Raw genomic sequence first — 57,671 nt, 5'->3', positions numbered from 1 at the left:
TTAGCCAGTGTTTATCCTGCGGCAAAATCTAGCAGTAGCGATGATAAAGTCAAATATATGTGCTGGGCTTGGCGCACCACCCAGGCTAATCATATTGTTACGGAAATTGCTCAATTTCTCATTACAGTCGCATCCTTGTTACTAGCCGAGGGACGGCGAGGCGCGTATTTTCTCATTAATTCTTTGACTTGGGTGGCTACTAATGGATGTGTATCTTGTTGTAATTTTGGCAGGAGTTCTAAAAGCACCCGATGAGAAACTGCATTTAAATAGGCGATCGCAGCTTCTCGCACAAAGCCTGTAGGATGACGTAAAGCTAGTAAAATTTCGTGACTAGTTAGGCGGATACGGCTAATTTGCGCCAGATGAAAACAGCAGGCTAAACACCAATCAGACAGGAAATTATCTAAACTCAGCATTCTCTTTAATCTTTCACTGACTGGCTTTGGTTGATATTCGACTAATTCAGCTTCGACTAAATAATGCAGTTTTTCTTGGTGCGATCGCTTGTCTAAAATATTCAACAACAGAGATTTTACAGGCAGAGTGACTGTATGCTCTAAAATTTCTAAACCCCTGGCGATGTTTGTTCCAGAGGGCGATCGCAAGTTAAAGGCGGCTGCTTGCATTTTTTCGGGTGAATACAGCAGCTTCAATAGCAAAAGTAACCGTTCTCGTCCATCTATTTCTAGTTCTAGCAGAGATCGTTGCAACAATTCGCAGACAACCACTGCTCTTTGGGATGAAGAATGATTGTCTAGAGTTGGTGGTTTTTGCAAGTCAATATAAGCTGCGTAAATTTCGCCTAAAAACTTTAATTCTTGCTCAATTAAACTTTCTACCCTAGTTTGATGAAAGCGATCTACTCGATTGCTGGTTTCTGGTTGTTTCTGCACTTTGAGTAAACTACGCAGAATTTGATATCTAGTCGCACCCCAAGATTTTTCTAAGTGTAGCCAGAGAGCTTCAATCGCTTCCAGGGTAGGAATTTGGGCAATAGTCCGCCACGCATACATCCGTACTATTTCTGGCTTATAAGTATTGGTAGCCAACTGCAACAGCATATCAAGAGCTTCATTCTCCAGTTTGGCTAAGGCACGCATCGCCGTGCTGCGGGTTGATTTATAGTAAAGTGCAGCAATCAAGGCTGAATAATAATCTTCTAAACGAGTTGCTGCAATCATTTCCAAGACAGCGCAACGTACACGCAAAGATTCATCTTGCAACAAATTTGGGATATGAATTCGCAGTGCTTGGAGGTATACGGTTTCTCTTAAAGCTTTAACTCCATTAATGCGTTCTCGTTCTTGTTGATGAGTCAACATCCTTTGCAGAGTTTTGGTAGCTGCTACTTTTTGTATTGGCGTTCCCTGACGCAAAATCAAAGCGGCGGCGGTGGCGCGAATTAAAGAATGGTGTCGTGCTTGCAAATATTCTTCTAATTGACTCAAATTAGGATTTTCTTCAGCCAGCCAAACGTAGCGTAATGCTAAAGCTAATACTTCTGGATCAATTTTTTCTGGGGGTTGTTCAATTAATCGGCGCACATCTGAGATATAAGCAGGATTTGCGCCGCCCATAAACATGACTTCCAAACTTTGGCGCTGTAATTCTGGTGGTAACTTCAGCAACAACGGGGCTAAAACTTCGGCGGCTCCATGCGAATCAATTTGGGCTAAAAGTTCAATACAAGAGTGTTTATCGGCGGTACTGCCTTTTTCCCCTAAAGCTTTGACTACCCCCTGTTTAAAGACACGCAAGCCGACGGTAGAAGCACTTAATTCTCCCCGTTCCGCACTCAAAACTAACAAGTCAACATAACGCGATCGCAGTACCCAAACAACTCTTAAACAGGTAGCAGCCGCCAATACGGTTTCGCCCACAAAGACCCATTCTTGTAATGCTGTGGGAACAATTCGGTTACAAACAAACAAAGTCGCCAAAATCAGTAATCCAGACCCGCCTGTCGCGATCGCTTCGGCTGTTCCGCCAGATAATGCTTGCATGTGGCTGCGGAGCCGTTCGGGAATGGGTTGATAAAGCACTGGCCCACTACTAACAACAAAGGTGTAGCGCAGCAATTCATCACAAAATTTTAACCCGACTAATCCCCAAAAAATGCCATAAGAATGCAAAGCGGGGAATAAATTTAATAAAGCGATCGCCGCTGGGACAACAAAACCAACACTAATGGGTAACAGCGCGGCGGTGAAAAACACCCCAATTCGTTCAATGAGCCGACTGGAAACAAACCATTGAGTTGCTAACTCACACAGCCCGACAATCCCGCCAAATATACCTAAAAAACTAGCAAGGTCGCGATCGCCTAAATTAGATTTTAGTTCGCGGAGATATTGAAAATCGACTAATAATCCAATAACTTGTAAAAGCCCAACAAACGCAAATAACTGCCATGTATAACGACGCAGTGGCGCTTGAATCCGCCGATATCGAGAAGCCTGTTCATGGGGAATTTGTCTTTGTGGTGCATCAGGAAAGGCCGCGCGATATTTATTGCTTAAATAAGCTAAGATTGCTGACCCTAAAACAATCAATACACAAGCAATCAGGATGACTTTCTCAAGTTTGACAAATTGCAAAATCCACGGCAAACTAAAACCGCTGATCACATCCGCTACTAATAATCCACTGCTAACTAATGGGTATGTGCGTTTAATTTCCCGGATGTTAAATATTTGATTGGCAATAATTGAAGTGTTAAGGTCGTTAACTACATAGAGTCCATCTACCCACAGTCGGAGGATAAATACCAAAATCACTGCTATGTAGGAAAGATGTAATCCCTCACGCAATAATACCAAGAATATGAGTGGCACAACCATACAAGGTGCGATCGCCACCACTACCCAACGCAAAGGAAAAATCTTTTGCAGCCAAGAATACACAAAAACCAGCCCTGCACCTGTTACAGCACTAGCAATGTACATCCAAGGCAACGGGCCAGCCCCATATTGATCTAAAAACAGTGCTACTGTACTATCTTCTGCCCATCGCAACCCGATAGATACAGTTGTATAAAAGGCAAACATAATCCAAGTACGTTCACCTTCCTCTGGTCGCAGATTTACCCACTGTAGCAATCGTGAGAGAACACCTTTATTGACAACCAACGAGTAATTTTTCAGTTCCATGCAGTTTAACTTTCTGATATCACCCTGCAACAGTTTGAGCAAAAATAGCACTCAGCACTTAAAAAGCAAGAGTCCTGAGCAACTGAGTATTATGTTTCCCACTCAGCTCTCAGGACTATCAGTTTTTGATAAACTTCTGCGATTTATGGCCGCTGTGCTATTTCTAGCTGTGAACTATGCGTTGTGTTGAGAAAAGTTAAAGCTTACTTTTTGGGCGAAATCAGCATCATCATATTTCTCCCCTCTTTTTTCGGTGCCTGTTGCACTTCTCCAAAGGGTTCAAGATCTGTCGCCATGCGCTTGAGCAAATGTTCTGCTAAGTCACTGTGTTGAATTTCTCGACCCCGAAACATGACAGTAGCTTTGACTTTATCACCGTCTTTCAAGAAGCGCTCTGCTTGTTTCACACGCACGTTATAGTCGTGTTCTTCGATTTTGTAGCGCATCTTGACTTCTTTGACATCAGCCGTATGCTGCTTTTTCCGGGCTTCCCGCGCCTTCTTCTCCTGTTCAAATTTGTATTTCCCGTAGTCCATAATTCGGCAAACTGGCGGGTCAGCCTTATCACTCAGCAGCACCAAATCTAGCTCTTTTTCTTCTGCTAGTTGCAGTGCTTCCTGAGGGGTAATAATCCCTAGTTGGGAGCCATCAGTGTCAATGACTCTAATTTTCGGGAAGCGGATGCGTTCGTTAATTTGGGGCAGATCGCGAGTTCTCTTTTTTTCAATCACAGGCATTATGATTTGTGGCAACTCTCTTTTTAGAATATAGTTTGATTTTGCTTAGGATGCCTCAGAAGCACAATACTTAAATAACTGAGGACTTAATGTTATGAGTATCTGATTCTAGAGTAACTAATCTAGACCTTAGTTACCAATAGCTAGTATTTGTCATTTTACTCATAATGAAGAGAATTTCTTTGCAATAGTTAATTTACATTACACAACCAGGCGCAGCATTACGCATTGTAACAATTCTTTGCTATAGGAATTAGCTGTGATTTCTGACCTGATTTGCCCAGACAGGTAATGGGTAAAGAAAACCTAAAGCTTGAGTTCCACAAAATCATTGTCCAGAAAGTTTAGGTGGAAAAGTTTAGACTTCAGACTTTAGTTGCAGCTTTTATATTGGAATATATTATGCAAATCCTTGGGCATTGGAGGTAAGCTTGACCACAACGTTACACTGGCAGCAACGAGTTGGCAATCAAAGGGACTGGGTTTGGCGCGGCTGGCAGACTCGTTATACCTACATCCGCCCTAGTGCAAATTATCATAACTCAACGCCCTTAATTTTGCTCCACGGGTTTGGTGCTTCTATTGGGCATTGGCGGCATAACTTAGAAGTTTTGGGTGAATATCATACAGTTTATGCCCTAGATATGCTGGGTTTTGGCGCTTCCGAAAAAGCCCCAGCAAATTACAGCATTGAACTATGGGTGGAGCAGGTGTACGAATTCTGGCGAGCATTTATTCGCCAACCCGCTGTATTAATTGGCAATTCTAATGGGTCATTGATTTCCTTAGCGGCGGCGGCGGCTCATCCTGATATGGTGCAAGGTATTGTGATGATGAGTTTGCCTGACCCATCATTAGAACAAGAAGCGATACCTGCTCCCTTGCGACCAATTGTCAAAACTATCAAAAATATTGTGGCTTCCCCGTTGGTATTGCAGCCAGTGTTTAAGTTTGTGCGTCAACCCAGCGTCTTAAGGCGCTGGGCGAGTTTGGCTTATGCAAATCCTGAAGCTATTACCGATGAACTGATAGAAATTTTGGCTGGCCCTCCCCAAGACCGAGGCTCGGCGCGGGCTTTTAGTGCCTTATTTAAAGCGGCGATCGGTGTGAATTTTAGTCCTAGTGTCAAAGCTGTATTGCCCAAATTAACAATTCCCATACTGTTAATTTGGGGACAAAAAGACCGATTTGTGCCGCCTATATTGGCTACTCGATTTGCCCAATACAACGAAAAATTAGAACTACTCAACCTAGAGAATGTCGGGCATTGTCCTCATGATGAGTGTCCAGATCAAGTTAACCAAGCCATTTTAGATTGGATGGTGCGCTGTTTTGGCGATCGCCCCCAATAAAATCAGAATTGTATATCTACCCTATTTGTACTTGGGCGGTATCCACTGCTGTAGCACCATTCACAGAGCGGGCTACAGAAACCATCTTGTTGAGAATTTCCTGACTGGGAACTTTGCCTTTAAGTACTACAGTACCACCGGTCTGAGCCACCCACAGTGTATCTACATCATCAAGCTGCTGATCTTGATCAAAGGCCAAAGCTACTCGCTTGGCTAAACCACTTTGATCATATTCCCCATTCAATCCGATCCTTTCTGGGGGGATAGATTGAGTTGCTGTAGACGCAGGCGCAGTATTAGCTGCTTGCGGTACTGCTTGTGGAGCGGGATTTACTTGGGCATTTTGTGGTTTTTCTAAACCGAATAATCTTTTTAACCAACTCATAAACGCTGATCTCCCATGAAAATTCCATAACAGTTTGAAGATAAAGGTTTTTGGTGATCCTTTTCATCTGTCAAGGAAAAGATCTGCACTGATGAAGTTTACTGCTTTCGGTATGATTTTTCTAGAACTTTTGGTAGAGAGTGTAATGAGTGCAGCTATAAGTTTAAAATAGAAAATCACACTTATCAAAACATTTAATTTACAGTACGTGTAAGGTAGCCCTTAACTAGTGTTTGCGTTAGTAATATGCTACCTGAGCCTGTGTTGGCAAAGATGAAACATACCCTTTCTGTTCTGGTAGAAGACGAAGCGGGTGTTCTTTCCCGCATTTCTAGTTTGTTTGCCCGTCGTGGCTATAACATAGAAAGCCTTGCTGTTGGCCAAGCTGAACAGGGAGGAGTTTCCCGCATTACGATGGTTGTAGCTGGTGACGATCGCATAATCGAGCAAATCACCAAACAACTATATAAGCTGGTTAACGTCCTCAAAGTTCAGGATATTACCGAAACTCCCTGTGTTGAGCGAGAGTTAATGCTTTTGAAGGTGAATGCTACTAGCAGTAACCGCTCAGAAGTAATTGAACTAGCTCAGATTTTCCGGGCGCGAGTGGTAGATGTAGCAGAAGATTCCCTCACTCTAGAAGTGGTGGGAGACCCTGGAAAGATGGTAGCGATTGTGCAGGTGCTACAGAAGTTTGGTCTCAGGGAAATAGCCCGGACTGGCAAAATCGCCTTGATTCGTGAATCGGGTGTGAATACTGAGTTGCTCAAATCTTTGGAAGCAAAGGTCTAGCCAACGCGATCGCCTTGCTGTGTTCTGAGAATCTCAAGCAGTGAAATTACTACAAAATTGTCGCAACTATTACCCCGCCAATTCGTCGGGGTTTTTTTATGCAAATCTATATATAGGAATCATATTTGATTTGGAGAAAAAACTCAGTACACCTCTGTTACGTCTTTTCCTGTTCCCTGTCTACGCGAGTAATTTCAATAATTAAGTGGATTTCATAGCTGCTTACGGAATTTTTCCCACAGCCTACTAGTGCTTATTTTAACACTTTTAAATATTTTTCAGTTAAAAAAGTATAGTTAATTTTATATTTTCCAGTATTAATACTTAAAATATTCAATTCTAAAAGCATAAACTTCACATAATCAATATAAATTTACGGTATTTCTAGATGAAGATTTCACCAAGCTAGTTCTGTAAAGACTATGATGACGAATGAATTTAAAGCAGTTAAACTGTTTCCCAAGAGATTAGAGATTAGGTAAAGAGCTGAAGTTGTAAGATATCAGCTTTTCATATAGGGTTAGAGTTCAGTAATCTACATAAAAAACCGTAGAAGTTCCCCTACGGTTTTTTTTTGTGCCAAAAATTACGTAGAAAGACTTAACTTTACTCAACTTCAGATGTAATAAAAAAGCAGATTTAATTGTGAAAATCAGCGCAATTCTTCATAAAACTAGATCTGTATTATTAAATTTTCCAGTGATTTTACCGCACCAAAAATTAAGGAAATATGAATACAAAAGAATATATAGTCCGATAGATACATTTAAAGCATATGTTTTTAAAGAGCTTTAGTAGCGTTGTAGTCGCATTGACATTGTTAGTAGGTAATACAGCCTTAGCTCAAACTACTAATGAACATTTAGCATTTCATGTACAAGTAGGCTCTGATAATGATGGTAATCCGATTATTTTAGATGCAGGATCTGTGCAAGGAAGTGAGTATACTATCTTGCAAAAACAAGGTAATGGCATCACAAAAACTACTTTTCGTGCTTCATGTGCTGAAGGTCGTTTATTTTCGCAAACATCTTCTCTCTATAGTGCAGATGGTAAATTAGTTAGTAAAAAGCAAACCAATCAAGAAATTACTCCTCAACCTGGAACCCCAGAAGCTAACTCAATGGAAATTGTTTGTCACACAGCTAACAACGAAGGTAATCAGTAAGCATTTGTGAAATATGGATTAGGGAAAAGTTTCTGCCTAGTTAGTTAATCAGTACATCAGTAAACTACTTAGACATTGTTGGCGAAACTTTTGCGAGATTTCATCAGTCTGAATTTTTAAATTATGTAAAAAAAGTATCCATGCCTTCTTCTAATCAAGGTATTCCTGGATTACCTGATCTGACCCATCCAATAGAACTAATCCAGTTTGGGAACCAATTACTCAAAGCTTCAATTTTATTAGTATTTTTGGTTATAGCTTTGGGTGTAGCGATCGCACTGATGAGTTTCGCATTGCGTCGCTATCAGGAAGAAAATGAGATTTTTCTTGGTGAATGGGTTTTGCGTTACTCCCAAATTTTACGGGGATTACAGCATCTCACCCTGGTATTAGCTCTGTTGGTGGTCGGATTTTTTCTCTCTTCCACTTTAGGTAATCGCTATCACCACTGGGAACAAGCAAAGGTTGTGCAAGTTGCTCAAACCGTCGCTGGGGATAAATTAGAACAGACAGCACCCCAAGTTCGCTATGTGATTCAAGAGCCATTCACTTATAACAACCAAGTCAACGGCAAAATAGTCAAAGTCAATGATACGCGCGAACTTACTCGTTATCTCGCCTTAGCAGGATCGCAGATTCAGGTAAAACTGGAGCAAACCACCGATATTCAAGGTCGCAGTGCCATTTATCGCATAGATTACAGTGCAGATTACAAAGTCGTCAATCGGCTCAAGGATGTGCAGCGTTTTTTCTTTGAAGCATCACCACCCGATGGCTACTCACTGCTGGCTAACTACAAAGTCGAACGTTCAGGAACTCGACTCGAACTTCTCAATCCCGGAGACTATGGGTTTCCCTTTAGTTTACAACCCGGAGAAACAGCCACCTTTCGTGTCACCTATCAAGCGCAAGCAGGGTCGCGCTGGGTTTATAATGCTGCGGGACAAATCCTGAGTAATTTCCGTCTGACAGCCACAGCTAACTTTGCACCTGTTGATTTTGCTAGTGGTATTATTCCTAACGAAATTAAAGCTGATGGCCGCAGCACTCAATATACTTGGATATTTAATGACAATGTTTCTGTCAAAAATCCCTTTGGAGTTTTTACCAACACTGCACCTATCCGTAACATGGGGATCATACCTCGGTTGTTATTACTAGCACCAGCATTATTTCTCTGGTGGATATTGCTACTGTATTTGTCAGTCCCAATGAGTTTGAAAAATGTAGCGATCGCATCTGGTATGTTCTTTGCGTGTATTTTGACTTTGACTTACCTGGCTCGCTTCTTGAATGCTGAATTAGCCTGGACAATGATTTCCCTCATTTTTCTGACATTAAGTTGGGGGTTAGGTGCAAATCGTAGTTCTTCTTTTGCTGTGATTATCTGTTCTATTGCTGGGGCTGTGCTACCAGTGTTTGGATTATTGGTTCCATTTAGTGGCCTGACTTTGAGTGGAGCTAGTTTACTTTCAGCTATTTGGTTAGCTGTGCGTCACTGGTATAGCTGGTACAGTTTTCCTCCAGCAGACCGTGTTAAATAACTACTAAAAATGCCTAAAACCATCCCTAGCCATAAATTCTATGTGATATGGAGTTAATATAGCAAAGTGCTAAATATCAACACTATATCTACACAGCTTTCGACAATTAACACTTTTCTCACTTAAGTGACTACTGCTATGGCATCTTCATGTCTTTCCAAAATTTACTATCAAAGTACTTGACACTAACCTACCAAGGACTGCTATATTAACAGAGGTGAAGCGATGGGGCGTAGCCAAGTGGTAAGGCAGCGGGTTTTGGTCCCGCCATCCCTAGGTTCGAATCCTAGCGCCCCAGTATTGAAAAAGGTAGATAACTAATCTACCTTTTTTTTTGAGAATTTATAACTTAGCTTTTTTCCCCAGAATATATAACTACCCAAATTCAGAGTTGAATTCTGTGTCAGTGGCGAATGAGGAAGTGAGTGTAAGACCCCCACTAAATTAAAAATTTAGCAGTATCCCATTATGTATGTGGTCAGAATTCCCTAATAATGGTTGCTGAATTTGTACTGAGCATAGTCTGAGTATTGATTCTTACTACTGACTTCTGGATTTTTTTAATTGATTTAATCTAATACATAACTTCCACCGATAGGAAGTTAAAAATTTCTTGCTGTTTAAGTAAAAATTTCGTATAGCAAACAAGGATTATTCAATAGAGTTAACAAATTTGTGCTACGCAATGTTACTGTATTGGTATTACGTTACCCTTTACTAAGCTGTATTTGTAAAACTGTAACCATAATGATAAGTGTATGACTAAGTTTTCCACAATACCTGCGTACTGAAAATTGTCTAACGTATTGGTTAGCTAGTCAATTGCCGAATTTGCCAGGGCATAGCAACAGACAAGGTAACTTACAAGCATTCTAAGCATCTACACCAAAATTTAGATCGCAGTCTTTTCTGCATCATAACCCAGTCGTTTAATTTACAATCACTATGCTGAAGTCAGAAAAACACCCTTACCTGTCACAAGCTAAATCTGCTCAGTTCAACAACAATGATGACGATGAATTGCACATAGGGCAGATTTTCGCTATTCTGCGTCGTCGATTATTGTTAATTTCTGGGATCACTGCTTTAGTAGCTACAGTAGCGGTGTTAAAGGCAGAAACTGATCCTCCAGTATATTTAGGCTCCTTTGATATTTTAACCAAGCAAGTAACTGGAGAGACAAAAGTTATAGCTAGTGTCCCCCAGACCATTTCTGATGAAGATGCGACCCCTAGAGTCGTAGCTTCGTCAACCAGAGGGGATGGCGGTGGTAATACAACTATTCAAGTCTTACGTAGTCCGCGCATACTTGATCCGATTGTGGAGAAGCTGAAGCCAAAATATCCATACATTACTTATAATTTGTTAGCTGCTGGCTTAAGTATCGGCTCACAATCGCCAGATATTTTAACTGTCCAATATACACACCCAGACCCAAAATTAGTCAGTGATGTTTCTAAGCTACTAGCTGATGCTTATTTAGGGTATAGTTTACAAGAACGTCAGTTAGATGTTGATCAAGCAATTGAGTTTGTTGATAAACAAAGAAAACCCATAGAAGCACGGGTGAAATATTGGCAAAATCAACTCCGAAATTTACAAGTAGAAAATAATTTAATTGATCCAGCCCAGAGAGCGCAAGAATTAGCTGGTCAACTAGCTGGGTTGCGACAACAGCGGATAGAGAATCGGTTACAACTAGAACAATTAGTCGCAAGATATCAGGATTTGCAAAGGGAATTATCTCGAAGTTCTGGCGAACGTGCGGGTAATTCTTTACTCAGTGAAAATGGGCGTTATCAAAGGATATTGGATCAGATTCAAGCAGTTGATATTGAAATTGCCCAAAAGTCAGCCATATATAGTGAAGAAAATCCAGCAATGCTGACGCTAAGAGACAGAAAAGCTTATTTACTTCCTTTGCTGGCTGGAGAGGAAATGCGTCTGCAAAAAGAATTGCAAAGCCAAATTCGTTCTGTTTCAGCACGCGATCAGTTTTTATATGACAAAATAAAAAATCTGAATAATGACGTAAGATATTTAGCCACCCTGAGTCGTGATTACAGCAACATTCAACAAGAATTAGGAATTGCCAACAGCAGTCTGACTCAATTTACGACTAAACAACAAGCCTTAGAAATTGAAAAAGCCCAAAAACAACAGCCTTGGCGCTTACTTGATCCAAAATTAGCTACAGTTAATAAACCAAGTGCGATTTCTAACAATGCCAAACTGAACTTAGCAATTGGTGGTGTTTTAGGATTAGTGTTGGGTATAGGGGCAGCTTTAATTGTCGATAAGTTGAGTAATATTTTCTACACTGTTCAAGAGTTGAAGAACAGTACGAAGCTGCCATTACTAGGGATTGTGCCGCTAAGAAAAGAATTAGAAGCAGCACCGCAATCCAATTTATCCAGAGGGTTACAACAAAATAATCGCGCTTCTTTCTTTGAGATTTTCCGCTCTCTTTATACCAATATTCTGCTGTTGGGTTCAGACGATCAGATTCGCTCTTTGGTAATTAGTTCTGCCGGACAGGGAGATGGGAAATCTACTGTGGCTGTACATTTAGCACAAGCCGCCGCCGCAATGGGGCAACGAGTCTTGCTGGTAGATTCTAACCTCCGTTGTCCTAGCGTACATCAGCGCCTGGGGATATTGAATGTTCAAGGTTTGACTGATGTGATTGCCCAAGATCTAGATTGGGAAAATGTGATTGAGCGATCGCCTATTGAAGAGAACCTATTTGTGATGACTGCGGGGCCAACACCTCCAGACTCCATACGGTTACTGGCTTCTAAGAAAATGCAGGATTTAATGAACGAGCTGCAAAGCAGTTTCGATTTAGTTATTTATGACACCCCACCACTACTAGGATTTGCTGATGCTTACCTCTTAGCATCTAACACTAATGGTATTGTGATGGTAGCTGGCTTAGGCCATTTACAGCGTACCGCCCTACAGCAAGTATTGGAAGAAATTCAAATATCCGGTACACCCCTATTAGGGATGATCGCTAACAAATCAAAAGATGCGACACCTGTTTCTCATAACTACTATCAGCAATATTACAAAAAGAGTATCAGTGCTGAAATAGTCGAAGTAGAAACAGAAAATAACGACGACCAAGCTAACTCTGTTTTTAGAGGGATCAGAAGACGTTAGATTCTAATTTAGTAGTCATGATTTTCAATCATGACTACTAAATTATTACGTTTCGGGCGATTTTAAAGCTTGATCTAAAACTTTCCGAGCTTGTTCTGCTTTTGTTCGCGCTTCTTGGTAACGCAGATTTGCTTGGGCAAAATTTTTCAGAACCTTAAAACCTTCCTTCAGGCGAATAATTTCCTCTTCGGTGACAGAGTTATCAGAAAACAGCACATCAACAGCTTGGCGAATTTCTAATGCTTCAGTGCGTGATTCTTGCACTTTCAACTTCAGCGTAGCCAAGTTACTTAACAATTGAACTGCTTGAGTAATGGCATCCTCACCGTTATTAGCAGTATCAATAGTTGATTCCTTGACTTCAATTAATTGTTGAGGGCCAAATCCTTCTTCTAATTCCGTAGGGAGTTTACCTGCATCCATCAGTTCCATCAACTGATCCATTGCTTTATCACGGGCTTTAGCTGAATCTTTGCCAGGAACATTAAGGATAATTTCTGGGCTTTGGGCGAGAGTATACTGAACCATATTTGAGGAGAAAAAATTTGCTGGTTAACCAAACCAAGGCAAACGATTTTAACATATATACAGTATTAATTTTACTTATTTTGTTAATCCACAGGGAATTCATCAGCAGCCTCTCAAGCTACTGAAAATAAAACTTTATACTAGATACAGATAGAGTCAATTTAAACAGGAGGGGAGAGCAATGGCTCCCAATCCCACTATCATGAACGCTGTGGAACAACTTGGTTATCGAGTTACCATAGGTGATGTGGCGACCCAAGCAGGATTAAATGTTGCAGAGGCTGGGCAAGGGTTATTAGCTTTAGCTGCCGATGCTGGTGGGCATTTACAAGTTGCAGAAACAGGTGACATTGTTTACCTGTTTCCGCAGAACTTTAGAGCAATTTTACGTAATAAATATTTGCAGTTACGTTTGCGAGAATGGTGGCAAAAGGTTTGGCGAGTTCTTTTCTACTTAATTCGCATTTCTTTCGGCATCTTTTTAGTTCTTTCAATCGCCTTAATTACTATTAGCATCGTTATTATTATTACTGCGGCTAATTCCGATCGCGATAATGACAATAGAGGTAGTAGTTATCGTGGTGGCGGTTTCTGGTTTTTCCCAGATTTATTTTGGTATTTTAGCCCTAATTACGAGACTCGCTACCAGCAAAGGCGACAGGAAAGCCGTCAAGGCCACGAGTTGAATTTCTTTGAGGCGGTGTTTTCATTTTTGTTTGGCGATGGTAATCCTAATGCCAAATTAGAAGAACGCCGTTGGCAAGAAATAGCGACGGTAATTCGCAATCAACGTGGTGCCGTGGTAGCAGAACAAATTGCGCCTTATTTAGATGACCTTGGCCCAGGCTATACACAAGAATACGAAGATTATATGCTGCCTGTATTGATCCGGTTCAACGGGCAACCCAAAGTTAGTTCTGAGGGACAAATAGTTTATTCTTTTCCCGAATTACAAGTTAAAGCCAGCAATAAAGGTCGTCAATCAGTACCAGTTTACTTAGAAGAATTACCTTGGCGTTTTAGCCAGGCTGATTCTGGACAAATTATGTTGAGTGCTGGCTTAGGAGTTCTCAATTTTGTTGGGGCTTTAGTATTAGGAAATTTGTTAAGAGATGGCATCGTTGCGGCACAATTAGGCGGATTAGTCGCTTTTGTCCAAGGAATTTATTGGCTTCTGTTGGCTTACGGTACAGGGTTCTTGGGTGTACCACTAGTACGTTATTTCTGGATTCAGTGGCGTAATCAAAAAATTGTGGCACGTAATCGCGATCGCTTGTCTCGCGCCAGAGTATTAACTAATCCAAATGCTAATTTACAACAAAAAATTGCCTACGCTCAACAATTTGCCGCAGAAAATGTGATTGACAACAAAGATTTGGTTTACTCCACCGAAACCGACTTATTAGACCAAGAAATCGAGCATTCTGCCCAAATTGAAGCTGAATGGCAAAAGCGCCTACAAAGTGGAGAATAAGAAAAATCAAATATGAAGTCTAAAGGATATATTTTCGTAAGTATTCAGGAGTCAAAATTCAGGAGTCAGAAGGTTTAAAGAATCAAGAGAAATATTTGATGAATTAATTTGCTAATCCTCTAGATATTTCTAAATTCTGGCTTCTGACTCCTGGGTGCTGAATTCTTACATATTTTATTCCTTTAGACTTCACACTTCAAACTTTTTTATCACTTAGCTTTAATCGGTGTTAAAGCTACACCTTGATAATAATGACCCAAAATTTGTAAGTGATTGATACCGCGTCGAGCTAAGTTGTATGCACCCCATTGGCTCATTCCTAATCCATGACCAAAGCCCAAACCTTGCAGGACAAAACTACCATCTGCACTTTTACTAACATTAAAGCGGGTACTTTTCAATTTGAGCGCGGTACGTACTGCCTCACCTTGGAGAACTTTTGTACCTCTGTCTCCAACAATTTTTAAGGTTTTAACACTCCGAAAAGGCGAGTACTGTTCGGGAATTATTTCCTTGACATTGCCGACACCAGAAATTCTGGCACTAATTTCCGCCGGAGAGAAGGTTTTCACCCAATTACACTCGCTGACATTTTGATCGTAGTCTTGAACAGCCCGCAGGTAAGGCAAAGTATTTCCCCAGACATCTTCCACATTTTCGGTATGTCCACCGGAACAAGCATGGAAAACAGAGAGAATAATTTTGTTGTTATAAGTTAGTACCTGTCCAGCCGTACCATCAACCGCGGCATAAGTAGAAGGAGATTCACTAACGACTCCTTTATAAATTTGCCAGCGATCGGGACTATCACCTAAATCGTAAATGGGATTATTGCGTTGTTTTTCCCGTTCGTAGAGGGCGTAGGTACGCGCTGCGATCGCTTGGGCTTTGAGGGCTTCTTGGGGCCAACTAGTATCCATTTCGCCACCTAGGACGCTGTAGAGGTATTCTTCAGCATCAACCCAGTTAACCGCCGTTAAGCCTTTTTCTGTGGGGACAACCAAAGTTCTACCACGATACCAGCGATCGCCAATGTAAACAAATCCTTTACCTGTGGGTTCAATCCAAAATAACCCAGATTGCCACTTATCTAACGCAACTCCGCCAGAAATTGCTTGGGCATAATATGCACTCATCGCAGGTAATTGCCCCAAAGTACGCCCAGTACTATCTTTGACTAAAGCAGATGTAGAACTACCGACCTTTACTTGATTAACTCCCCTCTCAATAGCCACACGTAAAATTACCGATGCTTGAGCTGGAGCAACCAAAGCAATCCACAAGAGGATACCCATCCACCAATGCCGGAATTTAAACTGAGAAAATAAAGAGCCTAAAAACAGTTGGAATTTCATGCTGATCATCTAATCACACTAGTATCTGCTTGATGCCTTGGACTATGGTATCTGCCACTCAAGATGAGACAGTTCTCCAATACAGGAGGTTGCCGTCTCCTATCAATTATGCATCGGATTTTTAGTAGAGATTAGAAAAAGAGGCAAAGAAAAAAGTAGAAATGGGCGACAAGAAGGCAAAGAAATTGACGGAGGATTGACCAAATTAAACCTGTTGGTGACTTCTTACGCCATTAGCGATAATCCCAATTAAATTTAAATGGCTCAAAATTTCTTGAGCTTGAATTAAATCATTTTGAGTTAGCTGACCCATACGCCCTACCATAGCAATTTCATGGCAATATCCAGCTAAAATTCTGGCATCGGCTGTACCTAAAATCGGCGGCGCATCAACTAATACTAAATCGTAAGTTTGCTCAAATCGTTTGATCAGTTCTTTCATTCGCTGAGAACTGAGTAACCTGATTGTATCTTCAGGTTTAGGCCCAGCAGTTAAAACATCAATTAGCGGGTGAACAGGCTGGATATAATTATGAATGTGGGTATTTGTTTCATCCAGTAATAGTAAGGATAAACCCCAATCATTTGATAATTGCAGAATTTTATGTAAGCTAGGATAGCGAAAGTTCGCATCAATTAAAAGAATGCGGCGATGCATTCGCGCTGCACTAGCCGCCAGTCCTAATAACAAAGTAGTCTTACCTTCTCCAGATAAAGCTGAAGTAAACATCAAAGATTTGCAAGGTAAAGGATGCTTAGATATTTGAAGATTTTGGTAGAGGATATCTAACGTCTCATGGCATGGCAACCAATTATCAGTTTCTGCAAAAGCAGAATTTAGATGGCGTTGTTTATTTCCAGAAATGTTCGGTAGCCATTTTTGCAATCCTCTTGGTGCTAGTTTTGGCACAGAACCTAGTAATCGTAAATTTGTCGATTGCTGTAATTCTTTTGTTGAGTAAATAGTGCGGGTAAACATTCCCCAACTTAAAGCTATGGCAATTCCTAAAATTGGACTAACTACCATACCTCCTAACAACAGTGATAATCTGTTAATTCCTGTTAGCTTGCCTAAACTTGGTTCTTCTAATACCTGCCATTCTAAACCCCCTTGGGCAATTTTTAATCCTAAAGACTGTTGCGCTTGAAGCATTTGTTCAAGTTGTTGGCGTTTAGCTTTGGCTTCTGGTAATAAACGGTTATATTGAGCAATTAAACTTGGATACCTACTGAATTCAAAGCGGAGCTTTTGTTCTGTGTCTGCCAAACTTTTTTCATTAGCAGATAGTCCTAAAGCTGTAGTTTGAACTTGAACTAATTCTTGTAATAATCTTGGATCAACTCCTTCGGTTTGTGCTGGATCAGCAGTAGGTTGTTTGATATTGCCTAATAATTGATTAACTTCTCTTTTTAAGAGCCATAACTGATTCTGGCGTTGCTCTTTGAGTTGTCCTATGATAGGTGACTCATCGGTATAGCGCTTTTGTTCTTTGGCTAAAGTTAATTCTGTATTTTTAAAGTCATTCAATAATGTTTGGTAGCTACTTGATTGATTTAACCGAGACGTAATTATGGCTTTATGAGATGAACTAGCTATTTCTTGCTGTAAGTTATTATAGCGAGCTTGGACATCTTGCATCTGGGCGCGAGTTATTTGTAGTTGCTGTTGCACCTCAGCCAAAGATTCAATCAAAATTTTGCTTTGTACTTCTGGATCAAGCAGATTATATTTACGACGAAAATGCTCTAAGTTTTTTTCTGCTTGATTCAACTCCTTTTTTAGATGAGGTATGCGAACATTAATAAAAGCTAGACCTTTATTTAAACGTTCTTGTTGTTGTTGAATATTATAATTTTGATAAACTTGTTGTAGTGCTTGCAGTACTTTCTTAGTTTTAACTGGATTGTCATCCCTAAAAGAAATTTTCAATATTTGGGACGGAACATGATTAGCGATAATTCTTTCATCTAACTTTGCTACTGTCAGTTTAGCTTGTTTTCCGTTGATGTCTTCTATTGTAATATTTGGGTAATCAGATCGCAGTAAAGATACAGCTTGTTCTATGAGTTTGGGGTTTAAAACCATGTTCATCTGCGCTGTGGAATCTACAACTGGTAAATTAAATTTCCCAAGTTCGCTATCAGTTCCATTCAGAATATTAGTGGTTGTGGTTCCTGGATGGGAATCAGCACTCACAAGCAATTGCATAGAACTTTGGTAATTAGATTTTGTATTTAGCGCAATTAAGCCAACAACTGACATCACTGCACAAGAAACACCTAGTACTAAAAAGCGCCGCCGCCGCAAAATAGCAGATACTTGTTTAATACTAACTTTGTTTAATATTATTTGCTGTTGCTTAAAAATCATCTTAGCCTCTATGAAATTTTTAATTAGTTAAACAATTCACTAGAATTAAATCCAGGAATATTTTTAGCAATCACAAAACTTATTTTAGAAATTTCATAACTCGACCAAATCTAATCCGGTATATTCTTTAGATCTTTTGAATCACAAGTATCATTAAATTGATACTTGGAAATACAGCAGATCAATACAAATATTTTTTGAGCGTAAATAATTCAAGGTAAATAGTCAATACTCTCGAAAAATCTTCATTAGATTCTAATCACTGGCTTTTATACACAAGTTATTTAATATCAACTACAATATACTGAGAGTTATAAATAATGCTGGTATTTTACGAATAAAATATCTTGCTTGATGTTGTAAGCAAAGCAAGTAAATAAAAATACTTGAATATATCATTAAAATAAATTAGTAATCAGAGATACCTTTTAAATAAAACAATAGTAAAAACAGCTAAAATTTGCTATGATTCTCTAAAGAACAGCTTATTTTTCTACGTAGTTTAACGAAAATGGTGGCTATTAAATGGTTGCAAAATTTATTGCCAGCAATAGTTATAAAAACATAGGCTGCTGTATCCAAAAAATCTAATTATTCTCTCGAAAAATATAACTAGTTAATAACCGTATATTTTATTTTTTACTAGCAGGAAGTAAAGGCATCTACTTTTGAGCTATTATGGCGATTGAGTTACATAAAAAGTTTATAAACTTAGGATATTCTTCCTGGTAAATGCTGACGGAGAATGTATGAACAAAATTTGCCTCAATATGACTAAATATATGTTGAGGTTTTCTTTAGTTGTTGGTTAATTGGCTTGTACTGTGTTGTTTACAGTTCGATATCCTGAAAAGGTTTAACCCAACCAACTTGAATCGCTCGATCAAGAGTGATCGCCGTTACAATAAACCACAGCACACTCTCACTAGCCAACACCGCACAAGGTAAACTCCAGTCAAATTCTACCTGCGCTAACCCCCGCACCAAACCAAAAGCCAGCACCCCACCAGCCTTTAGTTGAGGATTTTGATCTTGGCGGATGATATAGCGGTAAGTGACACCAAAGAGTAAACCAGAGAAACTAGCGATCGCCCAACTTACCAACCAGTGCCAATATACCGTAACTTGCAGACTGATCAGTATCTCAAAGTACTTTGCCAACAGAAGCGTATTGAGCAAATTCGTGAGCAAGCAGGTAAAACCTAGCGCAAAACCCCCAATTATCCCAGCTTTGAGTGACTCGATGCGTTCTGTCATCAATTGCATATCCGAAATTCTCTTCATTGTCAAAATAGGAAATAGATAATAGACAGTACGAAAAATCTGGTTCAGACTTCAGACTTTCTAGTGTCCAGTTCCAGGTATGATAAATATTAGAGACCTTTTGTAATTATTTGCAAAATTTAGAACTATGGGAATTTTGACATTGGGTTGGGTATCACTACTGGTTGTGTTCACTTGGTCGATCGCAATGGTAGTTTGGGGACGCAACGGACTGTAGAGGTATTGTGGAAAGCCCATTTCTGAGTATTCTGGCATTACTTGCTTTTGTGCTGTTAATCACTGTTACTGGTGGCGTTGGCTACTTAACATTGGCAGAATGGCGCGATCGCCGTCTTCGAGAAGCCGAAAAACGCGAACAGCGACGCACATCTGCCAAAAAGCGATAATGCGATCGCCGTTGAATGATTTTTTTGCAGGAATGCGATATTAGCGATCGCATTCCTGTATTGTTTGCAATTACCTAAAATTAAACAAATACCCCAAACAAAACTTTTTTGCGCTATTTTTTGATGCCAAAATTTTTGTACTAGCCCCAACAGAAACTAATACAAGTGTTAATCTTTATGATTGTGCAGATAACATTATTCATGAATAAATGGTTAAAATTGACATAAAAACTAGTAATTCATAGATTTTGGGGATGAAGACGTAGGTATAAATAAACGATAGATGTGAGTTAGAGGCAAAAAAGCATAATTTCCTTTATGAATCCAGATTTAACAATAAAAGTGAAGACAAAAAATCTTAATCTCACTGAGTAATTTTTAATTTACGTGAAGCGAAATAAATCAATATAGCTAGATATCAAATCATCTACTGTTATCTTTCCAATGAATTAGGGAATCCTATAATAGAAGACTTTCAATATTTAAAGTCCTATCAGGAATGGAAAACTCTTCTACCATAAAATCGAATTCACAACAACCAGAATACCAGTCAGATAATCCATTCTCCTTGTATCAGAGTGAGAAACAAAAAGCCTTGTCTGGAGTAATTTCTCGGATTCGAGAAACTTTAGATATAGATACCATCTTTAAAATCACCGTTACAGAAGTCCGACAGTTACTCAAAACTGATCGTGTTGGTGTGTTTCGTTTTTATCCTGAGTTGGGATGGGAAGGAGAATTTATCTATGAAGATGTAGGCTCCGAATGGGTTTCGGCACTAACTGTCAAACTGCGGGATCACTGCTTTGCCAAAGAATTTGCTGAACTGTACCAGGAAGGACGGATTCATGCAATGGCAGATATATATCAAGCTGGTGTCAGCGATTGCCACGTCCAGATTTTAGAACGATTTCAAGTCCGAGCTAACATAGCAGTCTCCTTAATGAAAGGCAAAAATTTATGGGGATTGTTATGTATTCATCAATGTAGTGACTCTCGGCAATGGGAAGAATCAGAAATTGAGTTTGTGCAACTCATCGCCGCACATTTAGGCGTAGCCCTCCAACAAGCAGATTACCTCGAACAAGTAAAAATCCAATCGACACAACTAGCACAAGCACAAGCAAGAGCAAAAGCCGCTGAATGGCAGAGAATAATTGCCATCACCGTTGAGAAAATTCGGCAGTCTCTAGATATAGAAAGTATTTTCCGCACTAGTACAGCAGAAATCCGGCAGTTGCTGAATGCCGATCGCGTCGCTATTTATCGCTTCAATCCTGATTGGAGTGGTGAGTTTATTTTTGAATCAGTCGCAGATGGTTGGATTTCACTCATTGATGAACAGTCAACGCAACCACAGTTAAAAGAAAATGTCAGCGAGTGTAGCGTTAAAGACTTAGCTGAAACTCCCATCATGGATACTTATTTACAAGATACAGAGGGTGGTGACTTTACCAGAAGTGAAGTATACCGGATTTGTAATGATATCTATGATTATGGTTTTACAGACTGCTACATCAAACTATTAGAAAGCTATCAGGCCAGAGCTTACGTCATTATTGCCATTTATCACGGTCAAAAACTCTGGGGCTTACTAGCAGTTTATCAAAACTCTGGCAGCCGCGATTGGCAAGAAGATGAAGTCTACTTGCTCACCCAAGTTAGTACCCAACTAGGTGTAGCTTTGCAGCAAGCAGAATTTTTACAGCAAATGCAGCACCAAGCCGCAGAAATTAGCAAAGCTGCTGAACGCCAAAGGGCGCTGGCAAATACTGTAGAAAAAATCCGCCAATCCCTAGATATTGACGCTATTTTTAACACCACTACCCAAGAAGTTAGAAGACTTTTGGATGTCGAACGAGTGGCAATTTATCGCTTTTATCCTGACTGGAGTGGTGAATTTGTCGCTGATTCCATTGTCGATGGTTGGAATCCAATTGTAAAACCCCAGCCTGTGACAGAACGCGTATTCCTGAAAGAAACACAAGCTGGTAAATATCCCCGTCATGAAGTGTTTGTGCCAATTTCCCAAGGTGAAAAGTTGTGGGGATTGTTAGTAGCTTATAAAAACTCCCAGCCCCGTTACTGGCAAGATGAAGAAATCAACTTACTCGCGCAAGTAGGCATTCAGCTAGGAGTAGCATTACAGCAAGCAGAAGCATTGAAACAAGTGCAGTTGCAAGCTGAACAACTAGCAAAAGCCGCTGAACGAGAACGCAAAGCCGCCGAAAGAGAAAAGGCGTTAGCCGTTACTGTCGAAAAAATTCGTCAATCCCTAGACTTGAACACAATTTTTGTCACTAGTACCCAAGAAGTTCAGCGGTTGTTGGAAGTAGATCAGGTGACAATCTATCGTTTTCGTCCCGATTGGAGTGGCGAATTTGTTGCTGAGTCAGCAGCCCCTGGTTGGGTATCAGTACGCAAACTTTTGAATGTTATTGCTAATGACTACTTGCAACAAACCCAAGGAGGCGACTTTGCTAAAGGGTATACCCTTGTAGTTAGAGATATTTATAGCAATCAAGATGCTCACAAATATATATCTTTGAGCCAGTTGATGGAAGCGCGATCATATATGATTGTGCCAATTTTTCAGGGAGATAAACTTTGGGGATTACTCGCTGCGTATCACAACACAGCCGCCCGTAATTGGCAAGAAGATGAAGTAGATTTATTGGTGCAGATTGGTAATCAATTAGGGGTAGGGCTTCAACAAGCAGAATTACTCGAACAAACTCAAAGACAAAAAGAAGAACTTACACAAACTCTCAAAGAATTGCAGCAAACTCAAAGTCAGTTAATTCAAAGTGAGAAAATGGCTGGTTTAGGACAGTTAGTTGCAGGTATAGCCCACGAAATTAACAACCCAATTAGTTTTATTTTTGGGAATATTACTTATTTAAATGACTACACAGATGATTTGCTGACATTGCTGCGGATGTATCAGAAATCTTATCCCAAAGCTAAAGCAGAAATTCGAGAGTTTTCCGAACAAATAGATGTAGATTTTATTACTAGTGATTTACCGAATATGCTCAATTCTATGACGATAGGAGCAGACCGAATTTCCCAATTAGTTTTGTCTTTACGCACCTTTGCCCGATTGGATGAAGCAGAAAAGAAACCTGTTGATTTACATGAGGGCATTGAAAGTACTTTGTTAATTCTGCAACACCGGCTGCAAGCAAAGAATAATTCTCTAGCTATTGAAGTTATTAAGGAATATGGTGACTTACCTCGTGTAGTCTGCTATGCAGCCCAGATGAATCAGGTGTTTATGAATATTCTCAATAATGCTATTGATGCTCTAGAAGACTGTGTGACTCAGGAGAAAATCACTTACCAGCCAAAAATTTGGATTCAAACAAAAGTTACAGCAGAGAATACGATTCAAATTAAGATTGCTGACAATGGTTGTGGAATTCCTGATAATTTGCGATCGCGTATTTTTGAACCATTTTTTACCACCAAACAGCCAGGACAAGGTACTGGGTTAGGTTTATCGATCAGCTACCAAATTGTTGTTGATAAACACGGCGGTCAAATCAAGTGTATTTCTTCATCTGGAAAAGGTTGCGAGATGTGGATCGAAATTCCTATGTCATCAAAAGATGTAGGTATGTAGGGTGGCTGTAATTATAGGGAAACCCAACATAATCAAAAATTTGTTGGGTTTCATTTTGTCAAATTAACACTGGTTTTTTAGCTTACCAATCAAGGTATTCAGATTGATTTGGGTAGGCCAGCCTAACGGAAGGTTGCTGGAATTGTATCCCCGATCGCGCAAATCTTGGATATATCGATTACGAATATAGGTTGTATCAAAGTTACCCAGACCGTTAAAATAAACATCAGTGAGATGAGCCGGATCTAAAGCCATTTCACCTCTGTAAACTGACCCATCATTCGAGTCATCCCAGCCCCAAGGTGTATTTGCTGAATTGTTACTACAAGTTGGTGTACCAGCACCACAACTACCGCTAGAATCTCCCCTGAATGTTCCCCAGCCAGCATAAGTTATCCCTGTAGAACTAGATGCTTCATCTAATTGACGTTGCCACAAACCACTAGAAGCAAATACATCAATTAACGAATACAATACATTGCGATCGTTCCCCGATGCGGGTACTTCCGCAGTAGTTTTAGAAGGATAGTAGATAATTCCGTCTGCACTGCTGTCTCCATTAAAATTGCCCGCGTAAGGCCAAGCTTTTAAGCCATGACCTTTGGCTTCCTGAGTTGTCAATGGGTGCATGGAACCGCTATAACTACTCATTGTCAGGGTTCCATCAATACTTTCTGCACCATTTGTTAAAGGACTACCACTCGGAGTAAAAGAGTAAAAGTCGGTGTGAAATACCGTCACAACTCCTTCGAGTTTGCCAAAGGTTGTACCATCTTTGCGAACGATCGCCAGCAAACCTTCTAAATCATTTTCATGTTCTTGGTCGAAGGGAATATCTGTCCAATCTTGGGGATGGAAAAAAGAATAAGTGATAAATCTGTGAGTACAAGTCTCAGCCACAGAATAGTAAGCATGGGCGCTGAGTGAATATAGCCCAAGATTATCCCAATTATTTGTACCTTGCCAATCACCATCATAGTTAAACCGCGTAATATAGTCACCGCTGTATTTAGTACTGTCGGTGTCTTGATAGTGAATTGGCGCATGATAAGCCGCTAAATCAATATCTGTAGGAGTTTGAGCAATTCCTGGTAAATTTGTCAAAATGCCAAGGGCGATCGCAACGCTCACTCCAATCGCCATCAGCAAAACTTTTTTCCAAATCATTTGTTTTCACCCTGAATGATCAACACAATTCAGGATAAAAACCGATATTTAAGAATTGATGTGAATTAAGTTAAAAATAGCTAAAAATATGGGTTAGAAGTTATCCCATTTCACCCTTCTCATTTAAATCCTAGCCAACAAAAAACCTCGGCGAAACTAACCGAGGTAAAGGGGAGAATAGAAATGACGATGAGTGATACAAATAGCGAAATTAGAAAATATTAGCTGACTGCAAAAGCAAACAAAACTAGAACAGAAACAAACATAGTTGCAACTGCGCCTTGTAAAACATAACGGCGTTGTTCCCAAATTGCTGGGTATTCAGCGCAGTAAACCTGGGGTTCAGTTGCATAGTTGTTGAGAATGCCATCTTCGTTGATTGTGGTATACATAATGTTTTTCCTTAGCTGTTAACTTATGTAAACAAATATAACAAGTTTGTAACGAAGTGTCAACATGACTTGACAAAAAAAGGCTAAATAATTTAACAAATGCTACTTAGCCGCTGCTGTATAAGGGGTTGACACCAAAAGGCGATCGCATCCCCACAAAATTAAATAGGGGTGCAAGACATTGCACCCCTAACGAGTTATCAAATTAATTCCAGAACTGGTGGCTAATTAAACCAAGCAGCAAACTGAAAGAATTGTCCCCGAAAAACTTCTAACAACTGCAACCAAGTATTTTTATCTGTGACTCTTCCCAATTCTAAATAGGTTGCAGCACCAGTTCCCTGCGCCCACAGCACCAAATCAAAGTTACTTGGTTGAGTGAAGACTTTGTTTAAATTAATACCTCTAACCTCACGTTTTCGCCAGAAGGGAATTAATTTTTTCCCTGTCAGTAAGGTATCCGCTTCATCTAAGAAAGTCAGCCAGCCATCAATCATCGGTTGAGTAACTACAGCATTGGGAATTACTCCCTTTTGTTGAGGGTTGGGTAGCCATTCGCGATCATTATCGGTTTCCGCTAAAATCAATTTCCAAGATTGACGACTTAAAGCTGTAACTGTTTGAAAATTTTGGATTGCAGTTGTTAAACGCTCTGGTTCTGTGAGGGGAAAATTAATCAGATGAACGAACGTAACAATGTCGGCAATAATATCAAAATCAAACCCACCGGATGCACTTCTACCCTCAACCAAAAATGGATAAGCGGTTTTTGGTTGAGCAAAAACTAGATGAGCAGTGGAATCAAACAATTTACTTTCGTCATAAGCCAAAACCACCTGAGCGATCGCCGACAGTAAATTGCAATATCCCTTCAGCCAAATGACATCACCCGCATCAAAAGCGATCGCTAAATTTTCAGCAGCTTTCTCTGTAGCTGGTATCCCTGTCAATAAGCTGAAAGTTTTCCAGAAAGATTCATCTTCTGCCAACTTACCATCAGCATTGAAATCGAGCCGTGTTAAACCGATCCGCAACGGTAGCTTGACTTGATTATCCTTGATAGGTTCGAGAGTATCTTTGACTTGAGTTAGATCATTGAGTAAGTCTTGTAAAATTTTTCGTGTATCTTGATATGTCACTGGCTGCGGTGTTGGATTTGTTGGCACAGGCAGACGTAAAATCGGGAAGAATTGCGTCACAAAATTTTGCTGCAAACCATAACGGTAGAGTGATTGCGTTAACCGTTGAGTTGCACCCATCAATTGCACAACTCCCAACTTAAATCGCGTCTGATCATCATTGGCGTTTTCCTGAAGCTTGGCCACAAAAGCTTCCTCTCCCTGTTGAAATTGAGCATTGATCAGATACTGCTCAATATCAGAAGGGGGTGTTGCCGATTTAACCAGTGGCGTGAACGATAATAATAAACTGATAACCAGTAAAAAAGAACAAACAAAAACCCGCATAAGATTTTATGACTTGAATGCAAACATTGGCGCTACTTTAACCTAAATCATCCTAAATTCTGCCAGATAATAGCTAAAAGTCGAATTTCAAGAGAATTATTTGTATAAAATTTACTACTACACCACCAAACTCAGCTTACGTATCCAGGTTTAGGCTGTATGGCAAATAGTGGGTAATTGCTAAGTTTCAGGATTTTTCTAGCTATCCACCAATTTTTTACGGAAATTCACGTAACAATTTCCACAATTTATGAAATTATTGGTTACGATTGTCTGGGTTTTACTGCTGGTGGGGTATGAATCTCTGTGTGGTGTAAATATAGTTTTATTACTAGTATTAGTCTGAGTCTCGCTTTATTAGTTACTGGTTGTGAAAATAAAACCTCCCAATGTCAGCGGCTAATTCAAGTCGTGAATGAAGGAAATACGCTCATTGATCAAAATAAAGGCAAGCAAGCAATCACTAGCTTGCAATTATCTAAAGATTTAGAAGCTATTGATACATCTTTAGAAGAACTAAAATTGGCAGATCCCAAACTCCAAGAATATCAAAGGCGTTTTCAAAAGGTGTTTGATAACCTCAGTCATGCCATTGCTAAAGCAGCTAACGCTTTGGCTGCTGCGAAAACAGCCGAAGCTTCGCCTACTGGTAGAGAAAAAATCAAAAAAGCCAGAACCGAAATTGATACAGCCTTAACCGCCGCCGCTAAAACCGCTGGCAAAGAATCAGATACTTTAATGAATGATCTGAATAAGTACTGTAGCCAGTCGGAGTAAAAGTGTGCAGGCTGAAGTTTAATTCTCGTACTAATGCCCAAACCCTACATCAGTAGGGTTTATTGTTGCTTAACGCAATCTACCTTACCAATATCCTATACGTTTCCACCTCTGTGTTTTTTCAGTGTCAGAAGGGTAATGCGGAAAATTCGCTTTATCCCTGATTTTTACTTTGTACCACCCGACTGGCGTGGCTAATTTCAGACTACTCTGTGGGAACGTCTGCCGTAGGATGCCTGGCGAACATACTTCAGATTTTTTATAACTTTTTATACAGAAATATCCTGAAGAACACCAAAAAACTTTGTCAAAAGAAATATTGGTGTTAGTCAACAGATATACCATGAGTGACTTAAGTCTACTGATGCTGGGTGTATTGACAGCCGGCCAAACATCTCCACCACATAATTTACCAGATCCGCCTGTAATTCATTCAGGTAGCGGGGTGTATCAGCTAACAGAAGAGAATTTATCACCAAATTCTCCATCGCCTGAAATCACACCGCCTGAATTCGTGCAGCCTGACAACACATCGGAAACTATTGCTGCACCTGTAAATGACAAGTATCAAAATCTACTTAATAAAATTCATAAAAATAATAGTTGGCAAAATTCTGTCAACCAAGACTCCCAACCACTAGCAGAAACTACACCACAACTATCACAATCTGTGCAACTACTAATTGCTCCAGAATCTCCCGCCGTACCAGAGTTTTCTGAGACATCTGAGTCGGATGATCAGATGTCTCAAGTGACATCGGTGTCGCAACTAGATGATGTACAACCCACTGACTGGGCTTTTACTGCTTTACAGTCTTTAGTTGAACGCTACGGTTGTATAGCCGGAAAAAACGAGAATTATATAGGTAACAGTGCTGTAAATCGTTATGAATTTGCCTATAGTTTAAATGTTTGTCTCAATCACATTCAAGAATTAATTAATAAAAATCAAGCTAATAGTGTTAGTCAAGCAGAATTAGACCAAATACAAAGATTACAGACTGAGTTTCAGACTGAATTACAAGAAGTAATACAACGTATTGATGTTTTAGAAAATAAAAATGTGGAATTAAAGTCTCATCAGTTTTCCACAACAACCAGATTATTTGGGCAAGCTATTTTTAGTCTTCAAGGCACAAATACGACTAATGTTGATTTGTTTCCTAGAGATGGTATACCAGAGCGTCAAGGTAAGACAAGCCTCACTTTTACGAATAGCGTACAGTTAACCTTAGCAACTTCCTTCACTGGAAAAGATTTATTAATTACAGGGCTATCAGCCGGAAATTTAGGTTCTAATGCCTCGTTAGTCTCTCACAATATGGGGCGATTGAGTTTTGAGTCGAATACAGATAATCAAGTAGTTCTGAATGACTTATCTTATCGGTTTTTACTAGCAGATAACTTGGGAGTTGTGGTGGGTTCGGCTGGTGTGAATGCAGCTACTACCTTTCGGGGAATTAACCCCTTAGAAGGTTCGGGAGATGGCGCAATTTCCCAGTTTGGTCAGCGTAACCCAATTTTGAATATTGGCAGTGGTACTGGTGGTATAGGTTTTGACTGGGAAATTAGCGATCGCATTAGTCTCCAAGGTGTATATAGTTCAGAAATTCCCAGTTTTCCAGGTAATAGTAATTCTGCGGGATTATTTGGTGGTAGATATAGCGCCGGCGCACAACTCACTCTCGCGCCCACTAATAATCTAGATATCGGTATAGATTACATATATTCCCACTCCCCCAATGATTTACTCGGTACTGGGATTGGTGACGCGCAATTAATTTCACCATTTGCACCTAGTACAGCTTTTAATACCCATGCTGTTGGTGCTACCGTCGCCTGGCGTGTCAATGATAATTTGCAGTTGGGCGGTTGGGGTGGTTTTTCTAGCTCTAAACCAGTTAATCTCTCTGGTAGTGTAGAAACTGCTAACTGGATGTTATTTGCAGCGTTACCTAATTTGGGTAGGGCTGGTAACTTGGGTGGGATTTTGGTCGGACAACCCCCTAAAATCACTTCTAGCAACTTACCCGATGGCTTTAATTTTCCGAACTTTTCCAATGGGGGAACGCCAGGGGGACGCAACGATACATCATTGCACGTCGAACTTTTTTATCGCGCTCAACTCAATGACCGTTTATCTTTAACACCAGGCTTATTAGTTGTATTCAATCCCGATCATAATGCTGCTAACGACACTTTGATAGTAGGCGCATTGCGAGCAGCTTTCCGGTTTTAATTCCGTAATCATGTAAATGTAATCACAGGGGGCGAAACCCCTACTCCGTGTTGTCTTAATACTCCTGACTGTCAGCAATCTTTGAGAATTCACAAGTTATATTTTCGACTTTTTAATCACGCAGGAGATTCCTCAGCGTGTTGTTTTTCATGAACAAATAAGGAGCAAATTTTTCATGCAATTCAAATCATCAGTCACAAAGATCGGCTGTGCAGTTTTGGGTAGTAGTAGTTTAGCCGCAGTTTTTATTGGTTTAGGCGGAAGCAGTGCTTCGGCTCAACTGATCATTGAAAGTACTGGGACAATTTCAGGTACCTTGGAACTGCCGAGTTTTAATCCTAATTTTAATAACTCGGTCACACGCATCGATACTGATTCTCAAGGATTGTACCAACGAAATATAGGTACTGCGAGTAGGCCGAATTATGTGCCTGTTTATAAGTCAGACTACGTGAAGGTACTAACACGTGCTGATGGTAGTTTGCGTTATGTCGTTGATTTTAAAGGCATCCCCGTGATTTCTTTCAACGGGGTTTTGACTTCGCCAGCGCTGTCTGGTGGTAAATTAACACCCTTTACTTATCAAGGAAAAATCCCTAATATTTCCTTTCAAGGTGTGGTTCAAGATGAGTTTGGCTTTGCTAAAGCTTACTATACAGGGGTTGTTACCGACCCCAAAACTGGTCAGCAATATCAAGGGACTTTTCAGTTAAATGGCCAAGGGCCAAGATATAGCGATCGCAATGGTGGCGAAAGTCCGACAGTCTTTGATTATAAATCGGATATTCCTGGTACTACGCCAGATCCCACCCCCTATGAGATGAAAAATACTCCTTTGGTAAGGTTGACAATTACCGTACCTGCGGATGCGACACCGATTAATTCCAGTGGTGGGACTACTCCAACTACACCTGTTGTCAGTAATCCTTCTCCTTCAACACCAACTCCGTCTACACCTGTGCCTGTATCCGTAGATAGTGGTGCGATCGCTAAGGCTCCGACACAATCTAATAATGGCAGTACATTTGGTCAATCTAATTCCCCATCGCCCTCTAGTGAATCTAATATAGAGTTCAGTAGTGGCTATTCCCTCAGCGCTAATCCCGTCAGTTTAGAAGCTTCTAGCGTCGCGCCTAAGATTTGTGACCAAGAGTCTGTCAATTGTCGCCCACAAGTGACTGCGGCTAAACAAGCAATTGGCCCCCGCAGTCGAGTTTTAGTGCGTTAGCTACTGGGAAATATCAAATTTTTAATTTTTCGGGAATTGCTTTAGGGCAGATTGTATCTAAGAAACGACTAAAAAAATACGACCTCCTAGAGCAAAAATTATACTGGGAGTGTGACTAGCAAAACTGCTACTCACACTCCCAGATTTCTGCTAAATATATCTCTGATAATTTTCTGGTTATACTAATTAAGCAGTAGCTAGTTTCAGATCTGGGTAGAAAATATCCAAAAATATTAAAAGTAATTTTTTCCCAACTTATCAGTTAACCACAGAGTTAAGACTCAAGAACGATATTAAATCAATCACACATCTTGCAAGTGAGCATTTATGAAAGGGGAATTGATTGAATTGATAGCCAGAGTTTTACAGGTCTTACGGATCAACATGAATTGGATGACGTGGAACCTGTTTTTGGCTTTTATACCTTTGGCTTTGAGTGTTTGGTTGTTCCGCACAAAACGGGGACGTTCTTGGGTTTGGTGGTTGGGATTTAGTGTATTTTATGCTTTCTTACCAAATGCGCCGTATCTATTAACCGATGTCATTCATCTGATCGACGATATTCGGACAATCCAATCAGTATTAATGATCACGTTAGTATTAATTCCAGTTTATTTGCTGGTAATTTTTGCTGGCTTTGAAGCTTATGTTATATCTTTAATCAATTTAGGTTACTATTTACACCGCATCGGCAAAAGCCACTGGATTTTTAGGATTGAATTAATTACTCATGCTCTTTGTGCAGTTGGGATTTATTGGGGCAGATTTTTACGTTTCAACAGTTGGGATTTTATTACTCAACCGGATGCGTTATTGACTAAAGGTGTCGAGGAACTTTTGGGTAAACAGCCTTTAGTACTAATAACTATTACGTTTGTGATTCTTCTCGGTTTGTATTGGATGATGAAACGAGTTAGTTTAGGTTTCGTGAGTCCATCAGCACAAGGGATCAATGTTCAGTCAAATTCGGCCAATACTGATACACCCAATGCTTAATAAATGCAAATTCTTGCTCAAATTGTTGAATAAAAATTTGAATTAATACGCCTAAAATGGGCGTATTTTTTTAATCCACTTTTATACTTACCAATTTATCCATCTAAAGAATGGTGAGTTGGTGAGTATTTTTTATCAAAAGAAAGATGTATTTTTCAGTATCTAGCTTTGAAATAAATCTAGATCATGCCATCTGTATGGATGTAAATAGGAGCTTTATAATATGACACTATTATCTATTGATGAACTCAAAACTTTAACTGAAAATACTGATAAACCCTGTATTTCTCTATATATGCCTATGCAAAAAGCAGGGCCAGAGATTCGGCAAAATCCGATTCGCTTTAAAAATTTAATCCGGGAAGCACAAGCCCGCTTAGAAGCAATGGAAATCAGCCAAAATGAGGCGAATCAGTTGCTTCAGCCAGCAATGGAACTGGATACAGGGGAATTTTGGGAAAATCAAGACCAAAGTTTAGCTATTTTTATTGCGCCGGGAATATTCCGCTATTATCAATTGCCAATGGAATTTGCAGAGTTGGTAGTTGTGAGCGATCGCTTTCACATTAAACCATTACTACATTTAATTAATAATGATGGGAAGTTCTATGTTCTGGCTTTGAGTCAACAGGATTTGAAATTTTTTGCAGGTACGCGCTCTGGTTTGGATGAAGTAGAAGTAGAAAATCTGCCTAAGAGTCTTGATGAAGCTCTTTTATATGACGAAACTGCTAAAGATGGTCAATTTCGCATCGCCACAAAAAAAGGTAGCACTGCAACTTCTTTTTCAAGTTCACAGCCAGGTGCATTTCACGGACAGGGAAGTCCAGACCGAGATCAACACCAAGAAGCAATTTTGCAATTCTTTCACATAGTTGATGCTGAACTCCATGAAAAACTGCGGGAAGAAACAGCACCACTAATTTTGGCAGGGGTAGATTATCTTCACCCTATTTACCGCCAAGCCAATAGTTATACCAATTTACTCGAACAAGGTATTACTCGCAGACCAGAACTTTTCCAAACTGATGAATTACACGCAGATGCTTGGGAAATTGTTGAGCCGTTATTGCATGAGCCTGAACAGCAAGCGATGGAGCTTTATCAACAATTGGCCGGGGAAGGTACTGGTACAGCTTCTAGTGATCTGAAAGAAATTGTGGCTGCTGCTTATTACCAAAGAGTTGATTCTTTGTTTGTACCTGTAGGACAACAAATTTGGGGCAAGTTTGACCCAGAAACCATGAATGTTGATATTCACTCAGAACCAGAACCAGATGATCAAGATATGCTAGATTTTGCCGCGATTCATACGATTCTCAACGGTGGCAAGGTTTATGCTGTGGAACCAGAAAAAATGCCAAGTCAGGTACAAGTAGCAGGTATTTTCCGATATTGATGGTTTTTGTAGTGTTGTATACAGTTGAACAAGCTATATACAACACTTATGCTGAATAATCTTCGTGCTTTGTTGAGTCCATCTCTAATCGGTCTAGCTGTTTTCAGCCAGATGGCTGTATTTGCCCAGTCAAGTAGTGCAGAAACTATTACTGGGCAATTAGGTAATGTTAGTGCAGAAATATCTTACGAAAAACCAGAGGAATATCAATATAAAAACGTCCGTTTGCAGATTAGCCGCGCAGGTAAAGTTGTTTTAGATCAAAAACTGCCCCAAGAAAGTGAATATGACCGACCTGTAGGCGGTATATATGAGAAAGAAGATAAGTTACCCATACTAGATTTAGACGGTGACAAAGAACCAGAAGTAGTTGCCGATTTTTTTACAGGTGGCGCACATTGTTGTACTTATTCTTTGATTTATCGCTATGACAAAAAATCCCAAAAGTATACTCCAATTCGCCATGACTGGGGTAATGGGGCTTATCGGCTCAAAGATTTAGATAAAGATGGCATCGTAGAACTTGAGAGTCAAGACGATCGCTTTGCTTACGCATTTACAGCTTATGCTGCTTCTGCCTATCCGCTGCAAATTTGGCAATATCGTCAAGGCAAAATGGTTGATGTGACTCGCCGCTATCCTAAGTTAATTTATAGCCATGCTTCTGAGTTATGGAAAACTTACACCGAGATTCGTCAACAAGGTGATGACGGTAAAGGATTTTTAGCTGCGTATTTGGCAGATAAGTATTTACTCGGTCAAGGAGAAGATGGCTGGAAGCGAGTCCGACAAGCTTATACCAAAAGCGACCGCAATCAATATTTTGCTGATATACGTAAGTTTTTCCGGGAAACTGGATATATTAAGTAAAATTTTATGGCTGGCTGATGTGACGACGTGCGGCGGCCAAAATTAAGCGATGTTCAGCACGGGCGATTGCTTGATATGTCCGTTCTACTGCTTCTGGTTCTACAGAAATAGATGTGATACCCCATTCCACTAATTGGTCGATAATTTCGGGATACAATGCTGGTGCTTGACCACAAATGGAACAGGGGATTCCCGCATTTTTAGCCATTTGAATTAGTTGAGCGATCGCACCCATCACCGCGGGATGGCGTTCATCAAATATTTTTGTTAGCTGTCCTTGTTCTCGATCTACTCCTAGCAAAAGTTGGGTGAGGTCATTTGTGCCAATGGAGATTCCCTGGACTCCAGCTTTGACATACTCTGGCAGTAAAAATAATACACTAGGTACTTCTGCCATCATCCACAATTGAAATTGTGACACCTGAGTTAAGCCAACTTGCTCAACTTTGTGGCGACAAAAGGTAAATTCAGCGACATTCCGCACAAAGGGTAACAATAGCCGCAGATTGCTATAGCCAGCTTTTTGGACATTGAGCAAGGCTGTTAGTTCTAACTCAAAAACAGCGGGATTAGTGACATAACTTAATGTGCCGCGATCGCCCAAGATAGAATGCGGTGCAGCTGCTGGAGTATGAGTTGATGAGGAAAACTCAGCAAATCGCCAATCAAGAGAGCGATAAAACACTGGTCGGGGCGTAAAAGCCCGCACAAAGTTGATAATCTGCTGTGTCCATATCTCCAGTAATTCAGCCCGACGACCACTCAGCAACCAGCTATGAGGATGTTGACCTTCGAGTATATTTAGTAACATTAATTCTGAGCGTAACAATCCCACGCCATCGACAGGTAAGTTTTGCGATCGCTCGATTAAGCTAGGCTGACTCAGGTTTACCAATAGTTGAGTAGCAATCATGGGTAGATGAGGGCTAACAAGGGGATGGTTTGATGAAAAAGCAGAAATCGGGGAATTAATTTCTTGATTTTCTCCATTTCCGGCTTTACTTTCTCTCAGGCGATAAATTTCTCCTCTGTCGCCATCTACCAGCAATTGTTCTCCGGTTTGAATTAAGACTGTAGCATCTTTGGCGCTGACAACTGCGGGAATACCCAATTCTCTGGATAAAATTGCCGCATGGCTAGTCAAACCCCCTTGTACTGTAACGATCGCCACAACTTTGTGCATCAAAGCTAACCAATCAGGTGCGATCGCCGGGACGACAAGAATGATTCCTTGAGGGATCTGCTCAGGTTTTTGTAGGGAATTAATTACATAAGCTGTAGCTGTGACTCTTCCTGTGGCTGCCCCTAGCCCTTTGATTAACTGTAAATTAGGAATTGTGGATAGGGGCGTATTAACTTCTGTGATTTGGATCTGCGAAACTGAATCTACCTCCGCCATCCTCCACTGCACAGTAAAACTATTACCCAGTTCACTTACTAGTTGATTCCCTAAAGCTATTACTTGTTGTAAATTTGATTCTGTTAGGGCGTATTGTTTTTGTAGATCCTCCGCCACTAAGTAAGTCACTAGACCTGTGTTTTCATCAGTAATTACCGACTGGAGTAGAGATTGATCAGCTGCTGTCGTCCCATCATCCAGACGATAAGCCAGTATTTTATTACCCAAATGTCGTTCTAAGACAATACCTGTTTCTTGCTGGATGTAATATACATCTGGCAAAACTTCCCCTCTAGTGAGTGCTACTCCTAATCCCCAAGTTGCTTCAATTGTCCAGCCAGCAGAGTTAGCCTGAAGTGAACCACTGGCGATCGCATTTTGGATGGGTTGGACTAACACAGCCAAATTGACATTTTGCAGATCAATTCCCATCCGTTGCCAATACAGTAAGCTTCTAGCACGGAATAACTGACTCCAGATGCGTTTTAATCCCAACGCGATCGCATTTTCATCACAGTAACAAAAGCTTTGCTCCAACAACCCAGATATATTTCCTACTGTGTTTGGAATATTCGAGACTGATAATGTTGGTTGCAAAATCAAATATTTAGTTTGCCATTCTCTCGCCGCCATCAAAATTGTACTCACCCACTGTGGTGGTACAGTTGCGCCTACAATTTCTTGACGCAAGCGACTAGCTACTAGCTGAAGTTGTCGCCAATTAGCTACATCTAAATGTAATGAAGAATCAGGTAAGTCTGCAACTAAGGATTCTGAACTGTTGATAGTTTCTAAAAATTGCCGCAAAACTTCTGCTGAAACTACAAAACCAGATGCTACAGGGTAGCCACGCTGCATGATTCTGCTTAAGTAAAATGCTTTGTCACCTACTTTGGTGCGGTCTTGCAGTTTAATTTGGTCAAGCCAGTAGACTTTTTCCACTCACGTTGTTTTCTATTGGTTTTCAATTTGCTACTACAGGCTTTCTCTCCCGGTAAATGACCCAAGGCTATTGACTAAATTATCTGCCGAGAGAAGTTCTTCCTAGTCGATTATTTAAGATTAGTTTGACTTAGTTATGAGTTAATTTCTTATTCCCCAGTATCTGGCAATAATCTCACCCCTTGGCTAATTAATATTTTTGGTGCCATAGTCCTAGATCAAACTCTAGAAAGGTATATAGCTTTCTAGTATAGAGTTTAGGACTCAACTGAGCAGATTGAGTTAAAATTTTACTGATTAATCAGTTTTAACACTCAAATAGCTAGTCCATCAGTTTGAAAGTTATGCCATTAGTGTAGATCATCAATATTGCCATAAATTTTCCTCGAAATTCTATATCATCTGCCTCAAACAGCACTGCTCTGAATGGAATAATCATCTAAAATTGCCAGAATTAGTTGGGGATCAATCATAATCCTTAAATGTCTTTAAATTTCCCAGACCTCCAGGCTTGGCAGTCAAATTAATCAAGCTAAGTCAGAATATTGCCACAAAAAAACTTATACTCAGCACTATTACCTGATAGCAATAATCATCAACTTGGGAAATCAAAATATCTCTTACTCAGCTTTAATTACTCAAATCAATGCTGCTCTTTTTAAGTTACAGTAACATATATTACTTTATATATATCTGGAAACAGAATTGTTAAATACTTACTACTTTTCACCAAATGATTGGCTGAATACCCTTTTTAGACTGTGCCTAGCTTTGCTGTTAGGCGCAGTTATTGGTATCGAGCGTCAAATCAGACGTAAGCCAGCAGGTTTAAGAACTCACATACTGGTGAGTTTAGGTTCAGCTTTGTTTACTCTTATCCCTTTGCAAACAGGTACGTCAGACCCTAGCCCTGATGCTCTGAGTCGGGTAATTCAAGGAATTGCCGCAGGTATAGGATTTCTTGGGGCTGGAGAAATTGTTCGTGAATCTTCCCAAAAATCACAGCAGCCTGAAATTCATGGACTGACATCAGCCGCAGCGATTTGGGTTTCATCTGCTTTAGGCATTGTGGCTGGGTGTGGTTTATGGCAATTGGGATTAATAGCTGCTTTATTGACTATTTTAGTGCTAAATCTGTTTAAAAAATTAGAAAATAGTTAATTTTTTAATTTCTTAAATAACACTAATGCTTTAGCAAAAACCTCTTCTTCGGCTCTAGTTTCTAATATTAATTTTACTAAATATATAAATTCCCCATCTATTTGTGTGTCAGTTTCAATAGTTTTACTAGCTGCGTAAAAACTCACATCATCAGTACACAACTCGTTAGTATTACCTGTTTGTAATTCTGGTCTTCTGATATCCCATGAAACTGTTTTACCACGCAAAGTAAATTGAAACCAAATTAATTTGTCATACTCAAATTCAAAAAAAACATCAAAATAAGGTTCTTCGCCTTGAAACCAAATTTTCTTATAACCCTCTTTGCGTCTTTGTTTTAAGAACTTTTGCTCAATTGCTCGTAACGATGCACCTAATGAGGCAATTTCCTGGGGGTCTAATTTGTGATTAGTTTTTTGCATAATTGAAATGTCATTTGTCATTTGCCATTTGTCATTTGTCATTTGTCATTTTGAGCCTTGACTATTGACTATTGACTATTGACTAATTCATTGATATCTCTCCTGCTTTGACAAACAGAATTTGAGAAGAATTTAACCACTGAGCATCAAAAGAACTCAAGTGAGTTGTGGTGATTAAAGTTTGAAAACGGTCTTGAATCGCATCAAGCAATTGATTTTGACGATATGGATCTAATTCAGCTAGGACATCATCAAGCAACAGCAATGGCGGCTCTTTCACCACTTCTTCAATTAGCTGTAATTCTGCGAGTTTTAAGGCTAAGACTAAGGTGCGTTGCTGACCCTGAGAACCATATTGCCGAGCAGGCGTTTGATTAATAGTCAATTCTACTTCGTCACGATGAGGGCCGACAAGGGTAGTGCCTCGGTAGAGTTCGGCCATAGCGCGTTGCTGAATTTTGGTTAAAAAAGCTTGCTGGACTTCTTCTGGTTGGTTCTGCACCAAAGGAATATGAGATGAATATTTAATTTCTAAAATTTCTGTACTGCCGCTGATACTGGCGTGCCAGGCGGCAGCAATGGGAGCTAATCTTTGAATAGCCCGATCGCGTCTTCTAATTACTCTGGTACCTGTAGTCGCTAATTGTGCATCCCAGAGGGCGAGTTCTGAGTTTTGATTGCTGTTAGCGGTAGCGGGGCGTTCAGCCCGTGCTGTTAGTGGTGCGTTTAGCCCGTGCTGAGTGCTGAGTGGGGAATCTTGATTTTTTTTTAAAAAGGCGTTGCGTTGGCGTAATACTTGGTTGTACTGGTGCAAAATGTGGGCATAAACTGGTTCGAGTTGGATTAATAAAGTATCCAACCAGTTGCGTCGGACATCGGGACTACCGCGCACTAGTTCTAAATCTAAACTGGAAAACTGCACGGCGTTAAGAACACCCAAAAAATCCATTTGTCGCCGGACTGTCTCACCATTAATCGCCACACTACGGCGACCGTTACGACGGAGAGTCAAATTTAAATCACTCACACCTATTTCGCGTTCCAGGCTGGCGTTGATTTGCGCGAAAGCTTCCCCATCCTTAATTAAATCGCGATCGCGTGCCATTCGGTGCGATCGCAATGTGGCTAATAACTCTACAGCTTCCAACAAATTAGACTTACCCTGAGCGTTATTGCCTACCAAAATCGTTTTGGCAGCATGAAAATCAACTTTTTGCTCTTGGTAATTCCGAAATTGTCTCAGGTGTAAAGTTTTGAGATACATGGTTCAAGTAAAAAGGCAAAAGGTAAAAGGCAAAAGACAAAAGGTAAAAGGCAAAAACCAATATTCTTGAAGAAAGGCTGAAAGTATACACTCTCTTCTCTTTTTACTTTTTACTTTTACCTTTTTACTTATTAAACAGTTCTCTTACCCATTAAGCGGAAGAAGATTTTCTCACCTTCAATCCAGACAAACATTAAGGCGCTGAAACCAATACAAATTGCCAACTCTTCGGGAGGTAACCAGTGAGTACCGAAGAAATCGCGCAGGGGTGGAACGTAAACAAGCATGAGTTGCAAAATTGTTGTTACCACAACCGCACCCAGCACGAAAGGATTAGATACAGGATTCATCTCAATGGTAAGTTGGTTGTTGGAACGAATAGCGATCGCATGACCCATTTGGGCAATACACAATGAAGTAAATACCATTGTTTTCCAACGCTCTGGGTCGAGTCCATTTCCTGTGACTGCGTGAGCATGATGATATGCCCACTCCATGAGAATGATCGTAATAATTGCAAAAACAATCCCAATGCGAATCATATAGGAACCCAAACCCCTAGCAAAAATGCTTTCGCGGGGGCTGAAGGGCGGACGCTGCATTACATCTGGTTCTGGTGGTTCTACCGCTAAGGCCAAGGCTGGTAAACCATCTGTGACCAAGTTCATCCAAAGAATTTGTAATGGTGTGAGGGGAACACCGCCTAAACCTAAAATTGGTGCAGCGGCAATAGTTAATACTTCGCCGATGTTACTACCCAAGATGTATTTAATAAAACGGCGAATATTGGTGTAAACAACTCTACCTTCTTTGGTTGCCGCCACGATGGTGGCAAAGTTGTCATCTAGCAGCACCATATCACTGGCTTCTTTACTCACATCTGTACCGGTGATGCCCATTGCAATGCCAATGTCTGCTTGTTTTAAGGCTGGGGCATCATTCACACCATCGCCAGTCATGGCGACAAATCTACCCCGGCGTTGCAATGCTTGGACAATTCGCAGTTTGTGTTCTGGGGCTACTCTGGCATAGATGCTTACTAAGTCAACTTGTTGCTCTAGTTCCTGGTCGTTCATACGTTGCAATTCTTGACCAGTTAGCACTCTGTCGCCTGCTTGAGCAATGCCCAAATCGATCGCAATGGCGCGGGCTGTCAACTGGTGGTCGCCTGTAATCATCACTGGGCGAATCCCGGCTTGGCGACATTCTGCCACGGCTGCTCTTACTTCTGGTCTGGGTGCATCCAGCATTCCGACTAACCCCAGCCAAATCAAGCTGTTCTCCGATGCTTCATCTGAGCCTTCGGGGGGAACTTCTGTCAGAGGTTTGTAAGCAAAACCCAAAACTCGCAAGCCTTGACTGGCCATTTGGTCATTTGCCGCCAAAACTTGACTGCGTTCTGATTCTGTCAAAGGGACTGAGTGTGTACCTAAATGAATTTCCGTGCAGCGAGCCAAAATTAACTCTGGGGAACCTTTGGTAAACATCAGGTAAGGTTCAGAGTTGATAAAACCAGAAATTGCCGGATCTACACTTGTCAAAGATGGTTCCCCAGTCGCAACGGCCTCTACCTGAGAAATCACGCTCATCCGTTTGCGTTCTGAGGTAAAAGGAAATTCACTCACACGGGGTAATTTACTGTTCCACTGGTCTTTCTCAATGCCAGCTTTGCCAGCTAGGGTGATTAATGCACCTTCGGTGGGGTCGCCTAAAATGGCCCACTCTCCTTGTTCTTTTTGTAGTACCGAGTCATTGCAAACGGCACAAGCGACGAGTAAAGCGGGAATTTCCGGGTAATCTTCCACAGGGATTTTTTGACTATCTAATTGAAAATCCCCAGTTGGTGCGTAACCTTCTCCTGTGACCCGAAAAGTATTGTTATTGGTAAAAATTGATTGCACCACCATTTTGTTTTGTGTCAGGGTGCCTGTTTTATCAGAACAAATGGTGGTGACAGAACCCAAGGTTTCGACTGCTGGCAGTTTGCGAATCAAGGCGTTGCGGCGTACCATCCGCTGGGTTCCCAATGCCAAGGTAACGGTAATAACGGCGGGTAAACCTTCTGGGACTACTGCCACCGCCATACTTAAGGAAACTTCTAACAAATCTTGTAAATTGCTAAAACCTCTGGACTGGATGATACCGCCAATCACAACGATCGCCACCAGAATTAAGGAACCCGAAACTAGGACGTTACCCAGTTGTGTCATCCGTTGTTGCAAAGGTGTGGGTTCACTCTCCACTGATTGCAACATGGTAGCAATTTTACCTAGTTCTGTTGTCATTCCCGTGTTTGTCACCAGAACTTTACCGCGTCCTTGGACAACTTCGGTGCCTTGAAAAACTAAGTTTAGGCGATCGCCTAAAGATGTATCTTCAGGTAATTTCAGAGTTGCCTGTTTGTTGACAGCTTCAGCTTCCCCTGTAAGTGCTGATTCCCGTATTTGTAAACTTGATTGTTCGATTAAGCGTCCGTCTGCGGCTATCTGCACTCCAGCTTCCAGCAGCATGACATCACCTGGAACGATTTCTTTAGCTGCGACATCCAGCAGTTTTCTGTCGCGGATGACTCGCACTAAAGGAGAAGCCATTTGTTTGAGTGCAGCCAAGGCTTTTTCGGCGCGGCTTTCTTGCACATAGCCCAGGATGCCATTGAGAACCACAATTGCCATAATTGCAACTGTATCTTTGAATGGCACTTCTCCTGGCTTTAATGCGCCAGCTTGCCATGCGGTAAAATCCAAAAATCCGGAGATCAAAGCCACAGCAATCAGCATCAACAACATGATGTTCTTGAACTGATCGAGCAGAATTTCCCAAGCACTGCGGCCACCATGTTCTTCTAATTCGTTGGGGCCGTATTTTTGCAACCGTTGTTCAACTTCTTGGGGTGTTAAGCCGCTGTCTGCCTTACTATCAAGCAGGTCTAGAGCTTTATCAACTTCCAAAGTATGCCAAGTCGGGGTACTTTCAGGCAGAGAATTAGCAGACATTGTGTAGGTTACAGGAAAAGGTTACAAAATTCGATCATAATTTAGTGATGGCAATAAAACCATTCACTAAAGTTACATTAGGTTATTGCTAACTTGTACAAGTTTAAATGTGTTTCCTGACATTCGCTAACTTTTTTTAAGTTATGTTTGTGTGTATTTTTATGTAATTCATAGTCTTTCTCAGAACATTTGATTAAAAACTGTTCCCCAAAAAATGTGCGGTTCCGTCTAGAGGTCATAGCAAAATCTCTGCTAGGCGTGCTAAACCGGGGAATATATATGCTTAATATAAATTTTGCACTCCCTCATTAGACTGCAAGCCAGATGTTTGGGCAAAGGACAATTCGACCGCTTACGGCTGCCTCCCTATGTGGCATTGCTTTTATTCACGATAGACTGATTGCGATTGACAGTACAAAAGGGCATCTACTAGAGATTGATCCTGAGTCTGACAACAGCAAAATTATCAATCCGCACCAGGTGAAAGAATTTGATGATGTCACCGGTTTAGCAGTTTGGGAAGATACCCTCTGGGTAACTCGTGGTAATAGTGTTTATTTATCGAAGTTGGGATCTTTAGGTCTAGAACATTTTGCTACATTGCCTTATACGGCTGATGGTGTCGCTGTATGGGACTCAACAGTTTATATTAGCTGCCAAAAGCTAGGTTACATTTTGATTTTTGACCGCAATACACGGAAAGAAATTACCAAATTTTACGCGCCTGGAGTTGGTGTAGAAAATTTGGCAGTGACTCAAGAAACTTTGTGGATTTGCGATCGCACTGAACAAACAGTTTACTCGATGGATCGGGCGACGGGTGAGCTAAATTTTAGTGTGCTGACACCGTTTGATTCGCCAACAGGTATAGCGGTACATCACGATGGTGAGACAGGTAAGGAAACGCTTTACGTTGCTTATGCCTCTGAAGAGCCTTATATCCGGGATAATCCCAATGCTGATCCAAATCATGAGTTAACTTACCGCGATCGCACTTTTATTCACCCGTTGTATTACTATTACAACCCGGATAAGCGCTACGCCTTGTCTAATGGTTATCTCATCGAAATGTCTTATGCCGAAGAAATTGCGCCCTTAGAAGAGGTTTATCTCCCAGATGTCGAATGGCGCATTGCGTTACCTTCAGAAACTGAACGCCAAACACTCAAACACATCGAACCTATTGGTGTCCCTTTTACAGAAGAAGTAATTGACGGACAACGGGTAGCAGTATTTAAATTTGAGGCTTTAACTCCCGGTGAACGCCATGTATTTGGCTGGAAGGCACTGTTAGAAGTACGGGGGATTAAGTATCGGATTACGCCTAAAGATGTCGAAGATTTGCCAGAACTTTCCGCCGAGTTTCAAAGTCGTTACCTAGTAGATGATGACGATTTGGCAATGGATACGTCGATTGTTCGCAATGCAGCCCGTGATGCTATTGGCTCGGAAACCAACTTGCTGCGGAAAATGTATAGTATCCGTAACTATGTTTACGATGAATTATCCTATGGCATTAAACCCTACATTGACACCCCAGATATCGTTTTAGAACGTGGGGTTGGTTCTTGTGGCGAGTATGTGGGTGTTTTACTCGCTTTGTGCCGTTTAAATGGTATCCCCTGTCGGACAGTGGGTAGATACAAATGCCCTCCTTATAGCGAACATCAAGGTGTACCATTACAACCAGATTTTAATCATGTTTGGTTGGAATTTTACATCCCAAATTTCGGCTGGTTGCCAATGGAATCAAATCCTGATGATTTGGGGTACGGAGGCCCTTATCCGACACGCTTTTTTATGGGCTTGTGTTGGTATCATATTGAAATTGGCAAAGGTATCACTTTTGAAAGTTTAAGTAGTCAAGGTGCCAGACTGACAAAAGAAGATATTCCCATAGGTGATTTAGCAATAAATCATATTCGCTTTACAATTCTTAAAGAATTACCACCTTTTTGATTGCTAATTAATGAGATTTTGGATTTTAGATTGGTTTTTAAATTCTGTTTCCGCCGATAAGAGGTAGAACAAGTCTCAAACACTTGCTGTGTTAGGTTCTCTTTTCGGTGCAATCAATCTAAAATCCAAATTTGTTTGACCCTGGACAAGGCATTAATATTTCTTAAATTCAGAAATATTTACTAGTCAAAATAACCTCATCAAAGAAACAACCTTCACTGTAGGCTCTGAATTTTACATTGAGCGATCGCACATCGTAAAATTCAGTTTAAATGGTTTTGAAACAGTTCCACAACATTTTGCCAAGCATCAGTAGCCGCTTGGGGATGATAACTGGGGTGCTGTTCTATTAATGGGTACTTATCTTTAAAAAATCCGTGAAAAAATCCATGTCCTGCATCGTATCGAAATACACGATGATTGATTTGATGTTTCTTTAATTCTGCCTCAATTTGCTCATTTTCTTGTTGGGAAATGAGCGTATCTCTGTTACCAAAAAATGTATAAATAGTACCTTTAATTTCGGAGGTGCGATTAATCGTCGGAGTTTTTTCACCATAACTAGAAGTAGTAATCCCACCACCATAGAACGAAGCCGTAGCTTTGATATCGGGTAAAGTTGCAGCCATATAAGCAACATGACCGCCAAAGCAAAAACCAATAGCGCCAATTTTGCGATCTTTAACATTGGGTAAAGTTTTAAGATAGGCGATCGTGGCTTGAATATCGCTGAGAATTTCTTGATACTTTACTTGTTGATAGTATTGCAACCCAAGCTGATAAGCTTCTGGGCTATACCCAACATCATTAGGGCTATAGTCAATCTCAAAACCTGGAGCAATTCTTTGATACATTGCAGGTGCTACTGCTACATATCCTTGTTTGGCTATGAGTTCGGTAATATCCCGAATATTACTATTAACTCCAAAAATTTCGGGAAAAATTATAACAGCACCAAAGACTCCTGCTTGTACTGGTTCAGCTAAATAAGCATCAATTTGTAACTCACCGTTAGATATTTTGATTTTTGACGTATTAATTTCGATGTTTGTTATTTTTACCATGTTTGTTTCGGCTTAATTTATATTAATTTGTGTATTCTGGTTGTTTTTTCATACCACGCATCACAATCCTCTTTATTTATTCTAATAACCAGTCAAACAAAGTTCCCAGATGTAAATTTAGCTCATTAGCAAAAGACGGAACTGGAAGTTTTTGTTCTGCTAGGTCAAAAACCTCTGGCTGTTGCTTGGGTAGATAAACAAAGACAGTTTGCTCATCTGGGTCAATTAACCAACCCATTTGAGTACCAAAGTTGAGGCAATGCAAAATATTTTTAGTGACTTTTGTTTGGTTTTGATCGGGTGATAAAATCTCAATTGTCCAGTCAGGAACTATTAAAAAGGTATTCGCAACCTCGCCTTTTTCATCGCGGGGAATTCTCTTCCAAGTAAACACAGATACATCTGGAATTATTGAACGCCCACCAAATGAGCAACGTAATTCTGAAAATGCTCGTGCAATCTTTTGCGGTTTCAGAACTATGTTGACAGTAGTAGAGAACTCAGTTTGAATTGTACTGTGTTTACCTTGTGGCATTGGCTTTTGAATAATTTGCCCATCAATATATTCACTAGCAGGTTCAGTTTCGGGTAGCTTGAGAAACTCTGCCAAAGTCATACGTTTAGATGGGGTCTGTACCATTGAGACTTTTTGGTAAAAGAAAGTTTGATTGGCTTGATGTCAATTTTAAAATATGGGTGGGCAAGTTTGCCCACCCTACGGTTAATGTTGCTCTGGTGGCAAATCTACACTGTAAACAACTTGTCCTGCTAAATTACGTAATGATACTGTCATCACTTTGGTATAAGCATTAATTTGGACTGCACCAAAAAATTGCAACCCTTCACTTGGGGGTCGATTTGCTCTTGTACCAGCCGGAAGGCTTTGAAATACTAACTGTGGGCCGAAGGTATTTTCTAATTGATTAGGCCCAAATGTACCTGCATTCAGCGGCCCGGCGACGAACTCCCAGAAAGGTTTGAAGTCTTGAAACTGGGCTTTATTCGGGTCGTAGTAATGAGCGGCGGCGTAATGAACATCCGCAGTGAACCACACCACATTCTGAATATTTTTATTTTTGATAAACCGCAGTAAGTCGGCTAATTCTAATTCTCTACCTAAAGCGGGGCCATCGCCGTTTGCCCAAGCTTCAAAATCAGTCGCACCATCTCTAACTATCAGTCCTAAAGGCATATCACTAGCAATGACTTTCCAGGTTGCTTTGGATGTGAGTAATTGTCGTTTTATCCATTGCACTTGTCTTCGACTTAAGAAATCTGTTGCTGGACTTTGTTCTGGCTGATTATTTGACGAATTTGGCCCTCGATAAGTGCGTTCATCCAGCATGAAAATATCTAGCAATGAACCATACTCAAAGGAACGATAAATTCTCGTTTTTTCTGGGTCATTATCATACTGAATGGGCATATATTCCAAGAATGCTTGTCTTGCTCTTTGGGCTAACAAGTTAACATCCTTGACTGTGTAGCGAGCATCACTGAGTATTTCGCCAGGATACCAGTTATTTGTAACTTCGTGGTCATCCCACTGGGATAAAATAGGCACTTCAGCATTAAAACGCTTGATGTTTTCATCCATCAAGTTGTATTGATAGTTACCCCGAAACTCTGTTAAAGTTTCAGCGACTTTGGATTTTTCTGGTGTGGTGATGTTGCGCCAAATTGTGCCATCATCCAGCGTTACTTCTGCTTGAATGGGGCCATCAGCATAGATGTTATCGCCAGAATGGATGAAAAAGTCCGGCTGGAGTTGGCGCATAGTTTCATAAATTCTCATCCCGCCAAAGTCAGGATTTATCCCCCATCCTTGTCCGGCGGTGTCTCCTCCCCAAACAAAGCAGATATCTCGCCCAAATTTAGGAGGTGTACGGAAAGTACCTCTAACTGGGGCGCTGTAAACGTTGCGATAGTTTAAATCTTGAAAAATTACCCGATAAAATATCTGTTGATTTGGGGGTAGATTTCTCAAGTTAAGTCTGGCGGTAAAGTCGCTAGTTTCTAAAGCCACAGGCCCAGGTATGCGCCGGACATTGCGAAATGATTCGCTAGTGGAATATTCTACGATCATTCTAGCGGGGCGATCGCTCCGACTCCAAATTACAACGTTATTGTCGCTAATATCGCCACTAGCTACACCAAAAGGTATACCTGGACGCATCTTTTCGGAAGTAATAATGGCTGGTGCTTGAGCAAAAACAGGAGATTTAGAGACAAGGTTTGTCCCAATAATTCCACCTGCTGTCACCGCTGAACGGAGTAAAAACTGACGACGATTTACTTTTAATGGCTGATGAAATTCCATAAAATTGCGTTGTTTTGAAAATGTCTGTAGAGCAGTAAATTAAACTAGTACAGGTAGGAGTAAATAAACAGATAATCTTGAATTGCTAAAAGGCTTGTGGTATCACTATTCTTTCTTTTTCCTTTTGACTTTTTACTTTTGCCTTGTTGTACTAGCTATCCATAAACCAAAATAGGTATTTAGCATATTCTCTCTAGCCTATAAGTAAATATTGCGTTATCTAAAAGTTAAGAAAGTATTATGGTATAAACTAAAAGATACCCGACTTCTTCAAGAAGTCGGGTATCTGAACTATCAAAGTAAGTTTTAATTAACTTTTGCTGATGTAATTTTCTTGATTGATTTCCATTGGTGCAACTTTTATACTATCCTCATGAGCCACTATCTTTTGGGTAAGTTCTCCGGCTCGCCAACTATCAGCAATATCCTTAATAAAACTGGCAAGAGGAATAGCAATTAACAATCCTAAAACACCGCCTAATTTTGCACCTATAAGCAAGGAAATTACCACCCACACGGGATTTAAGCCAGTTAAATTTCCTAAAATTCTGGGGGCGACAATATTAGAATTTATTTGATCAAGGGCGACAGCGACACCTAAAACTTCTGCACCTAACCAGAAGTTTTCTAAAGCGACTAATAAACTAACTAGGCCAATTCCTATACCTGTACCAAAGGGAAATAATGAGAAAAAGCCAATCGCAATGCCAAACAATAAAGCTAGGGGAATTCTCAGAGCGACAAAGGCTAATGTGACCAACACTGCTAAAATTGCTCCCAGTGTTGCCTGACCAATAAAATAATTCTGAAAATCTTCTCGAAGCAATTGCCTAACTTTTGTGCCGATATGCTCAGGAAACCATTGATAAACTCCATCCCACAAATTTTGCCCATTTAATATTAAATAAATAGTCAAAACAGCCGCAATTAAGATATTAACTACGACACCGATAGTATCAAAAGCAAAACCCAAAATTCTCCCGGTAAAAGATTGAAATTGATTAGATAATCTTTCTAAAAGTTGGAGAGCTAAACCTCTTAAATTTAAAGGAAGTTGTTGTGTCGCTGCCCAAGTTTGAAAGGCTTCTAATTGTTGCAAGCCAGAATCTATCCAAGAAGGCAGAATATTAGCTAGTTCATTTAGCTGTTGCAAGATAACTGGCACTAAGGTGACACCAACACCCGCTAAAATCACCACAGCTAACAGCAAGACTCCAATAATCGCCAAGTTTCGTGGTACACCGCGTCTGTGAAAGAACTGGATGGGGTAGTTTAAGACAAAAGCTAGTAGGATAGCGATCGCAACTACACTAACCAAGGGTTGAAAATACTTGACAACCTGGATTAATAACCAACCGTTGAGAATGACTAGCGGGAACGCCAAGCCATAACTTAACCATCGTGGTAGTTTGTTTGCTGATTGCATGAGAGTGACTCCACCACAATTCTTTAGTTTATTGTGGCATTAGATTAATTTCTTTCAAGGGGCTGGGGTTAGAGGTTACAGGTTACAGGTTATGGGTTGCAGGTTATAGGTTACAGATAATTTTCTATCACCTGTCACCTGTCACCTATTACCTATCACCTATCACCTCTCTTCACTCAGCATTTTCCTTATTGATAAAATCCAGCATAATTTTTTGGTGCATCGACCCTAATGGTCGAACTTCGCCGGCTATGGCTGAGTAACAACTTCCATTGCGAATATCTTCCGGTGTTAAAAGTCCCATGTCCCAACCTTCATTAAGTTCTAGTTGATTTATATCCACTAACAAGGGAGCCTGAAAAACATGGCGGATAACTTTTTCATCGGGATAGTAGCCGAATTCGGTAAATGTCGGTAATTTATAACCAATTTCTTCGATAAGTTCGCGTTTAACTGCTACCTCTGGCGTTTCGCCGGGTTCGATATGTCCACCGAACAAACCCCAGCAACCAGCAGCCGCAATCGTGGGGATATTATCTCGCAGTTGCATGAGATACTTATGGTCTTGGTAGAGAATGGCGATCGCTACTTCTGGTAGTTGGTTAGTCATAAAATTTACACTTAAAAATTACTCTTCTGTTATATATACTTCACCAAAATCTTTCCCAGCGATGGGAATACTTTTGTAGCTAACTTTACCCCTTAACACTACTTGAGTTCCCTTTTGCAAATTTTTTTGATTGGTAATTACCCAGATTTTGCCAGTTGAGTCGTTAATTTGGTATGCCCACTGCTTCATTAGTGGTACTTGCTTTTCGACTTTACCTTGAATATAAACAGTAGTCGGTTTGTCGGGTTTTGCGGGAATTTTTTCAATTGGTGTGACATTACTACCAAAGATGAAATTGCTACCTTTGATTTCTGGAAGTCTCCAAGAACCACAGCTAGAAATTCCCACCACTAGGAAAAAATTGCAAAGTATCCGGTAATAATTTGGCGATTTGTACATAAGTTTCAGCGGGAGTTGAGAAGAGAAAACTTTTCTACTGTTACCTGTTGCCTTTTAGCTGTTACCTGTTCTCCACCCCCTCTCTCGAAGATTTCATTGTTTGATCCGTAAGATGAGACAAGGGATCTGAGAAGATGAACAAGTATGGTCTTGTGGTAGGAGAAACGCAACAGTAATCAACAGACAAGGATTTTTTCAAACTGTTAACTTCGCTACAGACAACTAAAATTTTGGATTAGAGGCGAATCTTCTGAGGATTCTCATGGAAACAACAACTGCCAAACTTCTTGATGGTAAAGCCTTAGCCGCAAAAATACACCAAGAGCTAAAAACACAAATTAACCAATTGCAAGCCAAAGTTGGCCGTCCTCCGGGTTTAGCAGTGTTGATGGTTGGCGATAACCCCGCATCAGCTGCTTATGTCCGCAATAAAGAAAAAGCCTGCGCCAAGGTAGGTATTGCTTCTTTTGGTAAGCATTTTCCTCAAGATACTAGCCAACAAGAATTAGAGGCTGTAATTGCCGCACTCAACGAAGATGAAAATGTAGATGGAATTTTAGTACAGCTACCCCTCCCCGACCATTTAGATGCAGTGTCTTTGTTACATCAAATACATCCCGATAAAGATGCAGATGGACTGCATCCAGTGAATTTAGGGCGACTGGTACGAGGAGAAAAGGGATTACGTAGTTGCACCCCTGCGGGAGTGATGCACTTGCTGGCAGAATATAATATTCCGCTGCGGGGAAAAAATGCGGTGGTTGTAGGACGTAGCATATTAGTAGGCAAGCCAATGGCCTTGATGCTACTGGAAGCGGATGCTACTGTCACAGTTGCCCACTCGCGATCGCACAATCTTGCTAACATCACCAAGAATGCCGATATACTCATTGCCGCAGTTGGTCGTCCAGGACTCATTACCGCCGACATGGTAAAACAGGGTGCGATCGTGGTAGATGTGGGGATGAACCGCGTCACTGATGCCAATGGCAATAGTCGCTTAGTCGGCGATGTCGATTTGGAATCAATTGCTGGTTTGGCAGAATATTTCACCCCCGTTCCCGGTGGTGTGGGCCCCATGACCGTTGCCATATTGTTGCAAAACACCTTTACCAGCTATTTACGCGCTACAAGCTAGTTAAAAGTTATAAGTTATGAATTTTTTACTCCCGATTCATCCTGCATAACTTTTCAGCGCCAAAGCCCCGTAAAATTGTGACGTATAAGACAAACAGCCAAAAGCCAAAAATTGAAGGAATTATAAGAATGGTAGCAGCTGATAACCTTCAGAAGATGCCAGAAACAGCAACCTTTAACCTTGTAGCCTATCTCAAAGAACGCCAAAAGCTTTGTGATACTGCTCTGGATACATCTATGCCTGTTGTTTATCCAGAAAAAATTTACGAATCAATGCGCTACTCTCTCCTCGCTGGAGGTAAGCGTGTACGTCCCATTCTCTGCCTTGCTACCTGTGAAATGATGGGCGGCACTATCGAAATGGCTATGCCTACAGCTTGTGCCGTAGAAATGATTCACACAATGTCATTAATTCACGATGACCTGCCAGCAATGGACAATGATGATTATCGTCGTGGTAGATTGACGAATCACAAAGTCTATGGCGACGATATTGCCATTTTGGCTGGAGATGGGTTACTCGCCTTCGCTTTTGAACTTGTTGCCACTCAAACACCTGAGAACGTTCCTAGAGACAAAGTTTTACAGGTAATTGCCCGCTTAGGCAGAGCGCTGGGCGCAGCAGGTTTAGTCGGTGGACAAGTAGTAGATTTGGAATCAGAAGGGAAATCTGATATTTCTCTGGAAACCCTGAATTTTATTCACAACCATAAAACTGCGGCCCTGCTAGAAGCCTGTGTGGTTTGTGGCGGTATCTTGGCAGGAGCCTCATCAGAAGACATACAACGACTAACTCGCTACTCACAAAACATTGGTCTGGCATTCCAAATTATTGATGATATTTTGGATGTGACTGCGACTCAAGAACAATTAGGCAAAACTGCTGGTAAAGACCTAATAGCGAAAAAAGTCACCTATCCTAGCCTGTGGGGAATTGAGGAATCACGCACTAAAGCTCAACAGCTAATTGAGTCAGCTTGTGCAGAATTAGAACCTTATGGTAGTCTTGCACAACCACTCAAAGCCATAGCCCACTTTATTGTAAATCGCAATAACTAGGAAAACTTTGGAGCCACTACCTTGCCGTAAATTAGTGTTACAGAAGATGAGTTAATCTTCAGTGGCTATTATGCAACAATTATCGCAATAGCCAAGCTAGTTAGGACATTGGTGTAAAACTCAAACAGCAAAAGACTTTTAACTCTGCCGCCTGTTACCTGTCTCCTGCTATGGATTCATAGTCTTGACTAACAGGCTACTCCAAAAACATCAAACAAGATGAAGTTTGCCAATTTGGGATCAGTTTTTTTTGAGATTTGGAATTTTGGGTTGCGTCTAATTTTTACTTACAAAATAATTACTGCTAATTTTAACTAACTGAACCAAAACACCATGCAGGAGATAGCCGATATTTTAGACAACCGGGTGCTGCTGGTAGCGCTGATAGCTTGTTTCATTGCTCAAGCGTTGAAGCTACTTATCGAGGTCGTCAAAAATCAAAAACTGAATGTGCGTGTTTTAGTTACAACTGGAGGTATGCCCAGCGCTCATTCGGCTCTAGTGACTGCCTTAGCCGCTGGTATCGGGCAAACTGTTGGTTGGGCATCGCCGGAGTTTGCCTTAGCTACTGTGTTTGCCATTATCGTGATGTATGATGCAGCCGGAGTCCGCCAAGCTGCGGGTAAGCAAGCTCGAATACTCAATCAAATGATTGCGGAATTATTTGATGAAAAGCACGAATTTAGCCAAGACCGCCTGAAGGAATTACTAGGACACACACCAGTCCAAGTAATAGCTGGTTCCGCTTTGGGCATCGCCATTTACTGGTTAGCTAGGTATGCTTATTAGTCAAGTGAAGTGTGAAGTATCAAGAGTGAAAACCTTATAAGATAAACATTCTTTCTGTTAACTTTTGCCTTTTACCTTTTGACTTTTACCTTGTTCAACTGGCTACTGGACTTTGACAGCTGAACGCAGTAACACTACTTTGCGACTATCGACGAGGATGGCGAAAAAGCCACGCTCGTTGAGTTTTTGTAATGTGTTATATGCTTGTTGTTGGTTGGTTGTATGAGTTGCTAATAAGTAAGGGCGCTGTCCATAGGAGGCAAAACCTACGTTACCGCCTACGACTTGTTGCACGCTATTCGCTAGTTCTGGACGGTTGTAGTAGTCTACTAGTACGGCGTAACCTTGTCCTAATGGTTGCGGATTATAGCTAACTGTTGGTACTGTTGCTGCTTGTTGAGTCACTTCGGCAGGTTTTGTAGAAATGATGGCAGATAACCCAACAATATTATTGATATATCTTGCCCAACGATTTGCATATTCAATGGTGTTAAAACCACCTATCCGCGTTACTGTGTCGGTGAGATATTGACAGGTAGTAGTGGGAATCTCGTTTGGTAAAGCACTTCGCAATTGCTTTTGATATTCGGCAGTAGGAGTAATGACTAGTAATAAATACTCCCCAGGCTTTGGCGGTTGGCAGACAGGAAGTTTTTGCTGCGCGTTAACAGAAATTGTAGTATTGATTAAACCTGCGATCGCTATTACTAATGCACTAGATATAGTCTCAAATCTCTGCACAAAATTGGGACGCATAAGCTGGATTTTTGAAAATTTTTATTTTAGTAGTTCGTCACTAAAAAGTATGAAGTCTAAAGGATGAAGATATGAAAAATATTTACATACCAAATTCTTCTGGTCAAGCTAATTTTATTTCTCACTTCATACTTCATACTTCATACTTCATACTTGAGTTTATTAGGAAACACTAACAAGGGATGCCAAGGGTTCGGGAATTGTGACTGAAGGTGCATGAAATTCACCAGTAATCACATACTCTAAGCGTAGTTTCAGCCAGGTAATAAATTGGGGATTTGTAGAAATAATTGCAGCTGCGGGTTTAGGACATTTAGCTTTAATCTCTGCCATTTCCGGCGCTTCTAAAAATGCTGGCTGCTGCACTAACCAAAAATCAATTTGTTTTTCATTTTCGTGATAGTGACGGGTGCGTTCTTTCAGCACTTCCTCTAGGGGTTCTTCTTGGACAAGAAAGCGTTGGCTGGCTAAAACGTAATAATATGTTTGCATTTTCATCCTTGGGTTAATAATGGGTTAAATAGGGTACAGAGTTAATTCTGCACCCTATTTAACTAACTCTTACGAAATTTTGGGAACCAAGAACTGAAGGGACAACCACTTCCTTTAGTTTCACTATTTGTTTGTTTGCCACCAGCTGTAAGTTTGTCTAAAAACAGCGTGTTGTCAAAATAGTGTTCTACGGAAATAATCTTTAAATCATCGGTGACACGAGCAACGCTCATCCCGATAATTTCAATTGTCTCTCCAGTTGGTGCATAGTCTTTGTATGCACCTCTAAAATGTCCCCAGTGCCGCCACTTAAATGTTACGTTTGGTGGCCCTGAGTACACTTCCAGAACTTCCCAAGGGAAACCTTGGGGAAATGTTGTGTGGAAGATTTTGGCTGATGATTCAAAGCTTTCTTCAGAAGCTTTGTAATGTTCTGAATCAGCCATAAATAAATTGTAAGTACCTTGGTTGCCTAATTCTGCTGCTGTATACTCTTTGCCACCATTGGTACTGACACGAAACTTGTCATTGACTATCGCTAACCACTGCTGTGGGTTAGATTTGAATGATACCTCCATCTCGAAGGTTCTGACTAAGTTTTGCACGATCGCTTCTAACGATCCTTCGGCATGATTACATACACTTTCTTTGGCAAGATTTTCTTTGGAGCGCGAATAATCAGGGGGTGTTTGATAACGCCACTCAACATCAGTGCTGGCGGCGATAACTTTATCCCTATCTTGTACCCAAAGCGGTAGGTTGTGAGATTCTGTTGAGGTCATAAAAGTTTTAGTTGAAAATTTACCCAACAAAGCTGAAGTTTGAAGTTTTCAGACGGAAACATTGATTTCAGATAGCAGGAGGTAGAAGGTAGAAGGCAGAAGGCAGGAGTAAAAGTCTTACCATTCCTGGCATTCAAGCTTTCAAATTTTCCTAACATATCTGACTACCGCTATACTTCACACTTCATACTTTTTTCTGGATTTCGCAGTTACAACCCCCCTAATATCAGTTATCAGTTGTCAGTGAACAGTTATCAATAAAAAACTGATAACTGTATAACTGCTAACTGTTCACTGATTTTCTTGTATTGCTTGTTTCATCTCCCGGACTGCTCTTTCTATGCCAACTAACGCTGCCCGACTGATGATAGTATGACCGATGTTTAGTTCTTCCATTCCTGGAAGCGCGGCGACAGGAGAAACATTCCAGTAAGTGAGTCCATGACCAGCATTGACTCGTAGTCCGGCTTTAATGGCTTGTTCGCACCCTGTAGCTAATATTGCTAGTTCTTTTTGGCGAGTGGTTTCATTGTGCGCTTCAGCATACTGGCCAGTGTGCAGTTCAATGAATTTTGCTTGTATTTTGACAGATGCTTCGATTTGTGCGGGTACGGCATCGATAAACAAACTGACAGGAATGGCAGCGCTTTGCAGTTTATCGACAATTTCTCCTATTCTAGCAATTTGCCCAACGATATCGAGTCCGCCTTCTGTGGTGACTTCTTCGCGTTTTTCCGGTACTAAAGTCACATAATCTGGTTTGATGTCAAGTGCGATCGCCAGCATTTCATCTGTAGCTGCCATTTCTAGATTAAGATGGGTTCTCACAGTTTGCCGTAACAAACGTACATCTCGGTCTTGAATATGCCGCCTGTCTTCTCGCAAATGTACTGTAATTCCATCTGCACCCCCTAATTCTGCCAGCACAGCCGCCGCCACGGGGTCTGGTTCCACCGTCCGCCGCGCTTGTCGGATAGTGGCGATATGGTCGATGTTAACTCCAAGTGTAGGCAACCCTAGTCTCCTGATTCACAGTCCTCCGAACTTGATTTTACCGGAAATCGGGGTGGTAAAGTGAGGCAGACGCGATCGTCTAGTTTAATCACAGCATTTCTTAAACTAAATGACTAAGCCTAAACTTTTAGATACTATTGCCACTCTTAAACCAATTCCAATTGAGCGGTTAACTCTGGTGGAATCGGATATGATTTCTATCGAAAGTTTACCAAATGGAGAAGTGGGAACAATCGTAGAAGTGTATGAAGAAAAGGAAGATACTAAATATTTAGTTGAATTTGCTGATACTCAAGGTTGTGAGTATGCAATGGCTGTTTTAAAAATAAATGAAATTTTAGTTTTGCATTACGATTTGGCTACTGTTTAAAGTAAATAGCTTACAGTAAATCCCATAACCTTTATAACAGGACTTACGCAAGAACTCTCTCAAACTCTTATAACTTCGTGTCCTTCGCGTCCTTTGTGGTTCGTTTCTTCATACTTTTGCGTAAGTCCTGTATAAATCAAATAAGATTACTTATTACCGTTTATATTCGGCTGTATGGTGTTCGCACAACCACAGATAATGTCCTTCTGGTGTTAATACTTTCTTGAGTCCGCCCCAATGTTGTTGGGGGTCTTTTTCTTCTAATAGTTGGCGTAAAGCACGCAACGCTGAACCATCGGCACGTTCGGGATCTAAATCTTCACCTCTGGTAATTCTATCTGCTAATTCTAAATCTTCAGTATTTTGAATTTCTGGTAATTTCTCGGCTAGTTCTTTAAATAATTCCAAATCATTCTTATAAATTGCTTCGTATTCTTTAGGGTCTACCACACCCAGCCAAGGGCCAATTATGGGTGCGGCAAATCTCAAAACTTTAAATAATTTACTAATATAAGGTGCAGTTGCTCTCAGCCATTTAGCAGGTTCATCTATTTCATATAAACCACCTGCTTGGGTGGGATGCCAACAGCCTGGGGCTTGGCAATAAAGTTGTAAATCTATTTTTTGTCCGGCTATGGCTTTTTGCCAAGATTTACCACCACGGGGACGCAGAATAAAAATATTCGGACAATGAGAATCTATTTTGGCTTGTTCGCGGCGGAAGACATGAGTAAATTCCCGTTGCGTCAATTCGAGTAGATTTTTGAATTCATTGAGAATTTCCTCTTGTCCGTCAACAATTTTTGTTTCTAATTCATCAATGCGTTCTAATACTGCATTTTGTGTATGGAAATTTAAACCATATAAAAGTTCGGCAACAGATATATCTTCTTCCGCTTCTGGACATTCAATTGTTGCTTTCTTGCGTTTGGACAATTGGTGATAGTCAAATTCGTGGGTGCAGGGTTCACCATTATGACCAAGACAGGGAATAGTACGTTGAATATCTAAGCCGGGAAACCTGGAGAGAGTTACTTCAATGCCATCCCGCAGCAGGACAAAAAAATTCAGGGGATTAGCACCGCGTACTGTTAGTTTAATATAGCGATCGCCCTTCACAGCTTCCACCAAGGCTAAATGTTCTTGTTCATAAGCCAACAATGCACCGTTTCGCCAATGGGTGTTAGTTGTAAAGCGGTGTTGACGCGCAATAAACCAAGTCGGAATCCCCGCAGGAATGGTATTAGACCTCTTGCAAAAGTCAGTTAAGCAGATTCAGTTTTAGGGAGACGAAGCTCATAGTTGTACAAACCAGCGATGAGATTAAATCTCAAACTAAATCTTTTTCTCCGATTGCGATAACGGTCAGACAAGATTTTAAATATCTTTAGTTTCCGATTAATATGCTCACCGACAACTCGAACTTTGGCTAAGTCTCGATTACTCTTTTTATCTTCGCAA

The 57,671-nt window shown here is 40.7% G+C and carries 46 protein-coding genes, 1 tRNA gene and 1 pseudogene; 22 read left to right on the top strand and 26 right to left on the bottom strand.

Features of this window, described 5'->3' with window-relative positions; genetic code table 11:
- Nucleotides 1–110 precede the first annotated feature (110 nt).
- Entirely contained in the window at nucleotides 111–3,152 is a 3,042-nt protein-coding gene (locus tag IQ244_RS18795; protein ID WP_193896813.1) for an MFS transporter, read from the bottom strand.
- 203 nt (nucleotides 3,153–3,355) lie between these two features.
- Entirely contained in the window at nucleotides 3,356–3,889 is a 534-nt protein-coding gene (infC, locus tag IQ244_RS18790; protein WP_193896811.1) for a translation initiation factor IF-3, read from the bottom strand.
- Nucleotides 3,890–4,320: 431 nt separating this feature from the next.
- Here infC and IQ244_RS18785 point away from each other — a divergent pair, with 431 nt between their 5' ends.
- Nucleotides 4,321–5,241, top strand: a complete 921-nt coding sequence (locus IQ244_RS18785; RefSeq protein WP_193896809.1) for an alpha/beta fold hydrolase — start codon at nucleotides 4,321–4,323, stop codon at nucleotides 5,239–5,241.
- A 16-nt stretch (nucleotides 5,242–5,257) separates the two neighbouring features.
- Here IQ244_RS18785 and IQ244_RS18780 read toward each other — a convergent pair whose 3' ends face one another.
- Nucleotides 5,258–5,626 carry a BON domain-containing protein gene (locus IQ244_RS18780; protein ID WP_193896807.1) on the bottom strand — a complete coding sequence of 123 codons (369 nt, stop codon included), beginning with the start codon at nucleotides 5,624–5,626 and terminating at the stop codon, nucleotides 5,258–5,260.
- Nucleotides 5,627–5,899: 273 nt separating this feature from the next.
- On the opposite strand from IQ244_RS18780, the gene ilvN reads away from it, so the two are divergent.
- The 5 genes from ilvN to IQ244_RS18755 all read left to right on the top strand — a co-directional run bounded on the left by ilvN (nucleotide 5,900) and on the right by IQ244_RS18755 (nucleotide 12,295).
- Entirely contained in the window at nucleotides 5,900–6,418 is a 519-nt protein-coding gene (gene ilvN / locus IQ244_RS18775) for an acetolactate synthase small subunit (protein ID WP_193896862.1), read from the top strand.
- Nucleotides 6,419–7,229: 811 nt separating this feature from the next.
- Entirely contained in the window at nucleotides 7,230–7,586 is a 357-nt protein-coding gene (locus IQ244_RS18770; protein ID WP_228059009.1) for a hypothetical protein, read from the top strand.
- Between the two features lie 140 nt (nucleotides 7,587–7,726).
- Nucleotides 7,727–9,130 carry a hypothetical protein gene (locus IQ244_RS18765; protein WP_193896803.1) on the top strand — a complete coding sequence of 468 codons (1,404 nt, stop codon included), beginning with the start codon at nucleotides 7,727–7,729 and terminating at the stop codon, nucleotides 9,128–9,130.
- A 226-nt stretch (nucleotides 9,131–9,356) separates the two neighbouring features.
- Nucleotides 9,357–9,428 (top strand) — tRNA-Gln (locus IQ244_RS18760).
- Nucleotides 9,429–10,075: 647 nt separating this feature from the next.
- On the top strand, nucleotides 10,076–12,295 hold the full coding sequence (locus tag IQ244_RS18755) for a GumC family protein (RefSeq protein ID WP_193896801.1): 2,220 nt from the start codon (nucleotides 10,076–10,078) through the stop codon (nucleotides 12,293–12,295).
- Nucleotides 12,296–12,340: 45 nt separating this feature from the next.
- Here the strand turns inward: IQ244_RS18755 and IQ244_RS18750 are convergent, their stop codons facing one another.
- Nucleotides 12,341–12,823 carry a hypothetical protein gene (locus tag IQ244_RS18750; RefSeq protein WP_193896799.1) on the bottom strand — a complete coding sequence of 161 codons (483 nt, stop codon included), beginning with the start codon at nucleotides 12,821–12,823 and terminating at the stop codon, nucleotides 12,341–12,343.
- Between the two features lie 181 nt (nucleotides 12,824–13,004).
- Between IQ244_RS18750 and IQ244_RS18745 the strand changes: the two genes are divergently transcribed.
- A complete protein-coding gene (locus IQ244_RS18745) occupies nucleotides 13,005–14,297 on the top strand; it encodes a hypothetical protein (RefSeq protein ID WP_193896797.1) in 1,293 nt (430 codons plus the stop codon).
- 209 nt (nucleotides 14,298–14,506) lie between these two features.
- On the opposite strand, the gene IQ244_RS18740 is transcribed toward IQ244_RS18745, so the two are convergent.
- From IQ244_RS18740 to IQ244_RS18730, 3 genes are all read right to left on the bottom strand, one after another.
- Nucleotides 14,507–15,652 (bottom strand): SpoIID/LytB domain-containing protein, encoded by a 1,146-nt coding sequence (locus IQ244_RS18740; RefSeq protein WP_193896795.1) that lies wholly within the window; start codon nucleotides 15,650–15,652, stop codon nucleotides 14,507–14,509.
- 205 nt (nucleotides 15,653–15,857) lie between these two features.
- On the bottom strand, nucleotides 15,858–18,023 hold the full coding sequence (locus tag IQ244_RS18735; protein WP_193896793.1) for a GumC family protein: 2,166 nt from the start codon (nucleotides 18,021–18,023) through the stop codon (nucleotides 15,858–15,860).
- Nucleotides 18,024–18,854: 831 nt separating this feature from the next.
- Nucleotides 18,855–19,280 (bottom strand): hypothetical protein, encoded by a 426-nt coding sequence (locus IQ244_RS18730; RefSeq protein WP_228059008.1) that lies wholly within the window; start codon nucleotides 19,278–19,280, stop codon nucleotides 18,855–18,857.
- Between the two features lie 154 nt (nucleotides 19,281–19,434).
- Here IQ244_RS18730 and petN point away from each other — a divergent pair, with 154 nt between their 5' ends.
- From petN to IQ244_RS18715, 3 genes are all read left to right on the top strand, one after another.
- Nucleotides 19,435–19,524, top strand: a complete 90-nt coding sequence (petN, locus tag IQ244_RS18725) for a cytochrome b6-f complex subunit PetN (protein ID WP_083468698.1) — start codon at nucleotides 19,435–19,437, stop codon at nucleotides 19,522–19,524.
- A gap of 7 nt (nucleotides 19,525–19,531) precedes the next feature.
- Nucleotides 19,532–19,693 (top strand): hypothetical protein, encoded by a 162-nt coding sequence (locus tag IQ244_RS18720; RefSeq protein ID WP_193896789.1) that lies wholly within the window; start codon nucleotides 19,532–19,534, stop codon nucleotides 19,691–19,693.
- Between the two features lie 499 nt (nucleotides 19,694–20,192).
- Entirely contained in the window at nucleotides 20,193–23,318 is a 3,126-nt protein-coding gene (locus IQ244_RS18715) for a GAF domain-containing protein (RefSeq protein ID WP_193896787.1), read from the top strand.
- A gap of 63 nt (nucleotides 23,319–23,381) precedes the next feature.
- Here IQ244_RS18715 and IQ244_RS18710 read toward each other — a convergent pair whose 3' ends face one another.
- From IQ244_RS18710 to IQ244_RS18700, 3 genes are all read right to left on the bottom strand, one after another.
- Nucleotides 23,382–24,485: a hypothetical protein gene (locus IQ244_RS18710; protein ID WP_193896785.1), complete on the bottom strand. Its 1,104-nt coding sequence runs from the start codon at nucleotides 24,483–24,485 to the stop codon at nucleotides 23,382–23,384.
- Between the two features lie 221 nt (nucleotides 24,486–24,706).
- The gene (psb34, locus tag IQ244_RS18705; RefSeq protein WP_193896783.1) at nucleotides 24,707–24,877 is read right to left on the bottom strand and encodes a photosystem II assembly protein Psb34; all 171 of its coding nucleotides are present in this window, start codon (nucleotides 24,875–24,877) and stop codon (nucleotides 24,707–24,709) included.
- Between the two features lie 224 nt (nucleotides 24,878–25,101).
- Nucleotides 25,102–26,343, bottom strand: a complete 1,242-nt coding sequence (locus tag IQ244_RS18700) for a hypothetical protein (protein WP_193896780.1) — start codon at nucleotides 26,341–26,343, stop codon at nucleotides 25,102–25,104.
- Nucleotides 26,344–26,643: 300 nt separating this feature from the next.
- Here IQ244_RS18700 and IQ244_RS18695 point away from each other — a divergent pair, with 300 nt between their 5' ends.
- The 6 genes from IQ244_RS18695 to IQ244_RS18670 all read left to right on the top strand — a co-directional run bounded on the left by IQ244_RS18695 (nucleotide 26,644) and on the right by IQ244_RS18670 (nucleotide 33,852).
- Nucleotides 26,644–27,120 (top strand): hypothetical protein, encoded by a 477-nt coding sequence (locus IQ244_RS18695; protein WP_193896852.1) that lies wholly within the window; start codon nucleotides 26,644–26,646, stop codon nucleotides 27,118–27,120.
- Nucleotides 27,121–27,463: 343 nt separating this feature from the next.
- Nucleotides 27,464–29,359, top strand: coding sequence for an iron uptake porin (locus IQ244_RS18690; RefSeq protein WP_193896778.1), 1,896 nt, complete (start codon nucleotides 27,464–27,466; stop codon nucleotides 29,357–29,359).
- A 175-nt stretch (nucleotides 29,360–29,534) separates the two neighbouring features.
- Nucleotides 29,535–30,587: a hypothetical protein gene (locus IQ244_RS18685; RefSeq protein WP_193896776.1), complete on the top strand. Its 1,053-nt coding sequence runs from the start codon at nucleotides 29,535–29,537 to the stop codon at nucleotides 30,585–30,587.
- Nucleotides 30,588–30,914: 327 nt separating this feature from the next.
- On the top strand, nucleotides 30,915–31,583 hold the full coding sequence (locus IQ244_RS18680) for a DUF1361 domain-containing protein (RefSeq protein ID WP_193896774.1): 669 nt from the start codon (nucleotides 30,915–30,917) through the stop codon (nucleotides 31,581–31,583).
- Nucleotides 31,584–31,806: 223 nt separating this feature from the next.
- The gene (locus IQ244_RS18675) at nucleotides 31,807–32,982 is read left to right on the top strand and encodes a hypothetical protein (protein WP_193896772.1); all 1,176 of its coding nucleotides are present in this window, start codon (nucleotides 31,807–31,809) and stop codon (nucleotides 32,980–32,982) included.
- Nucleotides 32,983–33,030: 48 nt separating this feature from the next.
- Nucleotides 33,031–33,852: a hypothetical protein gene (locus tag IQ244_RS18670; protein ID WP_193896770.1), complete on the top strand. Its 822-nt coding sequence runs from the start codon at nucleotides 33,031–33,033 to the stop codon at nucleotides 33,850–33,852.
- A gap of 4 nt (nucleotides 33,853–33,856) precedes the next feature.
- Here IQ244_RS18670 and IQ244_RS18665 read toward each other — a convergent pair whose 3' ends face one another.
- Entirely contained in the window at nucleotides 33,857–36,193 is a 2,337-nt protein-coding gene (locus IQ244_RS18665; protein ID WP_193896768.1) for a putative PEP-binding protein, read from the bottom strand.
- Between the two features lie 705 nt (nucleotides 36,194–36,898).
- On the opposite strand from IQ244_RS18665, the gene IQ244_RS18660 reads away from it, so the two are divergent.
- Nucleotides 36,899–37,354, top strand: coding sequence for an MgtC/SapB family protein (locus IQ244_RS18660; RefSeq protein WP_193896766.1), 456 nt, complete (start codon nucleotides 36,899–36,901; stop codon nucleotides 37,352–37,354).
- Here IQ244_RS18660 and IQ244_RS18655 read toward each other — a convergent pair.
- The 3 genes from IQ244_RS18655 to IQ244_RS18645 form a co-directional block, all read right to left on the bottom strand.
- Nucleotides 37,351–37,776, bottom strand: coding sequence for a hypothetical protein (locus IQ244_RS18655; protein WP_193896850.1), 426 nt, complete (start codon nucleotides 37,774–37,776; stop codon nucleotides 37,351–37,353). The two genes, IQ244_RS18660 and IQ244_RS18655, sit on opposite strands and share 4 nt — an antisense overlap.
- Before the next feature lie 82 nt (nucleotides 37,777–37,858).
- Nucleotides 37,859–39,040 (bottom strand): DNA replication/repair protein RecF, encoded by a 1,182-nt coding sequence (gene recF / locus IQ244_RS18650; protein ID WP_193896764.1) that lies wholly within the window; start codon nucleotides 39,038–39,040, stop codon nucleotides 37,859–37,861.
- Nucleotides 39,041–39,171: 131 nt separating this feature from the next.
- Nucleotides 39,172–42,033, bottom strand: a complete 2,862-nt coding sequence (locus IQ244_RS18645) for a cation-translocating P-type ATPase (RefSeq protein WP_193896762.1) — start codon at nucleotides 42,031–42,033, stop codon at nucleotides 39,172–39,174.
- A gap of 324 nt (nucleotides 42,034–42,357) precedes the next feature.
- Here IQ244_RS18645 and IQ244_RS18640 point away from each other — a divergent pair, with 324 nt between their 5' ends.
- Nucleotides 42,358–43,992 carry a transglutaminase domain-containing protein gene (locus IQ244_RS18640; protein WP_193896761.1) on the top strand — a complete coding sequence of 545 codons (1,635 nt, stop codon included), beginning with the start codon at nucleotides 42,358–42,360 and terminating at the stop codon, nucleotides 43,990–43,992.
- A 263-nt stretch (nucleotides 43,993–44,255) separates the two neighbouring features.
- Here the strand turns inward: IQ244_RS18640 and IQ244_RS18635 are convergent, their stop codons facing one another.
- The 6 genes from IQ244_RS18635 to IQ244_RS18610 all read right to left on the bottom strand — a co-directional run bounded on the left by IQ244_RS18635 (nucleotide 44,256) and on the right by IQ244_RS18610 (nucleotide 49,811).
- Complete coding sequence (locus IQ244_RS18635) at nucleotides 44,256–45,056, bottom strand: dienelactone hydrolase family protein (RefSeq protein WP_193896759.1); 801 nt, start codon at nucleotides 45,054–45,056, stop codon at nucleotides 44,256–44,258.
- 76 nt (nucleotides 45,057–45,132) lie between these two features.
- The gene (locus IQ244_RS18630; RefSeq protein WP_193896757.1) at nucleotides 45,133–45,696 is read right to left on the bottom strand and encodes a Uma2 family endonuclease; all 564 of its coding nucleotides are present in this window, start codon (nucleotides 45,694–45,696) and stop codon (nucleotides 45,133–45,135) included.
- Nucleotides 45,697–45,777: 81 nt separating this feature from the next.
- On the bottom strand, nucleotides 45,778–47,376 hold the full coding sequence (locus tag IQ244_RS18625; protein WP_193896755.1) for an alkaline phosphatase D family protein: 1,599 nt from the start codon (nucleotides 47,374–47,376) through the stop codon (nucleotides 45,778–45,780).
- A 310-nt stretch (nucleotides 47,377–47,686) separates the two neighbouring features.
- The gene (locus tag IQ244_RS18620; protein ID WP_193896753.1) at nucleotides 47,687–48,802 is read right to left on the bottom strand and encodes an AI-2E family transporter; all 1,116 of its coding nucleotides are present in this window, start codon (nucleotides 48,800–48,802) and stop codon (nucleotides 47,687–47,689) included.
- A 172-nt stretch (nucleotides 48,803–48,974) separates the two neighbouring features.
- Complete coding sequence (locus IQ244_RS18615; RefSeq protein WP_193896751.1) at nucleotides 48,975–49,412, bottom strand: NUDIX hydrolase; 438 nt, start codon at nucleotides 49,410–49,412, stop codon at nucleotides 48,975–48,977.
- Nucleotides 49,413–49,430: 18 nt separating this feature from the next.
- Complete coding sequence (locus tag IQ244_RS18610) at nucleotides 49,431–49,811, bottom strand: hypothetical protein (RefSeq protein WP_193896749.1); 381 nt, start codon at nucleotides 49,809–49,811, stop codon at nucleotides 49,431–49,433.
- Between the two features lie 262 nt (nucleotides 49,812–50,073).
- Here IQ244_RS18610 and folD point away from each other — a divergent pair, with 262 nt between their 5' ends.
- From folD to IQ244_RS18595, 3 genes are all read left to right on the top strand, one after another.
- Nucleotides 50,074–50,949, top strand: a complete 876-nt coding sequence (gene folD / locus IQ244_RS18605) for a bifunctional methylenetetrahydrofolate dehydrogenase/methenyltetrahydrofolate cyclohydrolase FolD (protein WP_193896747.1) — start codon at nucleotides 50,074–50,076, stop codon at nucleotides 50,947–50,949.
- A gap of 128 nt (nucleotides 50,950–51,077) precedes the next feature.
- A complete protein-coding gene (crtE, locus tag IQ244_RS18600) occupies nucleotides 51,078–52,007 on the top strand; it encodes a geranylgeranyl diphosphate synthase CrtE (RefSeq protein ID WP_193896745.1) in 930 nt (309 codons plus the stop codon).
- A 333-nt stretch (nucleotides 52,008–52,340) separates the two neighbouring features.
- The gene (locus IQ244_RS18595; RefSeq protein ID WP_193896743.1) at nucleotides 52,341–52,796 is read left to right on the top strand and encodes a divergent PAP2 family protein; all 456 of its coding nucleotides are present in this window, start codon (nucleotides 52,341–52,343) and stop codon (nucleotides 52,794–52,796) included.
- A 102-nt stretch (nucleotides 52,797–52,898) separates the two neighbouring features.
- Here the strand turns inward: IQ244_RS18595 and IQ244_RS18590 are convergent, their stop codons facing one another.
- From IQ244_RS18590 to IQ244_RS18575, 4 genes are all read right to left on the bottom strand, one after another.
- Entirely contained in the window at nucleotides 52,899–53,552 is a 654-nt protein-coding gene (locus IQ244_RS18590; RefSeq protein WP_193896741.1) for a hypothetical protein, read from the bottom strand.
- Between the two features lie 162 nt (nucleotides 53,553–53,714).
- Nucleotides 53,715–54,044: an MgPME-cyclase complex family protein gene (locus tag IQ244_RS18585; RefSeq protein ID WP_193896739.1), complete on the bottom strand. Its 330-nt coding sequence runs from the start codon at nucleotides 54,042–54,044 to the stop codon at nucleotides 53,715–53,717.
- Between the two features lie 62 nt (nucleotides 54,045–54,106).
- A complete protein-coding gene (locus tag IQ244_RS18580; RefSeq protein WP_193896731.1) occupies nucleotides 54,107–54,826 on the bottom strand; it encodes a SnoaL-like polyketide cyclase in 720 nt (239 codons plus the stop codon).
- Nucleotides 54,827–55,117: 291 nt separating this feature from the next.
- Complete coding sequence (locus tag IQ244_RS18575; RefSeq protein ID WP_193896729.1) at nucleotides 55,118–55,840, bottom strand: pyridoxine 5'-phosphate synthase; 723 nt, start codon at nucleotides 55,838–55,840, stop codon at nucleotides 55,118–55,120.
- 109 nt (nucleotides 55,841–55,949) lie between these two features.
- On the opposite strand from IQ244_RS18575, the gene IQ244_RS18570 reads away from it, so the two are divergent.
- The gene (locus tag IQ244_RS18570) at nucleotides 55,950–56,210 is read left to right on the top strand and encodes a DUF4926 domain-containing protein (protein ID WP_193896727.1); all 261 of its coding nucleotides are present in this window, start codon (nucleotides 55,950–55,952) and stop codon (nucleotides 56,208–56,210) included.
- A gap of 153 nt (nucleotides 56,211–56,363) precedes the next feature.
- On the opposite strand, the gene IQ244_RS18565 is transcribed toward IQ244_RS18570, so the two are convergent.
- Together IQ244_RS18565 and IQ244_RS18560 are read right to left on the bottom strand one after the other, a co-directional pair.
- On the bottom strand, nucleotides 56,364–57,368 hold the full coding sequence (locus IQ244_RS18565) for a hypothetical protein (RefSeq protein WP_228059007.1): 1,005 nt from the start codon (nucleotides 57,366–57,368) through the stop codon (nucleotides 56,364–56,366).
- 107 nt (nucleotides 57,369–57,475) lie between these two features.
- A pseudogene (locus tag IQ244_RS18560) lies at nucleotides 57,476–57,671 on the bottom strand (IS5/IS1182 family transposase); the annotation flags it as partial.

It is taken from the genome of Nostoc sp. LEGE 06077, from assembly GCF_015207705.1.
In the GTDB taxonomy this organism is placed as follows: Bacteria; Cyanobacteriota; Cyanobacteriia; order Cyanobacteriales; family Nostocaceae; genus Nostoc_B.
Note: the sequence above shows the minus strand (reverse complement) of the source record. Positions and strands in the feature narration are given on the sequence as shown.

What these genes read in the sequence shown, in the direction of transcription:
- IQ244_RS18795 (WP_193896813.1), bottom strand. Translation starts at nt 3,152, where the DNA reads ATGGAACTGAAAAATTACTCGTTGGTTGTCAATAAAGGTGTTCTCTCA.
- infC (WP_193896811.1), bottom strand. Translation starts at nt 3,889, where the DNA reads ATGCCTGTGATTGAAAAAAAGAGAACTCGCGATCTGCCCCAAATTAAC.
- IQ244_RS18780 (WP_193896807.1), bottom strand. Translation starts at nt 5,626, where the DNA reads ATGAGTTGGTTAAAAAGATTATTCGGTTTAGAAAAACCACAAAATGCC.
- ilvN (WP_193896862.1), top strand. Translation starts at nt 5,900, where the DNA reads ATGAAACATACCCTTTCTGTTCTGGTAGAAGACGAAGCGGGTGTTCTT.
- IQ244_RS18765 (WP_193896803.1), top strand. Translation starts at nt 7,727, where the DNA reads ATGCCTTCTTCTAATCAAGGTATTCCTGGATTACCTGATCTGACCCAT.
- IQ244_RS18755 (WP_193896801.1), top strand. Translation starts at nt 10,076, where the DNA reads ATGCTGAAGTCAGAAAAACACCCTTACCTGTCACAAGCTAAATCTGCT.
- IQ244_RS18750 (WP_193896799.1), bottom strand. Translation starts at nt 12,823, where the DNA reads ATGGTTCAGTATACTCTCGCCCAAAGCCCAGAAATTATCCTTAATGTT.
- IQ244_RS18745 (WP_193896797.1), top strand. Translation starts at nt 13,005, where the DNA reads ATGGCTCCCAATCCCACTATCATGAACGCTGTGGAACAACTTGGTTAT.
- IQ244_RS18740 (WP_193896795.1), bottom strand. Translation starts at nt 15,652, where the DNA reads ATGAAATTCCAACTGTTTTTAGGCTCTTTATTTTCTCAGTTTAAATTC.
- IQ244_RS18735 (WP_193896793.1), bottom strand. Translation starts at nt 18,023, where the DNA reads ATGATTTTTAAGCAACAGCAAATAATATTAAACAAAGTTAGTATTAAA.
- IQ244_RS18730 (WP_228059008.1), bottom strand. Translation starts at nt 19,280, where the DNA reads ATGACAGAACGCATCGAGTCACTCAAAGCTGGGATAATTGGGGGTTTT.
- petN (WP_083468698.1), top strand. Translation starts at nt 19,435, where the DNA reads ATGGGAATTTTGACATTGGGTTGGGTATCACTACTGGTTGTGTTCACT.
- IQ244_RS18715 (WP_193896787.1), top strand. Translation starts at nt 20,193, where the DNA reads ATGGAAAACTCTTCTACCATAAAATCGAATTCACAACAACCAGAATAC.
- IQ244_RS18710 (WP_193896785.1), bottom strand. Translation starts at nt 24,485, where the DNA reads ATGATTTGGAAAAAAGTTTTGCTGATGGCGATTGGAGTGAGCGTTGCG.
- psb34 (WP_193896783.1), bottom strand. Translation starts at nt 24,877, where the DNA reads ATGTATACCACAATCAACGAAGATGGCATTCTCAACAACTATGCAACT.
- IQ244_RS18700 (WP_193896780.1), bottom strand. Translation starts at nt 26,343, where the DNA reads ATGCGGGTTTTTGTTTGTTCTTTTTTACTGGTTATCAGTTTATTATTA.
- IQ244_RS18690 (WP_193896778.1), top strand. Translation starts at nt 27,464, where the DNA reads ATGAGTGACTTAAGTCTACTGATGCTGGGTGTATTGACAGCCGGCCAA.
- IQ244_RS18685 (WP_193896776.1), top strand. Translation starts at nt 29,535, where the DNA reads ATGCAATTCAAATCATCAGTCACAAAGATCGGCTGTGCAGTTTTGGGT.
- IQ244_RS18680 (WP_193896774.1), top strand. Translation starts at nt 30,915, where the DNA reads ATGAAAGGGGAATTGATTGAATTGATAGCCAGAGTTTTACAGGTCTTA.
- IQ244_RS18675 (WP_193896772.1), top strand. Translation starts at nt 31,807, where the DNA reads ATGACACTATTATCTATTGATGAACTCAAAACTTTAACTGAAAATACT.
- IQ244_RS18670 (WP_193896770.1), top strand. Translation starts at nt 33,031, where the DNA reads ATGCTGAATAATCTTCGTGCTTTGTTGAGTCCATCTCTAATCGGTCTA.
- IQ244_RS18655 (WP_193896850.1), bottom strand. Translation starts at nt 37,776, where the DNA reads ATGCAAAAAACTAATCACAAATTAGACCCCCAGGAAATTGCCTCATTA.
- recF (WP_193896764.1), bottom strand. Translation starts at nt 39,040, where the DNA reads ATGTATCTCAAAACTTTACACCTGAGACAATTTCGGAATTACCAAGAG.
- IQ244_RS18645 (WP_193896762.1), bottom strand. Translation starts at nt 42,033, where the DNA reads ATGTCTGCTAATTCTCTGCCTGAAAGTACCCCGACTTGGCATACTTTG.
- IQ244_RS18640 (WP_193896761.1), top strand. Translation starts at nt 42,358, where the DNA reads ATGTTTGGGCAAAGGACAATTCGACCGCTTACGGCTGCCTCCCTATGT.
- IQ244_RS18635 (WP_193896759.1), bottom strand. Translation starts at nt 45,056, where the DNA reads ATGGTAAAAATAACAAACATCGAAATTAATACGTCAAAAATCAAAATA.
- IQ244_RS18630 (WP_193896757.1), bottom strand. Translation starts at nt 45,696, where the DNA reads ATGGTACAGACCCCATCTAAACGTATGACTTTGGCAGAGTTTCTCAAG.
- IQ244_RS18625 (WP_193896755.1), bottom strand. Translation starts at nt 47,376, where the DNA reads ATGGAATTTCATCAGCCATTAAAAGTAAATCGTCGTCAGTTTTTACTC.
- IQ244_RS18620 (WP_193896753.1), bottom strand. Translation starts at nt 48,802, where the DNA reads ATGCAATCAGCAAACAAACTACCACGATGGTTAAGTTATGGCTTGGCG.
- IQ244_RS18615 (WP_193896751.1), bottom strand. Translation starts at nt 49,412, where the DNA reads ATGACTAACCAACTACCAGAAGTAGCGATCGCCATTCTCTACCAAGAC.
- IQ244_RS18610 (WP_193896749.1), bottom strand. Translation starts at nt 49,811, where the DNA reads ATGTACAAATCGCCAAATTATTACCGGATACTTTGCAATTTTTTCCTA.
- folD (WP_193896747.1), top strand. Translation starts at nt 50,074, where the DNA reads ATGGAAACAACAACTGCCAAACTTCTTGATGGTAAAGCCTTAGCCGCA.
- crtE (WP_193896745.1), top strand. Translation starts at nt 51,078, where the DNA reads ATGGTAGCAGCTGATAACCTTCAGAAGATGCCAGAAACAGCAACCTTT.
- IQ244_RS18595 (WP_193896743.1), top strand. Translation starts at nt 52,341, where the DNA reads ATGCAGGAGATAGCCGATATTTTAGACAACCGGGTGCTGCTGGTAGCG.
- IQ244_RS18590 (WP_193896741.1), bottom strand. Translation starts at nt 53,552, where the DNA reads ATGCGTCCCAATTTTGTGCAGAGATTTGAGACTATATCTAGTGCATTA.
- IQ244_RS18585 (WP_193896739.1), bottom strand. Translation starts at nt 54,044, where the DNA reads ATGCAAACATATTATTACGTTTTAGCCAGCCAACGCTTTCTTGTCCAA.
- IQ244_RS18580 (WP_193896731.1), bottom strand. Translation starts at nt 54,826, where the DNA reads ATGACCTCAACAGAATCTCACAACCTACCGCTTTGGGTACAAGATAGG.
- IQ244_RS18570 (WP_193896727.1), top strand. Translation starts at nt 55,950, where the DNA reads ATGACTAAGCCTAAACTTTTAGATACTATTGCCACTCTTAAACCAATT.